We start from the raw sequence: 57,671 nt of genomic DNA on the forward strand, positions 1-57,671 counted from the left end.
ACTTATAGGATAGTCCTAAAGAAAGGTAGTGTTCATCTTTATCAGAAAAGGTAAGATGATGTGCAAATGATGCCTGACCACCTCGTTGATTGGTGAATCCGTTTTTGTCATTAAACAAGATGGCACCCACTCCTGATCGATCAGAGATACGTCCATCGAAAGATAGGGATTGGGTATCGGGGGAGTTTTTTACCCCTACCCATTGGCTTACTCCATTAAGGCGTACCTGAAAACAATCACCAATACCAGCAAAGGCTGCTGAAATCAGATAGGGATTATCTGCCAAGTACTGATTGTTCAATGGTAAATTGAATTCTTGGGCAAGTAGCGGCTTTGTCGAAAAGCCGATTAGCATGAGGGTTAATACGTAGGTTAATTTCTTCATCATCTGCTATCTATATAAAGTAAAATGGCCTTTTATATCGGGGCGTAGACCATCATTTAATGTTATGACATACCAATAATCACCTGAAGGCAATTCTGTATTTTCATACATACCGGTCCAACCGGGGTTAAAATCACCTCTAAATCGCTTCATTAATCTTCCGTATCGATCAAATACTTTGATCTGTGCATTCGGGAAAAACTCTAATCCAGTTGGCATCCAATAATCGTTACGTCCATCTCCATTGGGGGTGAAGAAGTTAGGAACGATCACACCAATATACTCAAATTCTATTGTTGTTTGTGCAACACAACCAATGGCATCTCTAACCGTAACTGTATACTCACCAGTAGCGGTTACGTTAAACACGTTGTTAGTATCAAAAGTTATGCCGTCTATACTGTATTCAAAAGGAGCGGTTCCGTCAATACCTTGCGCTACAAATTCGTCAATACCACTTTGCTCCACTCGAATACTAAGATCAGGGAATACTTCCAGCGTTACTTCAAAAGTTTCATCATCTCCATAAACACATCCTGATGCATGCATGACTTGTAGATCGTAGGTATTGCCAGAAGGTAAATTGGTAAACAAATTACTTAGCTGGAAATTCACACCACCATCTACAGAATACATTACGTCATTAGCATATTGAGAGTCAACATCGATCGTAAGATCGTAGGTCTGATCACAATTATAAGTAGTAATTACAGTACTCGTGGTTAGATCTACTGGAGCATCTAGAGTGACTGTATTACTTGCCCCTCGACACATATTGGCATCTTCGATATAAATTGTGAACGATTGCCCACCATCTTGCATATCGATTGTTGCTGTGTTTCCAGTAATTAGATTGTAGGTGCCATTTTCGTCATTAACACTAATGCTATATGGAGCAGTTCCACCAGATATGGTAACTGTCACCGAAGCGTTATCATCTTCAACACATATTTCTTGATTATCGATAACCAAATTAGCATCAATTGGTAGTGGCTCAGTAATGGTAAAAGGTCTTTCTACAAAACATCCTCTAGCATCTGTTGCAATAATAGTATATGGTCCGGGAGTAAGATCTTCAAATAACGGATTATTAACGGTACGTAAAGGGTCAGACGAAATGATATAAGTATATGGAGGAGTACCACCGCTTACGAATATCTCTGCAGAACCATCACCATCACCATTACATTCAATATCATTAACATCTAAATTATCAACAACAATTGGAGTAGCGGGTTCTGTAATTATAATTGGCCCAAGTACATCTTCACAATCTGAACTAGTCCCTCGAATATAATAGGTTGTACCAGCAGGTAAACCATTAAAAACACCTTGCGAGAATGGACCTTGAATTGCGGTTGCCCCAACGGATGTAGGATCAACATTAAACAATTCGAACATGTTATTTCCAAGACCGCCAGTTGCTTCTACGCTAATAACACCTGTTGATTCACCTACACAATTAATAAATAGCGTGCTTTCATCATTATTTAAGGTTACATCAAGAGGTGTAGGAGCTTGAATAGTAACTTCGGTCGATGCATTTGAAACACATCCGCTTGCATCTTCAATATAATATTGATAGGTTCCGGCTGCCACATTAATATCAACCTGATTTCCGGTCATTGCGGTAAAAGGACCTGTAGCACTAGTGCTATATCCATATGGCGCGGATCCACCAAAGGCTGAAAGTCGTATTTGCCCAGGAGCTAAACATGTAACCTGATCAAATGTTATCAACGTTGAAGTTACTTCAACCGGATTTACAACTGGAATTACAGCCGTGGTAATATCACAACCAAAACCATCGGTCACCGTAACGGTATAATTACCAGCGATCAAATCATCAAAAACTGGACTTACTTGTGCTGCCTGACTTATTCCTGTGTCAACATTATTTAAAATGTAGTTGAATGGCGTCCCAATTCCACCACTAGCGGTTGCAGTAATTTGAGCGTTTGTATCATTAAAGCATACAAGCGGGCTAGTTACAGTACCTGATGCTGTTATGATATTAGCCACAGGAATGTTCACGACATTACTGGGTGGTTCACTACAACCATTTGCATCACGAACTCGCACTACATAATCGCCCGCTGGTAAGTTTGAGAATATAAGGTTATTTCCATTTGAAGTAAAATCATATCCTAGCACCGCTACATTCGGAGTCGCAGGGTCTTCAAGTTGAAGCTCATACATTCCCCAACCACCTCTTGGTGTTGCTGTAATTTGTCCGTCATTTCCAGGAACACAGCTAGGGTCATTGGTTCTGCTAGCAGTTACTGATAATGGAGCAGGAGGCGGAGCAATACTTACTAAACCTGAGCTTACCGGATTACAATTTGGAAAGCCCGTTTGTGCTATTTCTACACGGTAAGAACCTGCTGGTAAATCTAAAATATCTAAAGTTCCTGGAGCAACTCCTGAACCAGTAGCGGAAGGACCTGTAATTGGAGTTCCAGAAATATTATCGACAACCGTATAATTATAATTACCGGTATATCCTTGTACGTCAATTTGAATATCACCATCTGTAAACCCATCACAACTTACATTGTTAAGATTAATTGCGGTAACAGTGCCCTCATCAAATGGGTTGACGGTGTATGAAACAGTATCATTACAACCAGTTGTATTATCTGTTATTAAATAGGTGTATAATCCTGGATTATTTAATTGAATATTTCCTGGTGTCCCTATTACACTTCCTGAAGGTTGCTCAGTAACAGTATAGTTTCCACTACCATCAGCAATGGTAATTACAATATCTTCCGTTGTCGTACAACTTAATTGACTTGCGGTTGGATTTGCAACTGTTGCACTTACTTTTTGAATTGGAGGTATTTCGACAGTACCATCAGCATCTCCATCATCTATAACCAATTCGCAACCATTTACATCCCTAACGAGAACAACAATTTCTTGAGCAGTAGCGATAAAAGGAATATCAAAAGTGTTAGAACTGCTAAAACTTCCACCATTGAAACTATATAAATAGGTGTTTCCGGGAGTGAATGGTGTACCACCGCCTGCACCTGTTACAGTAACAGTTGACAAATCTGGATCATTATTAGCTGTACAAGCAAAAGTAGAAACAGTAACACCAGCTGTAAGTGGGTTTGTTTCGGTAATTTGAACATTATCATATGCTTCACAACCTCGCCCTGAAATTATTCGAACACGGTAAAAACCAGCTGGCAATCCTGAAAAGTTAGGACTATTCTGAGGACCGGTTCTTAGGGTCTGTAGTGCTGGATTATAGGTGGCTTCTGAATCATATAATTCATATTGATACCCTGGGTTTAGTCTTGCAGGTGGAGAGAAATTAAGTCTTGCTGAAATACTTCCTGTAGATTGACCATTACACAATACGTTAGTAACATCAGATGGATTTAATACTGGAATTTCCGGAGATTCTAAAGTAATCGGAATAGGTTGTACACAAGCTGTTGGTGCAGCATCAATTACGCGAACCGTATAATTTCCTGGCGATACATTGGAAATAGTATTAGCAATATTATCGATGGTAATTCCCAGTGTGATTTGTGTTGTATTGGCAGCATCCCATAATTCATAGGTTTGAGTCCCAGATCCACCATTTGGTATCATAGTAATTATACCATCGGCAATAATTGGGGTATTACCTGGGTTTGTACATGAAGGTTGGTTTGTTACAGTAGCACTGTATGCTAAAGGACTTGTAATATTCACGGGAATATTTCCGGTTTCGCAACCATTGGCATCTCGAAGATTTACCGTATACGCTCCAGAAGTTAAATCAGTAATATTGAATGGGAATGTTGCTTGATTTTGAAAAGCACCACCATTTAAACTAACCTGATAGGGTGCTACTCCAGCAGTAGTTAATGCTACATTAATAGCGAAACTGCCTTCAACGGCACAAGCATTTACAATCGTTGGGTTAATTACTGGCGCAGGGTCTGTCGGTACATTTACTAATGCAGCTGCCTGTTGAATACAATTAGAAGCATCTTTTACCCAAACGACATAATTACCACCAACTAGATTGTTCCAAATAGTTTGATTATTCCATCTTACATCGCCTACGGTAGGAGGTGTTATTGGAGCTGGTGAAGGGTCTGCTTCAACAATATATTCATAAGGCCCTATTCCAAATTGGCCTCGTACTGTGATTTGGCCTTGTTCAGTAGCAGAACACGTATCGTCATTTGAAGTGACATTTCCGGAAACTTCCAAAAGTGCTGCTGGACCTGTTATTGTGAAATCATCGGAAGCTCTTAAACAACCAAGCCCACCGGTTTCAGTGAATAGAATATAGTATTCTCCTGGTGCTATACCATTTATGTTTAAACCATTTGAGGGAGCTGCTGTTGGTTCATTGATAACTGGGCCAACTGGGGTATTGTCAAATGAATTAAACAACTGATAGTCAATTTGACCTCCCGGATACCCAGTAACATTAAAAGTTACTGAACCGCTATTACTTCCTAAACAGGTTTCATTGGTTGTTCCAGAAATATTGGATGTAACTGTTGCACTTGTTGAAACAGGAACTGTCGCATCTTCAAAATATTCACATCCAGTTGAAGTATCATGAACCACAAAGGTGTATGTTACTCCAGGATTTAGGCCTGTAAATGTATGTTCATATGGAGGGTTAATAGGGTCTTGTAAAAACCAATTTGGATCGGTAGTAGCGAATGGGGGTGCTGGATAAATTGCAAAATAAAAGGGTCCCGTACTCAATATTGTGGATGCATCTGCTTCAACTGTCATCACTCCTGAACCAGGAGTACAGCCTGGTGCTCCCGCCGTAAAATTTAATATATCTGGACCTTGACCTACCGTAATAGTTTCATTAAGTTCACAGCCAAAGGCGTCAACAATTTGTATATTGAAATTTCCAAAACTAGGAGTAGCTACATACAAATTGCCACTTACATTCGTATCATGAGTGTCACTGAAACCATTGACAGGATTAGTAATGGTATATATGTATGGAGCAGTACCGCCTGAGGCTGCTATTCTTATTTCTCCATCAGGAAAACCACCGATACAATCTATATTTTGAAAAGAACTATTTGATACAATAGCAGGATTTGTTCCTACTGTTTGCGTTGCTGAGGTAACTATACATTGTTTTGCATCCCTAACTCTTATTACATAATTTATTGCTGCCGGTAGTCCGCTAAAGGTAGTACTTGTTTGAAAAGGTCTTATGACCGTTGGGGTTGGACTGGCATCATCTTCAAGCTGATACTCAAAAGGCCCGTTTCCAGTAATGGTATTAACTTCGATTATTCCGGTATTTTCTCCATTACATTCAACATTAGTAATCGTTGCGACTGTAGCGTTAAATACGGGTGCAGTATTTGGCGTTACTGTAATAGTGTTACTTTGAACAATGCAGCTTTCAGCATCCGTAACATCAATTCTATATTCTCCTGCAGCGGCAATACTAGCGATTATTGTTGTTCCTGCTGAGGTTGCATCGTTTGTTACAACTGTCGGGGTTCCTGAGGGATCTCTAATCACATCATATAGATAGTTACCGCCACCATCAGGATATCCTCCGGTTATAGTAACAGTTATTAGCGCATCAGGGCTGGCAGTACAATCCAGATCTTTAGTCAATACAGCTGTTGCTGTAAGTTGAGGTTCTATAGTAAATGAAACACTATTTTCACAGCCTAAATCGTCTTGTACGAAAAACGTATATGACCCAGGAGCAAGGTTACTAAATGTATTACTTGTTGCAGTGGTTCCGGTGGTAAACGGATCTGTACCTTCTCTAAATGTGAAGGTGGCGCCGATTCTGGTTGAAGCAGCATTTACAGTTATTGATGCCTGATTTGTTCCGTCATAACAAAGGTCAGAAACAGGATCGATTGTAATTGTTGGAATCACTGCAGGGTCTAAATCAAAAGTTCTTAGTATGACACAACTATTGGCATCTGTAACTGTTATACGATACGTACCATCCTGATCTAAGTCATTAAAAACATTACTTGATTGTGGCCCCACAACAGTGGTAAGGTCAGGATACTTTAAGGTGTATTGATATGCGCCCCAACCACCTTGTACATTAATCGTAGCGGTACCGCCATTATTAGGAGTAAAACAAGTGATGGGGGTTGTTACAACCGGATTGGTTGAATCAAATTCTAAAACTGCTGGAGGGCTATCAATTGTCACATTAGCAGAAACAGTACAACCGGTTGTATCATCACTAACATCAATTGTATAGGTTCCTGCTGCTAACGGTCCAATGTTAATTGCAGCGTTTGTTGTAATATCGTTTCCGGGAGTTACAGCGGTTGGACCTCCCGTTATAGTATAGTCGTATTGAGTTGAATTAGAAACAGTAAAGTTGAATGCACCATCCGTGCTTCCTAGACAAGTCACATCGTTTGTCTTTGTTGTTGTAAGACTTATTTGTGGTGTATTTGTAATAGTAACATTCTCATCGTAAAAACAACTGTTTGCATCCGTAGTTCGTATTGTATAGGTACCCGACGGCAAATCGATAAATACATTGTCTCCACCAGTTAAAGCAGTACCTACTCCAGCAGGTCCGGCGATAATTTCATAATTAAAATGATCAGGTATTGGCGGTGCTGTGGTTGTTGGCGTGTCAACGAAAGCAGAACCTCCTGTTACACTTGTTATAGTGATATCATAGGCGATGGTATTCACTGAATTACATTGAGCTGCTGAGATGGTATAGTCGATATCGGTGGGTTCCGTTTTTGGGTTAATGGTCACAGCATTCAATACAACACTACAGTTATTAGCATCTCGAATGGTAATATTGCTGTAAGTACTGGCGCCAAGATTTTCAAAAATTGGGTTACTACCGAAGGTAACACCATCAATGCTATACTGTAAGGGGGCGGTACCTCCCATGGCAGCTTGTATTTCAATAATAGCGTCATTAGTTCCAGTATCACAATCTAACTGCTGTGTGACCGAGGCCAAACCAGTAATAGCGCTTGTTGGCTGATTTATAGTTTGTGTAAATGTTTGAGGGCATTGGGCGGTACCATTTGATGCCCTTACAATTATAGTATATGTTCCTGAGGTTAATCCCGAAAAAACATTGCTAGCCTGGTAGGTCGCACCGTTATCTATACTATAGTCCAAAGAATAACCATTATTAGTAGTAATATCTACCTGTATTGCACCGGTATTTTGACCAAAACATTCTACATCAGTATTAGTGAAGCTTACTGTTGGTAGTGCAAGTTGTTGCACATTTACAACATTACTATCTACAGTACAACCGTTATCATCTTCTACTGTTATGGTATAGTTCCCCGCAGTGGTAATTGGAAATGTATTGCCAATTTGTTGGGTGGTTCCACCATCGATACTGTAGCTATATGGGGGGATCCCTCCGGTTGGAGTAACTGTTATTTCCCCGTCTTGGCACGTAATATTTTGAGTGACCGAGGCACTAGCCGAAAAATTAGGATAATCAGCTATTGTAATCGGGGTTGGGTTGGTATAACTACAACCATCATTATTTGTTATCTCAACATCGTAGTCACCTGGTGCAAGATTCGCAAAGGTATGATCATTGTCGGCAGTAGGACCAAAAGTGGCTACGGTGCTACCGCTTTGTGATAATGTATATATATAGGTAGGACTTACTCCATTTACTTGAAAACGAATATTGCCATTGATAGTGCATACCTCATCTGTTACAAAGGTATCGACAGCAATATCTTCTTCGGCAATGATAATATCTTCCAACAGAAATTCACAACCAAAAATGGGAGCAGTTATTTGACGAATCAAGACATCATAGGTTCCTGCAGTAGCTATTGAGAACGAATTGCCAGTTTGCCAGTTAGTTCCATTATCAATACTAAACTCGTAGTTGCTTCCAACACCGTTTACGGTAATACTCCCTGGATTTCCACAAATGATATTTTCTGCTACCGGGTTAGGATCTAGAGGATTCTTAAAAACATCAAAGTAGAAAAATCTAAAACATCCATTAGGATAGGTAACCAATATTCTATATTGACCTGCATCGCTAACAGTAAAGTTTGCTGATGATGCAAGGGTATTCCATGTACAAGCTGCATCTAGTGTGGCACAGCCTTGACTCGTATTTACAGTACAACTGGTTTCATCAAGCTGTTGCCATTGAATACTCTGAATATTCACAAAATTTGTTTCTAATAATCTGGTTGCTGAAGCACCGCATAGGTACACTTCATATTTTTGAGAACCATCATTAGCACATGTTTTTACATCAATATCAGTATCTCCGACAGAAGCTTGTAAAGGGTGCGGATCACTACCAAAGGGTATTACATTAATAACTTCCGTATTATTCGGACAGGTATTTGGGGGTGTATTTGTTTTGCTAACGGTGTAGGTTCCCGGGGAAGTTACTGTAACTGATTGTGAATTACCAATAACCGTATTTGAAGCATCCCTCCATTCGTAGTTGGTAAAACCATTTCCGGCAGAAATGGTCAAGCTATTATTACAAATAATTTCATCTCTTACAAATGTGCAGGATGTAAGATCAACATTCACAGTAACTGGACCAGGAGTATCTGCATTGTAATCGGCTAATGTTGGATAGCTATCAACGTTAAAATTAGCTCCGGTACTATTTACGCGATCATAACTAATGTTTGCTTGATTCTCTAAAATTCCCGCACAGGCATCTCTAAAATCATCACATTGGTTAGAAACTTCAACCAATAAATCAATGTTTAATAGTGGATCGCCCACTTCCATTGTATTATCATTTATAGGAATGGTAACAGTACGAGTACCTGAATCGTAGGTTGTACCTGCTAATGAAGAAGAAACAAAATCAAGTCCTACCGGAAGAACATCGGTTACTTCAATATTAGTGGCATCATCATTACCGATATTTTGTAATTGAATACGGTAGTTAAATTGGTCACCAAGATTTACTGTTCCATTAGCAATATTTGCTGAGCTAGCAGCATTTTGAGCTGTTTTTATAAAACGTATTTCCGGTTCAAAAGTATCAATCAAAAATACCGTTGGGTCATCAGGATCTCCGTCAGTATCAGGATCAACATCAGCATTATCATCCGGATCATCGGATGCATCGCTTAAAGCTTCACCAGCAGGTCCGGTTGCATTTACGATTGCTGTGTTGGTGACGTTGCCATTAGCTAAGTCGGTGGCGGTAATAGTATATGTCGCGGTAAAAGTCGCATTATCAACACTTCTTCCATTTAAAGAAGCTAAAGGCCCACCCATAATAGTCACTATAGGATCGGTAATTGATATTCCTGTAATTTCAATATCACCGGTATTATCTACGGTAAATAGATAAGTAATGGTTTCGCCAACTTGTACGCGGCCATCTCCATTTTCGTCATTAAATACATCGCGTTTTAATAATTCAAAATCGACAATGTATTCTCTCCAATCTCGATCACCTCCCGGTGTGTCAACATCTGGAAAATCAGTAGGGAGGGTACCATTGTTAGTAGCATTGTTGTTAGATACACCAGTACCAGGAGTTACCACAGCATTTAAATCTACAGTATCGAAAGCGTCATCAAGGCCGTCATTGTCACTATCATTTCCTGTTAAAACAGTATCTGATATGCCATCGTTGTTGGTATCATAGGCCTCAATATTATCACTTTCTATATCACCATCGCTGTTAATATCTCTATAATCTGGTACTATTGCACCTCCCGAATTTACAGGGGTGATTACCGTTCCTCCTTGTGTAGCGTCGTAAGCATCATCAATACCATCTCCATCTGCATCATTACCTGAAGGTGGAATATAACCGGTAGTAGATTGTGCCTCTACGTTATCTACAATTCCGTCATTATCAGCATCGATATCATATAAATCTGCTCTTCCATCTAGATCGGTATCAAGAGTTGGGAGCGGAGTTCCACTAGTAACTTCACCAGCACCTGAGCCACTGTCAACATTATCAAAAGCATCTGCTAATCCATCACCATCGGCATCAACCATGCTTGTCGGGTCACCGGGAATAGGATAATCTACACGTCCATCGCCATCTGCATCGACCCCTCCGGCCTCAATAATATCCATAATACCATCATTATCGGCATCAAGATCTAAGCTGTTTGGAATTCCGTCTTGATCATCGTCATTACATTCAGGGGTACTGGTTACTGAAATCTGTACATTATCAATTAAGTTTCCAACAGAAAGAGAACCAGTGGCGGTACTTACAGCTTCAAACATGAAAAAAGTAGAAGTTTGACCAGCAGGAACTGTGTATGTTCCGCTATATGAAGACCAACTGCCTCGAGGACTCGTCATTACAATCTGCGTCGTAGCCGTTGCAAGGGAAGCACCAATACGTACTCGAGCAACATCAGTTCCGGCACGGCCTCTATGGTCAACTGACCAATTTAATACCGTACCAGGAGTTAAGCATAATTCTTGATATAGTGCTCCTGGGCGATTGGCATTTAATTCTGCCAGATGAGTCCCATCAGATGCAGGAACTCCTAAGAACCCATTGACCCATATTTCAATACGCCCATCGGATGCAGTGGTTAACCAACCGGGAATTTGAGACTCTTGATAGGGTCTCCATCGCGTTGCGAGAGGTGGGTTTTGAATATCAAAACTTTCATTGATAATTGGTTGAGAACAAAGAAAGGTTCCGCACTCTTCTGTATCAGGAATACCATCATTGTCATCGTCAATGTCGACACCATCGTCTATTCCATCACCATCAGAATCCATAAACAGTGCAAAAACAGCTATTTCGTCTTCATCCAGATTAGAAGAACTACTGATTTTTTTGTAAGAAAAACCTTGGGAAATAAAAATAATGCATACCAAAGCGGACGCATTCCTAATTAATTTTGATGGTAATATAGCAAGCCCAGATCGCCATAAAACACCAAAAAATGATAAGGGGCTAATTTTCATTTATTCGGGGACTTTTATAAGCACGTTAAAGTTAAGTTAACAACGCCAATACCACAATTTTCGTTTCTCGGTTTCGGTTAACGTTAATAAAAACGGATTAACTGCACAAAAACCGCATAAACACTAGGTTTTCTATTAATAGAACAACTGAAAAGAGTAAATCCCTAATGACTGCTCAAAATTTTAACATTCAAGAGATGTAGGATTTTAATCATTTAAAAATGAAATAATTCGATGGATTACAAAGTCTGTTCTCAGCATTCTAAAATGCCCGGTGCCCTCAATAATTTCTAAAGTAGATTTATTCCAAATATTATTGACGTTTTCCGGATCACGAATAGGTTGAATTTTGTCGTTTTTATCGTGTATGATGAGTGCCTTCTCTACTGATATCTTTTGAACAAAATCACTAACACTCAAACGTTCTATATCCTGACTTGTTTCTTGGGTAATTTTTTTAAGGAGTCTTTTTTTTACCTTTTCAGTTATCCCTACTTGCTCTGCTATAAAATCTACACGATCTACAAAGCGATCAGGATTGCTTAATAATGCATATTTTTTAATATGCAGCGTTGGATTATTGTATAAAGCGTATGTTGTTGCGACTGCACCAAACGAATGACTAATAATATGGTCCGGCTGCTCTTTTTGAATTAAAAATTGAACCGCTTCTGGGAAATCGAATAGGGAATTTGTTGAACGATCACTTGATCCATGAGAAGGGGCATCAAACGTAAAAACGTGATAGTTTTTATCTAACAACGCTTCAATAATATCGGCGAAATTACCACCATGGCCCTCCCAACCGTGTACTAAAAAAATCTTAGGCCCAGAGTTAAGGTAGCGATACGTTTTTAGATTTATATTATTGAAAATAACAGTTTCAGAAGTAGCTTTTTCTAAAACTCTTATTTCATGCGGACGTAATTTTTTTATTTGAGGAAAGGCCAATTTTTCATAGGCCTTTTTCACCATAAATGAAGGTGAAAAAAAACAGATTAAGCGTATAATTAATTTGGTCAAAACAAGTTTTTTGGTTGCTATTAGAAATATACTGAAATAAGTACTGGTCTTTGTACATTTACGATTTAAATTTTGAAAATGGGAGTTATTGAGGTTACCAATATTAAAGTCTATGCCTACCATGGTTGTCTTGTAGAAGAAGGTAAAATAGGATCAGACTATAGGGTTGATCTTAAGGTAGAAGCTGATTTAAGCAAATCTGCCCAAACAGATAGTTTAAAAGATACAGTAGATTATGTACTTCTTAATCAAATTGTGAAAGAAGAAATGGCCATTAGATCTAAACTATTAGAAGAAGTTGCGGATAGAATTCTGAATAGAATATTGAAAGAAAGTAGTTTAGTACAGGAAGCTTCCGTTTGGGTTTCTAAAATCAATCCACCTATAGGAGGCAATGTAGAAAAGGTAACAATTAAGATGTCCAAAAAACGTGAACTTTAACGGAATTTTTTAGGGGATCGATACATTATAATTTATTTTCACCTTATAAATCACAATTCACCCCAATTACCAATTAACTTGCCTAATGTAGAAAACTCATATTTAATGAGTTTTGGGCGTATTGTGCATTTTAGGATTTTATATTACATTTGCAGCCCTTGAAAGGGCGTCATGGCCGAGTGGCTAGGCGGAGCTCTGCAAAAGCTTTTACAGCGGTTCGAATCCGCTTGACGCCTCTGATAAAAACCTTTAATGCTATAGTAGCCTTAAAGGTTTTTTTATGCCTTTTTAAATTGGTGTTTACATGGCGTTGTGGCTGAATTGGTTAGGCTTAGTTCCGCAAGAACTTATATAGTGGTTCGAATCCACTCGGCGCCTCGATATTTTTAAAAAAAGGGTAGGGTTTTTACCCTGTTATTTGTTTTATACTTAAAGCAGAAAAAACCCCTTTTAAAATGGGTGTTTTAAATGCAGCTAAATATCCTAAAACTTAGGATATTTGTAAAAAATAAGGCGTTGTGGCTGAAATAGGATAGGCTAAGCTCCGCAAGAGTTTACACAGTGGTTCGAATCCACTCGGCGCCTCTACAATTATAAAAACCACCGAGACTAGCACAACATTCAGTGTCTCGGTGGTTTCTTTTTTTCAAAAACTGAAGTTGGTTCGTTAGAATTAGATTTTTTCAATATGGAGTATTAAGTAAATGATATGTTTACTTGTTCTTTATAGGATCGATAATTTTTTCTTCAATAAGATGCTGCATTTGTTCTTTTTTCCCTGGGAACAAGCCTTGACTAATTAATACAACGCCAAAAACAGCCAGGATAATACTGATAACTTTTTTTACTTTATAAATACGATAGCTCGTAAGTTTACTCTTAAGTTGTTTGGCTAGTAGTATTTTAAGAACATCAATCGCCAGATAGGATGCTAGAATGGTGCTAAAAAAAGTAATGATCCGGTTAGCATCCATATTAAGTTTAGGTCCAAATACGATAATTACCCCTAGCCAAAATCCTAACACTCCTATATTGATAAAGTTGAGCAAAAAGCCTTTAAAAAACAGACTGAAATAATTATTCTTATCAATTTTTATAGCAGTTTCATCTTCTGATTTTTTGTAATCTTTTTTGAGTTTAATAAAAGAGATTATTCCATAGGCCAATAATAAAATCCCACCAAAAATAAATAGAGCAGGATCGTCTTTTAATTTTTCGAGAATTTGATTGGTACTTAAATAAGCTACTAGAATAAAAACAATGTCTGCGAAAATCACCCCAATATCGAACACGAGTGCCGCTCTAAATCCCCTAATAGCACTTGTTTCTAACAGCACAAAAAATACTGGTCCTATAGTAAAGGCTAATAAAATTCCCCACGGAATTGCTGTGACAATATCATCAAACATTAAAAAAGGCGAAGTTTTAAACGAAAATAAGTCATTTGTCTAAAACTTCACCTTAGTACCAGTAAATTCGGTAAAGAAATTAAGAATTGCGTCACCTCTGCTTTTGGTCAAGATAGGACTTGATACTTAGCTTCTTACGCGTACTCGGCCTCCTAAAAAGGTGCTTTTGTTCACCGTACGTGGATTGCCATATATATCAACGTCGCCTCCGGCTCTAACTTTTACATCAACAGTTTCTGTAGCATTTACCTCGGCTTCGCCAGCGGCTCTAACTGTTATTTTTGTTTTTTCAGTTTGCAATTGGCGACCTTCATATATCCCTCCTGTATTTAATGTCACTTCTTGCGTTTTTGAAGTACCTGAAGCTTGTACAATACCTCCAGTTACAGATCGCACTTCAACGCGATCAACATCAAGACCAACTTTAATTCTTCCGCCTTCTTGACTTCGTAAATGAACATATGACTGTTCAATTAACTCGTTTGAGGTAATCACCGCACCCTCATTAGCATCTATAATTTCCAAATCTTTATAATGTACCTCTACGAAAGTGTTAGCGCCATCAAATATTTTATCAAATTGCATTCTAATCTTTAACTTTCCATTTTTATTAATGACTTCTACGTCATCAGCATCTCGTCCACTAATGATTACCTTTTCTTCATCAGACTTTACCAAATTCACCTCAATACGATCAAATACTTTTACATCATAGAAATCCCCCACATTTTTTTCTTTTGGGTTTTGAGCAAATAGCCCTAAAGTGATTAAGCTTAAAGCGATAGTTGTTATTTTTTTCATGGTTTCTGTTCGTTTTTTGTTTGCTATAAAGATGAGGTAAATAATAAACTGTTACACCTTTTTTCAAAAATAGTGGCATTTAACAATAAGTGATTTTAAAATATACTTAAAAAAGACGATTTTAGCCTTTACGTGCGTTAGTAAAAGCACAAACACATGATGACGATTAAAAAAGAAGCGAGTTGATGAAGTATTTATTTTGTGTATTGGCCTTATTAAGTTTTTCTATAAGCCTAGGTCAACAAGATTCTATTCCTAAAAAAAATGAAATTAAGATTGAAGCGGTTGTTGATTCTTTAGAAAAACCAATTCAAAAAATTGAAGGACTAAGTGATGCTAGTCAAATTATTAATGAAAAGAGCATTGCAGGTTTCAGAGATTATCAAAAGGCATACGCTTATGACAGTATTTGGTTAAAACTTCAACGCGAATCGGATTATCACGACCTAACCAAACAAATTTCTGAAGATGAAACCAGTGTGGTGAATGCTGTTTTGCCGACTGATACTTTAAAACATCGACTCGCACTGCTCAATGAACGAACCCCATTTAATGTGGAATACAATCCTGGATTAGAGCGTGTTATTAATACATTTTTGAGCAAAAAATCCGATTTTTTACAACGAATGTTGACCGCCAGTCAATTTTACTTTCCTATGTTCGAGCAGCAACTAGATAATTATGATATTCCGTTAGAAATGAAATATCTGGCAATTGTCGAGTCGGCTTTAAACCCAAGAGCACGTTCGAGAGTTGGTGCAACAGGACTTTGGCAGTTTATGTATCCTACGGGAAGACAGTTTGGACTTGATGTAAACAGCTATGTTGATGAGCGTCGTGACCCTATCATGGCGACCGAAGCAGCTTGTAAATATTTGAAAGCACTTCATAAAACTTTTGACGATTGGGATCTTGCCTTAGCAGCGTATAATTCAGGACCCGGAAACGTATCTCGTGCTATCAGACGATCAGGAGGTAGAACTAATTATTGGAATTTAAGAGGATTTCTACCTAGAGAAACGGCTGGCTATGTACCCGCTTTTCTGGCAATGATGTATATTTTTGAGTATGCCGATGCACATGGTCTACAACCTCAAAAACTGGCAACCCCTTATTTTGAAACTGATACGTTGCATATAAAACAACTAATTACATTTGATCAAATTGAAGCGGTAACCGATATTTCACAAAAAGAGCTCCAGTTTTTTAATCCGTCTTATAAGCTAGATATTATTCCAGTTGTAAAAGGTAAAAACTATTATTTGCGATTACCAAAAGAAGCATCAGGTCGTTTTGTTTCGAATGAAGATTCTATTTATTCGTATGCTAAAGCGGAGATAGCAAAGCGTGAAAAACCGTTGCCTAAGTTACAAGAGCTCAACAATCGTATTCGATATAGGGTTCGAAGTGGAGATTACTTAGGAAAGATTGCCAATTTATACGGTGTTCGTATTCGAGACATTAAGCGATGGAACGGGATGCGAAGTAATAATCTAAAAGTTGGTCAGCGGTTGACTATTTTCCCTAGAAAACCTGGCTTTGCTGTTGTAAAATCTAAAAAGTCCAAACCGATAAATCTTGCTAATGCAACCACATATATTGTTGAAGAAGGAGACTCGCTTTGGACTATTTCGCAAAAATTTCCTGGAGTTTCTATTCAAAATATTAAAGATTGGAACGATATTAGTAGTAGTAAATTGCAACCCGGTATGAAACTTAAAATATCCGGGGGTAACCCTTAAACCGAATATTATGCGAAAAATAGCAATTGCATTACTATCCTTATTACTACTTTTAGGTTGTTTTAGTAAAACGGATAAAAAAGACTTATTGCCAAAATCCTATGGTAGGATGGGCTCTTTAGCTGTTGTAATAGAAAATGACCTGTGGAAAGGGGAGGTAGGAGAAGCAGTTCGTGATATTTTTGCGGCAGAGGCAATTGGTTTACCTCAAATTGAGCCTGTGTTTTCACTTCTTCAAATGCCTAATAGTGCTTTTAGCGGTTACACTAAAAATTACCGTAATGCGCTGATCATAAAAAAGGGGGACAATGTCACTTTCGGAATTAGTGAAGATAAAAATGCATCGCCGCAAAAATTAGTATATGTTATTGACACAACAGATGAGAAGATTATTGAGAATTTAAAATCTCAAAAAGATAAGATCATACAAACGTTTCGTGAAAATGATATACAGGAAAGCTGGGGTAGATTTAGAGGTACACCCTATGAGAAGAACGATGTAAGTGAAACCTTTAATATTGATATGCTATTAACTTCCTTATATAAAACTAAAAGAAAGGAAGATGCTTTTATGTGGTTACAAAAAGAAATTAAAGAAGGGAGTCAGAATATTTTAATTTACGAATTGCCCAAAGGAGTCATTCAATATAAAGATTCTGCTGCGGTTTCAGGGATTATAAAAATGAGAGATTCTATTGGTAAAACGTTTATTCCTGGCCGCCTTGATAACACTCATATGATTACTGAAGAAGCCTATGCGCCTTATGTTTTTGATGCAATTTTAGATAATAAACCTGCAATAGAAACAAGAGGGACATGGGAAGTAAAAGGAGATTTTATGGCTGGGCCTTTTTTAAACTATATCATCAACGACGACATTAATAATCGTCAATTGGTGATTGAAGGTTTTACATTTGCACCTTCTGTAGAAAAGCGAAATTTTATGCTTGAGCTTGAGGCCATTCTTCGGTCAGTCAAGATTAGAAAATAAAAGATATTCCTTAGATGTTAGTGCCAACCTTCATTCGTTAGAGGTTTTCACTTGAAAAATTTGTTCAATAAAAAAAGGTGAAACCTCAAGAGTGCACCTTCATATTTTTATTGGTAAAAGAATAATCCTATTCCTCTACTTTTTTAGTGTCTTCCTCTTCCTTAGTGGCATCTTTAAATTCTTTAATACCGCTACCAAGACCCCTCATTAATTCAGGGATTTTTTTGCCTCCAAATAATAGTAATACAACTCCGACAATTATAGCAATTTGCCAAGGTCCCATTACAAGTGGTATATTTAAAAAAGTCATTGTCTTATTTTTTTAGATAAACAAAGGTAGTAAAAAACAATATAATCTAACTCAAACAAGTTATCAATTAACAGCATAGCAATCTGCTAAAATTGCCTAAAATCTAAAGGGATAATAGGCGAATATTTATATTTGCTTTGAATTATGGCAAAAAAGAAGGAAAAAAGAAAACAATTTAAACGCAAACTACTACATCAATATCGTATGGTTGTGTTGAATGAAGAAACTTTTGAGGAGCGTTTTTCATTCAAACTAACCCGATTGAATGTTTTTGTTGTAGGGACGCTATGTTCTCTTGTGCTTATCGCTTTAACCGTTATTTTTATTGCCTTTACGCCTATTCGTGAATATATTCCTGGCTATTCTTCAACCGCTTTAAAGGAAAAAGCGACTTTACTAACCTATAAGACAGATTCCCTTGAACATATTATCTCACGAAATAATATGTATTTGAATTCGGTTAGAAAAGTATTGACTGGCGATATTTCTGGTGATGAAGTGAATAAGGATTCGTTATTTGAGGAGTTTAATGTTGATAAAATGGAAATTGACTTAGATCCTATAAAAGAAGATTCTATATTAAGGGAAGAAGTTTCAAGAGAGGATAAATTTAATTTGTTCGATTCTGCCACTTCGAAAGTAGGCTTTGTACCATTTACTCCTGTTTCGGGTACCATTTCACAAGGGTATAATCCTAAAGAAAAACATTATGCTGTTGATGTTGTTGTAAAAGAGGGGACTCCTATAAAATCGGTTGCAGACGGAACTGTTATATTCGCAGGTTGGACAACCGATACTGGCTATGTTATGATCATTGAGCACGCTAATAGCTTATTGTCTGTTTATAAACACAACGAATCATTAACTAAAGAACAAGGTGAATTGGTAAAGGCAGGCGAAGTAATTGCTACATCAGGCTCGACCGGAGAACTTACTACTGGGCCTCATCTTCATTTCGAATTATGGAGTGATGGCTATCCCATGAATCCAACAAATTTTATAGATTTTGAGTAGTCTAAAAATTAATTTTGATAAAGCTTAATGTCTTTAAAATCATTTGCAGCCAAAATTTTCGCTAAGCGAATTCGTAAGAAAACTAATAAATGGGCCTACAATCCAATTGAAACGCAACAAGAAGTTTTTCACGATTTAATATCGAGTGCTACTAGTACCACATTTGGAAAAGATCATGATTTTATTAGTATTAATAATCATGACGATTTTGTTAAACGGGTTCCAATTAGAGACTACGAAGCCTTAAGGCCCTATGCCGATCGTGTGGTCGAAGGAGAAACGAACATACTTTGGCCGGGCAAACCACTTTACTTTGCAAAAACCTCAGGAACGACATCTGGGGCAAAGTATATTCCTATTACCAAAGAATCGATGCCTAGTCATATAGAGGCAGCCAGAAATGCTATTTTGCTATATATCGCAGAAACAGGAAATGCCGATTTTGTAGATGGTAAAATGATATTTCTTCAAGGAAGCCCTGAACTGTCAGACAAAAATGGCGTAAAACTGGGGCGACTTTCCGGCATTGTAGCACATTATGTACCGCGATATCTGCAAACCAATAGACTGCCAAGTTGGAAGACCAATTGTATTGACGATTGGGAAACGAAGGTAGAGGCTGTTGTTGATGAGACCATTTATGAAGATATGGCGATTATCAGTGGAATCCCATCTTGGGTGCAAATGTATTTTGAGCGTTTGATTGAGCGTTCTGAGAAAAAGGTAGGAGATCTATTTAAAAATTTCAATCTCTTCATCTATGGAGGGGTGAATTTTGAACCTTATCGGGCCAAGTTTGAAAATATGATTGGCCGAAAAGTTGATAGTATCGAGTTATACCCGGCATCAGAAGGGTTTTTTGCTTTCCAAGATTCGCAAAAAGAGAAGGGAATGCTCTTACAACTCAACTCAGGTATTTTTTATGAGTTTGTCAAAGCAGATGAATTTTTTGATGAAAACCCTAAGCGTATTACTTTAAAAGAGGTGCAGATAGGGGTAAATTATGTGATGATTATATCCACCAATGCCGGTTTATGGGCCTATAACATTGGAGATACTGTTCAGTTTACATCAATAAAACCTTATCGTGTTATCGTCTCTGGCAGAATTAAGCATTTTATTTCAGCCTTTGGTGAACATGTTATTGGTAAAGAGGTAGAACAAGCTATAAAAGAAGCTGTTGAAGGAACTGATATACGAATCAACGAATTTACCGTAGCACCTCAAATTAACCCAGCCGAAGGGTTACCCTATCATGAATGGTTTATTGAGTTTGAAAATGACCCTGGAGATCTGTCTTCATTTGCTCAAAAAATTGATAAAGCGCTACAAGATCAAAACAGCTATTATTTTGATTTGATAGATGGGAAAATTCTAAAAACACTCGAAATAAGCAAAGTGCCTAATGGCGGTTTCAATAAGTACATGAAATCAGTTGGAAAATTAGGAGGGCAGAATAAAATTCCAAGGCTGTCAAACGATCGTAAGATTGCTGATAAGCTTAATGATCTTTAATTTCGATACAGTTAAAGTGCTGAATCTATTTCACCTTTTTCCGCAGTATAGCAGTTTTTTTCGTTAAAAATTTTCGAAGCCTTGGAGAAAATTTAGAGAAAACACTGCGGTTTTTTGCTTTTAGCAAAAAAATACCTTGGAAAAAGAGTCTTTTCTTTTGATTCGTTTTCTTAGGACGAGCAAAGAAAATGAATGAATGCTTAAATTCATGTTGACTATTTCAAATATTAGTAATAGTATCTTCTTTACCAATTCAGTTCGGTTTTCAAATCCAACGAGTATAAGCGTATTTAATGTCATTGTTAATTATAGCATTACTAATAGTAATAAGTCAACACTAAAAATGTTATCTTTGAGCGCCAAAAACAGTAAATGAACAACGCCAAATTAAAAGGAAGAACTAGAGCGCAGGAATCTTCAAGCGCGATAGAGCGGTTGTATATTACCATGCGTCATTTATTTAATCGTGGATTTTACAAACCCATGGGTATTTCGGGCGAAACGCTGCGTGAAGCATTATTGCTTTTAAGACCTGAAATTTATGGCGCAATCGCTGAAGAAAAGGCTGAAATCAATGGCTTGCAATATGTGATCGATCGTTTGCCGATAGGTATTGAAGAATGCCGATTTATTAACTTAACATCGGATGAAGGATATGCAAAATCTCATTTTAAGGCGATTGTACCTCCAAAAAGGCGACGTAATTGCTATAGGATAGATGCTGAGCAAATGAATATTGAGATTACCAGAGGGCGGTCTGATATTTATGATATTCTAACGCATCTTACTTTTCTATTTATTGAATCGCACAAAATATGCAAGCGCGTATTGGTAAATGAAAATGGTGAGACTATTCGTGATTGGGAAAAATTGGAAGTAGCGGTAACAAAAGGGAAAAAGTTAAACCAAAATGAGTGCGAAATTGCTATTACCCATGCGGCCAATATTTTAGGGAGAACTTTTGAAGAAGTGCTCGCGGTTTATAAGCTATTTAAAACGAAAGAGAATCCTAATCGTTTTTTAGAAATTATTTACAACCTAGGAAGTTTAGCAATTAACGAAGTAGTTAAAGGTGAAAAACGCACTGTTACGTTCTCTCCTGTTTTAAGAGAGCGTCTAGGGCATCATATACATGGTGAAATTTGGGCTAATAATATTAAAAGGGTTTTAAAAGAGAAAAACCTTTTGCACAGACCCATTCATATAATAAGTGCAAATATGCATAGCGTTATGAATTCCATTTTTCATTATGCAACGGGTTCCAAGGAAAATGACAGAATGCAGGTTTTTGAGACCTTAAGTCAGCCTGAAAATAAGGCGATTAGAAGTAAAGTTGAGAAAGAAGCACTAAAAAACGGACTTATTTATATCGAAGATGAGTCAGGAACGAATATTGATGTTCAGATCGTAGATACCGCTAAGATTGATTTTGCAAAAACTGATTTTACTTATCTTAATAAGAAAGATGATGAATTTCCTGTTTTGTTTGTGATGGACTATGCCTTTGGAGAACAAGCGTATGAGACGATTGATGAGTTTTTAAAACCATATAGTCCGAATGGAGACAAACATTTTTTAGATGTGCGATCAGTTTCGATAATGGGAAAAGCTGGTATATTAGAAGGAGGAAAAGGTGATATTATGATTCCATCTGCTCATGTATTTGAAGGAACTGCTGATAATTATCCTTTTAAAAACGAGTTAACAAAAAACGATCTTGATGGAAATGGTTTACAAGTTTTCGAAGGGTCTATGGTGACGGTTTTAGGAACATCACTTCAAAATAAAGACATACTAAAGTTTTTCCATGATTCTACTTGGAATGTTATCGGACTTGAAATGGAGGGTGCACATTATCAAAAGGCAATTCAATCAGCGAGCAGAATACGGGGCAGTATTTCGGAAGATGTGAAAGTTCGATATGCATATTATGCTTCTGATAATCCACTAGAAACAGGAAGTACATTGGCTTCGGGAGGTTTGGGGACAACAGGTGTTCGTCCGACTTACTTGATAACACAAAAAATCTTAGAACAAATATTTAATTCATAGTACTATTATGAGTGAGCAAAGTAATAATAGCGCTCCCCAAAGTGAGGAAATTGATTTGGGTCAATTATTCAAGTTAATAGGTGATGCTTTTAATCGCTTTTTCAATTTTATCGGGAACATTTTTAAAGGGCTGTTTGACCTATTAATCATGTTTTTGTTATTTATTCAAAAGCATTTTATCAAGTTTGCGATAGCCGGCATTATTGGAATTGCTGGAGGTTTTTATTGGGATTATGTTTCAGACAAAGTGTATCGATCTTCAATGGTTGTTGAACCTAATTTTAATAGTGCGCAACAGTTATACAATAATATTGAATTTTATAATGAATTAGCAGATCAGGAAGAATATGAAGCGTTAAAAGAAACTTTTCCAGCTTTAACATCTGAAGAGGCAGCGTCTATTAAAAGTTTTGAGATAGAATCATTTTCGGACCAAGCACAGAAAATAAAGCAATTCAGTGAATTCATAGAGAGTTTAGATACTATTTCTCAGAAAAAGGTTGATTTTGATGATTATTTAGAGAATTTCAACAATATTAACGCTCAATTTCACAGAATTACCGTGGAAACGGAAAATTCTCGGGTCGCAAAAAAATTACAGAGCCCTATTGTAGAAGCAATTCAAGCAAATAGTTATTTCGAATTACAAAAAAAGATCAATGATGAAAACATTGGATTAAGTGATTCCTTGTACCAAGCCCAACTCACGGAAATAGATACATTACAGAAATTTTATCGTGAGATTAAACTTAGAGAAGCTTTGAAAGAACAGGCATCGACTAGCATCAGTATGGGCGATGCAAAGCAAAAGGACTCAGAAGAGCTTGAACTTATTAAACAAGAAGAGCAGATTAAGAATAGTTTAATCAAGTTGAACGAAGAAAAAGCGAATACGAGAAGTACGATTAACGTAATTTCTGATTTTCCTAATAAGGGAGTTGAAGTAGATGACTTTTGGAATAAGAAATTGGTGTTACTTCCTATTTTATTAGTTGGTTTAGTGTTGATGGTATTGATGATTTTAGAGTTGAATAAGTATTTGAATAAAGTTAGAACGATTGAATGATGCTTGACTACCCCATAAAATTTGAGCCCATATTACAAGACAAGATATGGGGAGGTAAAAAGCTGCAAAACTTGTTAAACAAAGAAACAGATCTTGATAACATTGGTGAATCCTGGGAGATATCAGGTGTAAATAGTAATATATCTATTGTCAGTAATGGTTATTTAAAGGGGAAATCCCTTATTGATCTCATAGCAAATTATAAAGGTCAGTTTGTTGGAGAAAAGGTTTATCGGCGATTTGGAAATAACTTCCCTCTATTAATTAAGTTTATTGATGCCAAAGAGGATCTTTCGGTACAACTGCATCCCAATGATGAACTAGCAAAAGAAAGACATGATTCTTTTGGAAAAACAGAAATGTGGGTAGTGATGCAAGCAGATGAAGAGGCTAATTTAATAGTAGATTTCAACCGCAAGGTAAGCAAGGAAGAGTACTCAAACTACCTCAGTCAGGGTAAGATTACCGAAATTCTAAATTTTGAAAATGTTAATGCTGGAGATAGTTTCTTTATTTCTGAGGGCATAATTCACGCAATAGGTGCGGGAGTCTTATTAGCTGAAATTCAGCAGACATCTGATATTACGTATCGTGTTTATGATTGGGATCGTGTGGACAAAGAAGGTAATTCTAGAGAATTACATACAGAATTAGCTTTGGACGCCCTTAATTTTGAAAGAAAAGATGATTTCAGAAAAGACTATAATAGAAATAGGGAATCAAATATTGCTAAATGTCAATACTTTACGACGAATTTTCTTCCCGTTTCTGGAAGGGCAATTAGAGTTTTAAAAGAAATCGATTCTTTTAAAATATTCATTTGTCTTAAAGGAGCAGGAACAGTTGCTGTAAGGGATAAGATAGAATCATTTGAAATGGGGGAGACATTTTTAATCCCGGCTTGTACTGAACAAATTGTTCTAGATGGGAATACTGAACTTTTGGAAGTTTATGTTTAAAAATAAACTAATGTCATATCGAGCTCAGACGAGATACTTTTTAAATGCAACAAACTAAAATATTAGTAACAGGCGGTGCCGGATTTATAGGTTCTAATTTCACCCAATTCTTACTTGAATCAGATCGGCATGTTCAAGTTGTTAACTTGGATGCATTAACCTACGCAGGATCTTTAGATAATTGTAAAGTATATGAAAACAATGCCAGATATTCATTCATAAGAGCTGACATCAGAGATAAGGCTTTTATAGAGAATTTATTTAAGGAGCAGGAGTTTACTGGTGTTATCCATTTTGCAGCAGAATCCCACGTAGATAACTCTATAGATGCTCCCGGAATTTTTATAGAGACTAACGTATTAGGAACTTTTAATCTGCTGGAGGCAGCCAGAAAATACCAGCCTACTATTAGATTTCATCATATATCAACTGACGAGGTATATGGTAGTTTAGATAAAGAAGGTTTTTTTACTGAAAAAACCTCCTATGCACCTAATAGTCCATATAGCGCATCGAAGGCAAGCTCCGATTTTCTAGTGCGCAGTTATTTCCATACTTATAAAATGGATGTTGTTACTTCAAACTGTTCAAACAACTACGGGCCTAAACAACATGATGAAAAACTAATACCTGTAATAATAAGAAAAGCTTTATCCGGAGAACAAATTCCTATTTATGGAGATGGTACTAATATAAGGGATTGGCTATATGTAATTGACCATTGTAAAGGAATATTGGAGGTTTTTAAAAAAGGTAAATCTGGAGAAACTTACAATATTGGTGGAGGGAATGAATATACTAATTTGCAAATTGCAAACATGATTTGTGAATTATTAGACGAACGAAGATCAAAACACAATAGTTACAAGAGCCAAATCACCTTTGTCAAAGATAGACAAGGTCATGATTTCCGATATGCTATTGATGCGTCAAAGATAGAAAATGAACTTAACTGGAAAGCTGATGAAAAGTTTGAAACTGGAATTAGAAAAACCGTAAATTGGTATCTAAATAAGTATAATTAAATGTCACCTCGAGTGCAGTCGAGAGGTTTCGCAATATATATGAAAGGAATTGTATTAGCAGGAGGGACAGGAAGTCGTTTATATCCACTTACATTAACTGTGAGTAAGCAGCTTATGCCTATTTATGATAAGCCGATGATTTATTATCCGATTTCTACTTTAATGTTGGCTGGAATTCGGGAAATACTTATTATCACCACTCCTGAAGATCTTCCATTATTTAAAAAATTGTTAGAAGATGGGAGTCAACTAGGTTGTCGTTTTGAATATGCTATTCAGGAAAAGCCTAACGGGTTAGCTGAAGCTTTTATTATAGGAGAAGAGTTTATACAAAACGAAAAGGTTGCTTTAATATTAGGAGATAATATCTTTTATGGTTCAGGCTTGGCTAATTTATTAGAATCAAATAGGGAAATTGATGGTGCTGTTGTTTTTGCATATCATGTGAAGAATCCTAGCAGATATGGAGTCGTTGAATTTAACGACCAAGAAAAGGTAATTTCTTTAGAAGAAAAACCGGAGCGACCTAGATCTAATTATGTTGTGCCTGGAATTTACTTCTATGATAATGATGTAGTTAAAATAGCTCAAAATTTAAGTCCAAGCAAACGAGGAGAGTTAGAAATTACAGATGTAAATAGCGTATATTTGAATTTAGGAAAGTTGCATGTACAAGTTTTAGATAAAGGGACCGCTTGGTTAGATACAGGTACTTTCGAATCGTTGATGCAAGCTTCCCAATTTGTACAGGTTATAGAAAATCGTCAAGGGCTGAAAATTGGGGCGATTGAAGAGGTTGCATTTAAAAAAGAGTATATTGATAAGGAACAACTCAAACAATTAGCCAAACCATTGTTGAAAAGTGGCTATGGTGAATATTTAATGCGATTAATTAGCTAAAAAGGTATGTCTCCTCAAATACAGTCGAGAGGTCTAAATGAAAATAGAAGAAACCCCATTAAAAGGATGTTATTTAATTACTCCTGATATTTATCAGGACGAGCGAGGACTTTTTTTTGAACATTATCATCAAAAAAAGTTGAATACTATATTACCAAAAGATCAATTTGTTCAAGATAATGTTTCAGTTTCAAAAAAAGGAGTGTTAAGAGGGATTCATTTCCAAAAAGGAGATTTTGCGCAGACAAAACTAGTTTCTGTTTTAAAGGGCATGGTTCAGGATGTGGTAGTTGATTTAAGAATAGATTCTAATACATTTGGACAATACCATTCTGTTTTTTTAGACGATGTAAAAAGGCATTTGCTTTTTATTCCAAGAGGCTTCGCACATGGTTTTTTAGCTTTGAGCAATGAGGTTATTTTTAGTTATAAATGTGATAATTTTTACAATAAAGAATCTGAAATAGGAATAGTATACAATGATGCCGATCTTAATATAAAATGGCAGCTCCCAAATGATAACCTTATTGTATCCCGAAAAGATCTGGGTCTGCCTTGTTTAAAAGAATTAAAAATATGAAGGTTCTAGTCACAGGTGCTAATGGACAGTTAGGTCAATGCCTTCAAAAAATTGAAAAAGAATACTCCCAAATAGACTTTTTTTTTAGGACATCGGAGGAGCTGAATATTACGAGTTTAGATAGTATAAAATCAAATTTTGAGTTGTTTAAACCTGATTTTTGTATTAATTGTGCAGCGTATACTAATGTAGATCAAGCCGAAAAAGAATCTAAAAAAGCATTTGCTGTGAATGCTGAAGGAGTGAAAAATCTTTCAAAGGTTTGTAAAAATTATGGGACTGTTCTAATTCATATTTCGACTGATTATGTGTTTGATGGGGAGAAGACAGGCCCGTATACAGTTGATGATATTCCAAACCCGATTAATCAATACGGAAAATCAAAATTAAAAGGAGAGGAATATATTCAAGAAATTCTTGAGAAGTATTTTATTGTTAGAACTTCTTGGTTGTATTCAGAATTTGGAAAGAATTTTTATAAAACCATATTGGAAAAGGCCAAAACTGAAAAGATAATTTATGTCACTAATGAACAGACAGGTTGTCCGACCAATGCGAATAATTTAGCTAAGTTTTTGGTTGAATTAGTTATAAGTAATGAAGAACGATACCGTATTATTCATTTTGCTGATTTTGAGCAGATGACGTGGTTTGAATTTGTAAAAAAAATCGCAAAAGAAAATAAGCTAAAAGCTAAGGTAATCGCGAGAGAATATAGTAGTTTTGCGGCTAGGCCTGAAAATAGTACTTTACAAAATAATTGAATAATATAAAATGTTAGATTTTAAAGGGAAATCAATTCTTATTACAGGAGGAACAGGTTCTTTAGGTAAGGCACTTACCAGTCATATTTTGAGTAAACATCCTGAAGTTAGAAGATTAATCATATTTTCAAGAGATGAACAAAAGCAATTTCAGATGGCTCAGGAATATCCTGTTGGCAAATACCCTCAAATAAGATTTTTCGTTGGGGATGTAAGAGATAAAGATCGGCTTATAAGAGCATTTAAAGACGTAAATTATGTTATTCATGCAGCTGCTATGAAGCATGTTCATATCGCTGAGTATAATCCTGAAGAATGCATTAAAACTAATATTGGAGGAGCTCAGAATGTTGTTGACGCCTGTTTCGAAACTGAAGTAGAGAGGGTTGTGGCACTTTCAACAGATAAGGCTTGTGCACCTATTAATTTATATGGAGCGACAAAATTGACATCCGATAAGTTATTTGTAGCTGCAAATAATATTAAGGGAAATAATCCGATACGTTTTTCTGTAGTTCGCTATGGTAATGTAATGGGTTCAAACGGATCAGTAATTCCATTTTTTATTGAAAAAAAACGCAAAGAAGGGATTTTGCCAATTACGGATCCAAGCATGACTAGATTTAATATTTCTCTTCAAGGCGGTGTGGATATGGTAATGCATGCTTTAAATTCTGCATGGGGAGGAGAGCTTTTCGTACCGAAGATACCATCATATAAAATTATGGATGTTGCAGAGGCAATAGGCCCTAAATGTGAAAAACCTATAGTAGGAATACGACCCGGAGAGAAAATTCATGAGGAAATGATAACGCCTTCTGATTCGTATTACACCTATGATCTTGGAAAGTATTATGTGATTTTGCCCGCTACTCATAAATGGAGTCTACAGAATTTCATCGAAACATTTGATGCTAAAAAAGTGGAGGAAGGGTTTAGCTACAATTCTGGAAATAATCACGATTGGGAGACAATTGATAGTATGAGAGAACTGATTAAGGAACATGTAGACCCAACTTTTCAAGAATAATGGAAAATAAGCCAATACCTTATGGACGACAAAGTATATCCCAAGATGATATAGACGCTGTAATTTCCACATTAAAAGCAGATTTTTTAACTCAAGGCCCTAAAGTGCTTGAATTTGAGGAAAGATTTGCTGAATATGTGGGTTCTAAATATGCGGTTGCGGTTAGTAATGCAACAGCAGGACTTCATTTAGCGATTCTCTCTCTTGAGTTGCGAAAAGGAGAACGTGTAATAACCACTCCAATAACTTTTGCGGCATCAGCAAATTGTGTGCGATACTGTGGCGGAGAAGTTTGGTTTGCAGATATTGATCCAGAGACTTATTTACTTTCTTTGGATAAAACTAGAAAGTTAATAGAAAGTAAACCGAAGGGTTTTTTTAAAGGCATAATTCCAGTCGATTTTGCTGGCTTACCCGTTAATACTGAAGAATTCAGAAAGCTAGCTGATGAGCATCATTTATGGATTATAGAAGATGCCTGTCACGCTCCAGGAGGATATTTTGTCGATTCTAAGAGGCAAAAACAGATGTGCGGAAATGGGTTGTATTCAGACATTGGTGTTTTTTCTTTTCACCCTGTAAAGCATATAGCATGCGGAGAAGGTGGAATGGTGACAACAAATTCTAAAAAAATATATGATAGGTTATCATCTTTAAGAACACACGGAATCACTAAACAGAACATGTCTGAAAATCATGGAGGTTGGTTTTATGAAATGAAGGAGTTAGGGTATAATTATAGATTGACGGATATACAATCGGCTTTGGGAATAACACAGTTGAAAAAGAATAATGAAGGAGTTAAAAAGAGGAATGAAATTGCTCAACGATACAAAGAAGCTTTTCAAGGAAAAACTAAATTTCAGTCATTACCCGAAAATATGTATAACGCTCATCACTTGTTTATTATTGAAGTTGAGAAGAGATTAGAATTGTATGACTATTTAAGGGAAAATAGAATTTTTGCACAAATACATTATATACCCGTTCACACATTACCATACTACAAGAAAATAGGATATGATGATGCAGATCTCAGTATGTCAGAAAACTACTATTCTAAATGTATAAGCTTGCCAATGTATCCTACCTTAACAAATAAAGAACAAGATTTTGTTATTAGAACTGTTTTAAATTTTATTTAATGTCCAATTTAGCGATTATACCTGCTAGAGGAGGAAGTAAAAGAATTCCTAGAAAAAACATCAAGCTATTTTTAGGAAAACCTATTATTGCCTACTCTATTCAAGCGGCTTTAAAAAGTAACCTTTTTGATGAGGTAATGGTTTCAACAGATGATGAAGAAATTGCCGCAATCTCTACTAAATATGGTGCTAAAATACCCTTTTACAGAAGTGCAAATAATTCTGATGATTTCGCAACAACAGCTGATGTAATTCACGAAGTGCTAGACAACTATGAAGGCAGTAATAATTTATTTAAATATTGTTGCTGTATCTATCCTACGGCGCCTTTGATTACTGTCGAAAAGCTTAAAGAAGCTTATGATAAATTAGTCAATAATGGTTTTAACTCTGTTTTTCCTGTGACCTCATTTTCTTACCCCATTCAACGTTCATTAGAATTTCAGAATGAAAAGATAATGATGGTTTGGGATAAACACTTACACTCTAGATCTCAGGATTTAAAGCCCCGTTTTCATGACGCAGGTCAATATTATTGGTTAGATATTGATGCTTTTAGGAGTGAACGAAAGTTATTTTCAAATAACTCTGGGGCTATTATAATGTCAGAACTTGAGGTCCAAGATATCGATAGAGAAATAGACTGGAAGTTAGCTGAATTAAAATATGAGCTAATGAATAGAAATGAAAAAAAAGATTCTTTTTAGAGCTGACGGCAACTCTTCTATTGGCCTTGGACATTTGTATCGTCTTTTTGCCATAGTTGAAATGGTAAAAGAAACATATGAATTCGCATATGTGATTCGCTCTTCTTCCACTTCTAATATAGTACCCGATGAGTATACAACAACTATAATACCCGATGAGATTGATAATGAAGAAGAACCCGAATGGTTGGCAAAAAAGTATACTCCTGAAGAACATATTATCATAGCCGATGGGTATCAGTTTGTTTCCAATTATCAAAAGAAAATAAAAGCGCTGGGCTTCTCTCTAATTTATATTGACGATTTGGCAAAGGAGCATATGTATGCTGATATTGTTATTAATCATTCGCCGGCATTAAAATCTTTAGATTTCACTTCTGAATCGTATACTAAATTTGCTTTGGGGACAGAACATTCTATTTTGAGACCTCTATTTATTGAAAAAGCAAAAGAGCAGAAGGAAAAAACAAGTATCAATACTATTTTTATTTGTTTTGGTGGATCCGATTTTTTCAATTTAACGTATAAAAGTGTTGAAGGAATTACCAAGATATCTGATGTAAAAGAAATTCATGTTGTTTTAGGAGGAGCTTATAACTATAACGACATCCATGATTTAATCAAAGATCAAAAAGACAGAGTTTTCCTATATAGAAATCTAGATGAAAAAGAAATGCTTAATGTCATGGATAAGTGTGATTTAGCTATAGTTCCTACAAGCACAATTTGTTACGAGGTTTGTTGTGTGAAAATGTTGATTTTAGGAGGTTATTATGTTGATAACCAGGTGAATATATATAATGGCTTTCTAAAAAGCGATATTATTTATCCCGGAGGTGATTTTAAAAAATATTCTTCTGTTGATTTTAAAGTAAAAGTAGAAGATACAATGAAAAAACTTCCTACAGATTTCGAAAAAAAACTTACACATCAACATCAGTTGTTTGATGGAAATCAGAAAAAGCGTTTTTTAAAACTATTAAATGAATTAGAAGTATGTTAATTCAAATACTTGTTGACAATCCTAACTCGTGGATTATTCCATATATCAAAGAATTAATTAATACCATTAAATCGAAGTTTGGTTATTCGGCAGTTCTCTTACACGATCATGACCAAGTTATAACCGGCGAGATATTATGCTTGTTGTCTTGTGAAAAAATTTTTAAAGCACTTCATTTAAACAAACATAATCTGGTAGTTCATGAAAGTGATCTTCCAAAAGGTAAGGGTTGGTCTCCGGTTACTTGGCAGGTATTAGAGGGCAAAAAAGAAATTCCTGTTACATTATTTGAGGCTAGTAAAAAAGTTGATGCTGGAGAAATATATTTTCAGAAAAACATTAAATTAATTGGCCATGAGCTTATCGATGAAATAAAGGATATACAAGGCGCTATTACCAATGAATTAATCATTAAATTCTTAGAGAATTATCCAGGAATTAAAGGAACTCCTCAAATTGGAGAAGAAACATTTTACAAAAAAAGAACACCTAGTGATAGCGAATTGGATATTGAAAAATCAATTAAGGAACAATTCGATTTATTAAGAGTTTGTGATAACGAAAGATACCCAGCTTTTTTTGTGCACAACACAAGAAAATATATAATAAAGATTTATAACGACCATGAATAATTTTGTTGTATTATCAGAAAAGAGATGGAATGTTGAACTCATAGAGAATTTAAAAAAAAATATTCCAGATGCTAAATGGCTATTGATAAATAATAAGAATGATTTTTTATTAAAAAATCTAAAAAAAATTAACCCTAATAAAATCTTTATTCCACATTGGTCATATATTATTCCTGAGGAAATTTTTTTGTCTTTTGAATGCATTGTTTTTCATATGACGGATTTGCCCTATGGAAGAGGTGGTAGTCCTCTACAAAATTTAATTGTTAGAGGGTATAAAAAAACTAAGATTTCGGCATTAAAAGTGGTGAAAGAATTGGATGCAGGTCCAATTTATCTGAAAAAAGAATTAGATCTTTATGGAACGGCCGAAGAAATTTTTATTCGAACCAATGAGACTATTCAAGAAATGATTATCGAAATCATTTCAGATAATTTACGACACGTAGGGCAAGAAGGAGAACCGGTTTTCTTTAAAAGAAGAAAACCAGCAATGAGTGAAATAGAACAAATATCTGAGATAAACACACTCTATGATCACATCAGAATGTTAGATGCCGAAGGTTATCCCAAAGCCTATTTTGAAAACGATCATTTTAAATTTGAATTTACAAGAGCAAGTCTAAAATCCGATAACACAATATTAGCAGATGTTAGAATCATTAAAAAATAAAAGAATACTAGTAGTAGTTGCACATCCAGATGATGAATTATTAGGTTTGGGAGCAACTATGCATAAGCTTATTTCGGAATGTAATTGTGTGGTAAGAACAATAATTCTAGGAGAAGGAATTACCTCAAGATCGGATAAACGAGATCCGAAGCTATGGGGGGATGAGCTAAAAAAACATAGACAAAATATCGAAGATGCAAGGGCTGCAATAGGGTATGAGTCTGTGGGAGTTTATGATTTTCCAGATAACAGGTTCGATTCAGTTGATCTATTGGATGTCGTTAAAATAATTGAGGCTGAAAAACAAAAATTTCAACCAGAAGTCATTTTTACACATCACGGGGGAGATGTAAATATAGATCATCAGCGTACTTTTGAAGCTGTAATTACCGCCACAAGACCCATGGAGCATGAAAAAGCACATACAATAATTACCTTTGAAACTCCTTCAGGAACAGAATGGAGGGCATCATCAGATCCTAAACACTTCATCCCCAATTTTTTTATAGAGGTTTCCGAAGAAAATGTTGAAGCCAAAATAAAAGGTATGGAGAGCTATGAATTCGAAAAAAGAACCTTTCCTCATCCAAGATCACCTAAAGCCCTTAAAATTTTAGCACAACAAAGAGGAATAATCGTAGGTAAAAAATTTGCTGAAGCATTTGTCATAATAAGAACAATAAGTTAAAAAATGAAAATAGGAAATAGAAATATAGGAGATAATCATCCATGTTTTATAATTGCTGAACTCTCCGCTAATCATAATGGAAGTTTAGAAGTTGCAATAGAAACAATTAGAGCTGCTAAAAGAACAGGAGCAGATGCCATAAAATTACAAACATATACTCCTGACACAATGACCATTGATGCAAATAATGAGCACTTTCAAATTAATGAAGGTACTTTGTGGGATGGAAAAACTCTTTATGAACTGTATCAAGAAGCCTATACACCATGGGAATGGCATGAAGAACTATTTAAGGTGGCCAAGGAAGAAGGATTAATCTGTTTTTCTTCCCCGTTTGATATAACTGCAGTAGACTTTTTGAAGAAATTAGATGTTCCGGTATATAAAATTGCATCTTTTGAGATTCAGGATATACCTCTTATAGAGCATACTGCTTCTCAGGGAAAACCTATTATTATTTCTACTGGAATTGCAATAGAAGAAGACATTCAATTAGCAGTAGATACATGCAGAAATGCTGGAAACGAAGATATCATTTTGTTGAAGTGTACATCATCATATCCAGCACCATTAGATCTGGCAAATTTAAACACTATCCCAGATATCAAGAGTCGATTTAATGTTGAGGTAGGATTTAGTGATCATACTTATGGATCTTTAGCACCTGCAATTGCAACGACACTTGGCGCCAATGTAATTGAGAAACACTTTATTCTTGACAAATCAATCGGGGGGCCTGATGCCGATTTTTCTTTAGACGAAGAAGAATTTAAAGAAATGGTAAAGGCTGTAAGAGATACTGAAAAGATGCTGGGGACGGCAAGTTATAATGTATCTGAAAAAGTAAAGAAAAATAGAAAGTTTGCTCGTTCTTTGTTTATAGTTGAAGATGTAAAGAAAGGCGATATAGTAACGAAATATAATCTAAGATCAATTAGGCCAGGAAATGGACTCCACCCAAAGTTTTTAAATAATGTTCTTGGTAAAGAGTTCAAGATTGATATCAAGCGAGGAACTCCCCTCTCATTAGATGATATTATGTAGTGATCATAGTTACCAAGTTAATTATACTCTTGGAAGCATACATAAGCTAACAAGTATCAATATATTAATGTGAAAAAAGGGTTTTATAACATATTCTTCAGAGGAATTACTTTACTTTCAAAATTCGTTTTTATTGTTTTTTTAGGTAAGTATTCTATTGATGAGGTTAACCTTGGAGTTTTTGGAATAATTTCAACATCTTTAGCACTTTTAATATACCTTTTGGGTTTTGACTTTTATGTATTCAATACCCGGGAGATAATAGTTGCGAAAAAAGATTATTTCAGTAAAATAAGAGATCAGTTATTTTTTCACGTTTTTGCCTATATTCTAATAATACCTGTCGCATTATTCTTTATTTTTAAAATGAATTTTGTGCCTATTGAATTTTTAATAGTATTCTCATTACTGATTTTTTCAGAACATATAGGGCAAGAACTTTATAGACTTTTTACGACCTTTGAAAGATCTGTAGTTGCTAATATCATGCTGCTTATTAGGTCAGGTATTTGGGTGTGGTATGTATTGATTGATTTCTTCTTATTTAAGAATGAAGTTGATTTACAAAAATATATTTTGATATGGGCGTTGTTTTCATGGGGATCCCTAATTCTATTTATTTTTTTATTAATAAATCATATTGGGACAGAAAATATTAAGTTACGTAAACCTGATTTTGAATGGATAACAAAGGGAGCCAAAGCAGCTAGTGTTTTTTTTATTGGATCAGTTTCTTTTCAAATTATTCAATTTTCTGATCGCTATATGATTGATTATTTTTTTGGAAAAAAACTTGTAGGTGTTTATACAGCTTATGCACAGTTTACAAATGCAATTGAGGTGTTTACTTTTAGCGCAATTACCATGGTCATGTATCCTAAATTAATAAGTAAGTTTTCTAATCGTTATGAATACAAAAGGCTTAAATCATTGTTTTCTAAACAGCTTGTTGGCGCTTCTTTGATTCTTATTCTAATTGTTTTGATAGTAGCTCCCATAGTTTTTCAATTCTTGGGTAAAGACTCTATAATTTCAGAGCTTCATACATTCTATATTTTATTGATTGGCATTTTTTTCCTTATTATTTCAAATGTTTTCCATTATGATTTATATGTTAAGAGAAAGGATTTTCAAATCTTAAAAGTTGCGGTTATAGCAATGTTGGTTAATGTATCTCTAAATCTAATTTTAATACCTCGACTCAATATCTTTGGAGCGGCATTAGCGACTTTAGCTTCGTTTCTAATAATATTCATACTTAAATTTTATTATAGTAAAAAACTGATAAAAATAAATGATAATAGTTGATTTGATTAATGACGAGGCTCCTTTGTTTATCCGTAGTTTTGATAAACTAATTTCAGATGAAATTGTAAGCAAGTCTGAAACATTGGGAGTAACAGAAGGAAATAGATGGTCTAAAGAATCCCAAATTCTTAATACAGTAAATAGACTGCTTTTTTTTGATGAATTAGACACCAAGGAAATCAGTATAAATGATGAAATAGAAAGGATTTCTAGATCTTATGAAAATTTTAATATATATGCATGTGACAGACACTTATTGAAAAAAGATACCGGGTATCAAAAAAAAATGCTAGTGTATACATATTTATTTTATGAAAATCTTTTTGAGAAAAATGTCACACATTATTTTACAACAGGAATAGCATTTACATACAATTTAGTTTCATTCGAAGTTGCTAAAAAACATGGGGTTAAGCATATTTCTTTCTATGGTACGCGTATAGGAAATAGAACGGCTGTTTCATATGACATAAAAAATAGCTTTAATGAGGTAAACGAGATGTTTCTTAAATTCTCCCAAGAAAAGGTAACTTCCGAGATGTATATGCCAATTAATGATTTTGCAAATAAACCAGTGCAGCCAGCTTACATGAAAAATGCTATAAATGCATCATCAATAAAGGGAGTTTTCATTAAAGAATTTTTTATACGATTTAGAAAGTACTATTTATCAAAAAGGCATAAGTATGATTTGTTTACTGGTAACCCCTTTGTATTAAGTAATTTTAAACTTAAGAAAATCTTTAATGCGCGGAAGATAGATCTTTTTCATAATCGTATTTTCGATGAAGTTGATTATTCTGAAAAGTATTTTATCTTTCCCTTACATATGCAACCAGAAGCAAGTACTTTAATACTAGCTCCTCATCACGTAGATCAAAAAAACACAGTAATAAATATTAGTAAGTTACTACCACCCAATATCTATTTGTATGTTAAGGAGCATAAAAGTGCATTAGGACAACACAAAAAATCTTTTTATAAGGAGTTGAAAAAATACCCTAATATTAAATTAATATCGCACAGGCAAAATATGTTTGAGTTGATCAAACATTCATTAGGATCTATAAATTTATCAAGTACAGTTGGATTAGAATCATTATTGTTAAAAAAACCAGCTATTGTGTTAGGTTCCGTTTTCTATGAAGCTACTCAGTTAATTTTTAAGGCGAATTCATTTGAAGACCTTGGAAAAATTATTAGTAAAATAAATAAAGACTTTTTTAAGGTTGATGATTATTTTTCAAACTATGATGCAAAACTTGCATTTTTTTTATTTTGCTTAGATTCTGAGTCTTATCCATTTGAATTTAATGTTGCAAAACTTGATACTAAAACAAGAGTCCTGACAGATAAAAATATTAAAGAAATGTCGAATTGTATCAAGAAACAGATAATGAAATGATCTTCTTATTTATAATTTATCTATTTGTAAATTATTTTTTTATTTCCAAAAAGATATTAAATGTTTGCACAGTAGGTTTATTATATATCTTATTATCAATTTTATTTGGAAAATATACAATAGAATACAGTGCCCAATGGGTTTCTCAGTTTGATTTAAGCTATGCAAGATTAAGTGTGAAATATTTAGAATATGCTTATTACACAATCTTATTAACGATCTTTTTTTTACAACTCTTTTTTCCAGAAAAGAGACTGAGAAATTCAACTAGAATTAATCTTAAAGGATTGATTTCGGCCAATTCATCGTGGATATTGATTCTAATTCTTTCAATTCCACTTTATTTGGTTTTTATTAGTATTTACTTTCCAGTTTTTCAAGACAAGACGTTTGTTTCAAAATATTTTCAAGATAGATTGGCCGAATTTATACCATATAGGCCTTTTTATACATTGTCAATAAATTCAATGTCTACTTTGCTATTTCTCCAACTTAACTATTTTTTATTAAAAAACAGAAATTTTAATATTTACAGAGTATTAGTAAATAAAAAATTCGCTAAGATTTTGTTCATGTCTATTTCATTGTTCTTTACTGCAAAACGAGGACAGTTATTTTTTCCGTTTTTTATTTCTTTAGTTTCATATTTAATATATAGAAGAAAAGTTTTAGGGTTAACGATTTTTAGTTCTTTGGCATTAATTTTAATCTCAATATCAAGAAATATTAATCAATTATTAACGGGTACTTTTAAATTTGAAGATGCATTAATGTCCTTTTCGACATCTTTTTTCGTTTCAGTTAGAGAATTAGCAAGGGTTCTTTACAGCTTTGAAATAGGGGGATATAATTATTTATATGGTAAAACATATATCGCTGGATTTTTTAGTTTCATACCAACTTCAATAAACACACTTAAGGCTAATTATAATTACATGCGTTATACATCCGTAATATCAGGACAGAATCCAGATGATTTTGGAGGAATGCGGTCGACTTTTGTCGGAGAAGCGTATATTAATTTTGGAGTTTTTGGAATAATTTCTTGCAGTGTTTTTTTTGCCTTGTTAATGTATTTTGTTTATTTATGGATCAAAAAGTATTCTACAGACTCATTTGTTTATTTTTTATTCACTCTTTGGTGCCTCAAACTAATTATTTTTCCATTTTATGAGAATGGAAGTGCAATGTTATTGTTTTTTCTTATCACCATTTTATTTATGATAATCCCGTCCATCAAGTTATCTATATCAAGAGGTAGGCTGGCATTGAAACTTAAATTCCTAAACAAAAATGCTTAAAGATTATAATGTTAATGAAATTTTGCTTGGGTTAACTTTATTTAGCTTGCCAATTTCTACAGCTTTAAATTCAGTTTTTCTGGTGCTTTTCTTTTTATATAATCTTTTTTATAGGATAAAACATAGATCATTTAAAGACATGATTTATTATAGCCCAGCATATATAATCTTTTTTATTCACCTTATTGGATATTTTGTAAGCGAATACAGGGAAGATGCTGCTAAAAAAGCTGTTCTGTTTCTATCATTTTTCTTTTTACCATTTCTTTTTCAACCCATTGGTAAAATTATAAAGATTGAAAAAATGATCCTGTATTTGTTTTACGGAATCCTATTGATAACGATATATGCTTTTGGAAGATCTGTTTATGATATATTGATTTTGGACGTTCGGTACGACTATGGAAGAGGGGTTGATTTACTCTTAAATTATACCCCTCACCATACATATCTTTCAATGTATATTTTGAGCGTAATACTAGGCATTAGCTATTTGATTGGAGAAAAAAAGGTAACATATCACCTCAGTATTTCTTTACCATTTCTCTATCTAATGATTTTCTTATTACCGTCTAGAACTGCAATCATATTAGCCTTAACTATAGTGCCATTTTTTATCTTTAATTTTTTGAAAAATCGGTTTGATAAAACAAAGATGGTAACTGTATTGCTACTATCTTTTGCTTTATTGGTTATTTTAGGATTTTCTATAGATTATACTAGGGACAAAATGGTATACGCGTTTTATGAAGTTTTTAATATATCAACAAAAGAAAAACCTTTTTACGGTATTTCCAGAAGGAGAATTGTATGGAACACTTGTTTAAATCTTATCGAAAAAGCTCCTTTTTTAGGATATGGAATTGGAGACGTACAACATATACTTGATACGACCTATATTGCTAATGAGCATTTTGAGCTAAAAAAAATTAATGCTCATAATCAATATTTACAGAATATTCTTAATTATGGAGTTTTCTTCTCGACTATTTTTGCTGGTATCATTATTTGGGTTCTTGCAAAATTAGTTAAGAGGAAGGAATCATTATTGATTTCAATTTGGATAGTAATAATTACGATTTCATTTACTGAAAGTATTTTACAAAGACAATGGGGAGTGGTATTTTTTTCAATCATACTTATTATGTCTTTATATAGAATAAATTTGAATAAAATTCATTATTGAAGCACAAATTAGTTGTTGTTTTTTGAAGTTATATACTGTTATCTTTGCAGAAACCAAGTTGATATATTTGTGATTAAAACAGCTGTTATTTTTGGAGGTTCTGGATATATTGGAATTAACCTTCTTTCTTTTTTAATTAAGAAAAATACATTTGATAAAATTTATGTTTGTGATATTAATCCTCTTAAAGGATTTAATGCATTAATTCTTGAAGAGAAGGTTATCTATAGGAAAATTGATGTAAGAGAACCAATAGGATTAACAATAGAAGGTTTTGACTCAAAGACTAGTTGGATATTCAATTTTGCAGCAATCCATCGAGAACCCGGTCATAAGTATGAAGAATATTTTGACACAAATGTTCCAGGAGCTGAGCATATTAATGACTTTGCGAGAAGAATTGGGATTAAAAACATCTTTTTCACCAGTAGCATTGCTCCTTATGGTAAGTCAATAAATCGGCGAACAGAGAAATCACCACTTTATCCTGAAACTGCTTATGGTATTTCTAAAGCCTTAGCAGAAAAGATTCATCAAAACTGGTTAATGGAAGATAAGGAAAGAAAACTAGTAATTGTTAGACCAAGTGTTATTTTTGGGCCGTATGATCCAGGAAATGTCTATAGAATGATTAAGGCATTGAAAAAAGGAACTTTTGTTTTACCCAATGGGGGTAAAGTAATAAAGGGTTATGGTTATGTATATGGACTTGTTGAGAGCATGCTTTTTACCATGAAAAAAGGTGAAAGGCAAATAATATATAATTATGCAGAAAATCCCGTTGTCCCCTTAAATGAAATGGTTAATATTGCAAAAAAAGAACTAGGATATAAGAGACCTACTATTAAACTTTCGACAACTATACTAAGTATTTTAGCATTTTTTATACAAATGGCCTTCAAAATGATAGGTAAAAAATCAGACGTTCATCCAGTTCGTGTAAAGAAAGCAGGCTTTCCTACTAACATTGGACCACAATATTTAATTGATAATGGATTTGAATTTAAATATAGTTTTGAAAATGCTCTTAATCATTGGAAATCTGTTTCACCAGAAGATTTTGAATAAATGAAAGTAGCAATAGTACATGAGTGGCTTACCGTTATTGCTGGCTCAGAAAGTTGTTTTAAAGAATTTGCAAAAATCTATCCAGAAGCTGACATTTTTGTTTTGGTTTCAGATGAAAAAAGCTTGGTAAAACTTGAGATAGACCCCAAAAGAGTTACTAATTCTTTTGTTCAGAAATTACCTAAAGCCAGAACTAAATGGAAAAATTATTTGCCTTTTTTTCCTTATGCTGTGGAGCAGTTTGATTTATCTGGGTATGATTTAATTATATCTTCATCACATGCTGTAGCTAAAGGAGTGATAACAAATGCTAATCAAACTCATATTTGTTATATCTATTCTCCTATAAGATACGCTTGGGATCTATATCATCAGTATTTAGATGAATCAAATTTAAAGAAAGGGATTAAAGGATTATTTGCTAAAACCGTGTTACATTATATAAGAAAATGGGATAGGACAACAGCTAACAACGTTGACGAGTTTATCCCAATCTCTAAATATATTGAAAAACGTGTTTGGAGGACGTATCGCAGAAAATCATATAAAGTCATATACCCGCCAGTAGCTGTAAAGGACTTTACGTTGAAAGAAGAGAAAGATGATTTTTATTTGGCTGCTTCTAGATTAGTGCCTTATAAAAAAATAGATCTCATTGTGGATGCTTTTGCCAGTATGCCTAACAAAAAATTGATTGTAATAGGAGATGGTCCTGAGTTTGACAAGATAAATAGTAAGGCAAAAGAAAATGTGATTATTATGGGATATCAAAATTTTGAAGTCCTTAAAGATCATATGCAAAGAGCTAAGGCTTTCATTTTTGCAGCTGAGGAAGATTTTGGAATAATACCTATTGAAGCACAAGCATGTGGAACTCCTGTTATTGCATTTGGAAAAGGAGGATCCCTAGAAACCGTAAATGGTGCTTTTTTCAATGACACATTGAACGAATATTCAACAGGAGTATATTTTAAAAAACAGGATGTAAAATCATTGAAAAAAGCGGTGGATTATTTTGAAGAAAACGAAAATGTATTCTCTGCAATTAAGATAAGGGAGTTTGCGTTAAATTTTGACCGAGATCTTTTCGTAGAAAATATTAAAAATACATTTAACGAAATTATTGAAAAACATAATAAATGAAAAAAGCCATAATAACAGGCATAACAGGTCAAGATGCGGCATACTTGGCAGAACTTTTGCTTGGTAAGGGATATAGAGTATTTGGGACATATAGAAGGACAAGTTCTACCAATTTTTGGAGGATAGAAGAACTTGGGATTCAAGATAATTCAAACCTAGTATTACTTGAATATGATTTAATCGATTTGTCGAGTGCATATCGAATTATATCTGAAGTTGAACCAGATGAAATATATAATCTTGCGGCTCAGAGTTTTGTTGGAGTATCCTTTTCTCAACCAATTGCAACCGCAAATATTACTGGAATAGGAGCAATGAATCTTCTTGAGGCCATAAGAACAATTAACCCTAAAATTAGATTTTATCAAGCTTCAACATCGGAAATGTTCGGAAAAGTACATGAAATTCCGCAAAGTGAGGATACTCCTTTCCATCCAAGAAGTCCATATGGAGTAGCTAAGGTATTTGCTCACTGGGCGACGTTAAACTATCAAGAGTCTTATGATATGTTTGCGACTAGTGGTATATTATTTAATCATGAATCTCCATTAAGAGGAAAGGAATTTGTTACCCGGAAAATAACGGACGCTGTTGCAAAAATACATTTAGGAAAACAAGATTCTCTGGAATTAGGAAATATAGATGCTAAAAGAGATTGGGGGTATGCAAAGGAGTATGTTGACGGAATGTATAGGATGTTACAAATAGACGAACCGGGAGTTTTCGTTTTAGCTACAAATAAAACACAGACAGTAAGAGATTTTGTTTCATTGGCATTTAATGCAATTGATATTGATATATATTGGAAAGGAAAGGAAGAAAAAGAGGTTGGATTTGATAGTAAATCTGGCAAGATACTAATTAAAGTGAACCCAAAATTCTATCGCCCTGCGGAGGTAGATTTGTTAATTGGTGATGCTGGTAAAGCAGAAGAAAGGTTGAATTGGAAGCCTAAAACCTCTCTAAAAGAGCTATGTGATATGATGGTTAAAAAAGACATTGAAAGAAATCAAAATGGCAGCACCTTCTAATAAAAAAGTTTTTATAACTGGTATAGGAGGATTTACAGGGTTTCATCTTGAAAAAGAAATGACTTCCCTGGGATATGAGGTTTATGGCTCAACTTTCACTAAACCTAATAAAAAAAACCATTTTAGGTGTGATATTCTTAAAAAGAAAGAGTTTGCAACTATTATTGGAGAGATGAAACCAGATTTTTTGATTCATTTGGCTGCAATTTCATTTGTTGCCTCAGAGGACATATCACAAATTTACAATACGAATGTTATTGGAACCCTTTCAATATTCGAGGTGCTTGAAGAGCTGAATATTGCTCCGAAAAAAATAATTATTGTAAGCAGCGCAGCTGTATACGGTAATATTGGAACCATCTTATCTGAGGATATGTGCCCAAAACCAGTTAACCATTATGGGAATAGTAAGCTAGTTATGGAAAATATGGTTGCAAATTATTTTAAAAAGTTTAATGTTATAATTACGAGACCATTTAATTATACTGGTGAAAGGCAAGAGTCAAATTTTTTGGTCCCAAAAATTGTGAAACATTTTATTGAAAAAAAGCCTTTTATTGAACTTGGGAATCTGGATACTTTTAGGGAATATAATAACGTGAAGTTTCTAACTAAGACTTATATTAAACTATTAAATTCTGAATTTAAATCGGGAGTAGTTAATATTGCAACAGGAAGTACGTATGCGATACAGAATATTCTTGATAATTTAGAAAAAATATCTGGTCATAAAATAGAAGTTAGAGTAAATAAAAAATTTGTTAGAAAAAACGAAATTAAGGAACTGAAAGGCTCAACAGATAAATTGGTTAAATTAGTTGGTTTTGATAAGCAAAATTTAACTCTTGAAAGTACTCTTAAAGAAATGTATTATTCTAAATAGTTTCAATTTTTAATTTTTGGCAAACTTTTTCATCTCTTTTCGTAAAAGTAAATAGAAAGTATATTGATATTTAAACAAGGAAGATATTCAGGTTTTATCAACCCAATTTCTATGTTAGTAGATTTGTTGGTTATCAACCTTCTTACCTATTTAATACCTATTCAAGTTGAATCGCCTTTATTGTTTCATATTTATATATCAGTAATCTGGGTGATTATTTCTTTTAAGACCGAATTTTATAAGGTTTTTAGATATACAAAAGTTACATATGTTTTAAAATTGCTTTTCAGGCAATTTGTTTTTTTATTCCTAACACTATACGCATTTATTGGTTTTTTCAAACAACCAATTATTAGTAGATGGATGCTAGCAGTTTTTTTCATTTCTGTTTTCATTTCAATATTTGTTTTAAAATTTATAAACTACGTTCTTCTAATGAATTATCGAAAGAAGGTTAAGGGCAATCTTAGACAAGTTGTGGTAATTGGAAAGAACAAAAAAACAGATCAATTAATAGACGTCTTCAATGATATTCCTGAATATGGTTATCACTTCGTAAAACAATTTTGTCCAAAAGAAGATTCTTTCAATATTGAAGATTGTTTTGGTTTTATATCTGAGAGCGGTATAGATGAAATTTATTGTTCTGTTGATGAGTTAACTAATAAAGAAATATCAGAGTTCATAAATTATGTAGATAATAACTTAAAGACATTAAAATTTATTCCAGATAATAAAAACATTTATACTAAAAAGTTAAAATTTGAGTATTATGACTACATCCCCATATTATCTTTAAGAGACATACCATTAGATGGACAGGTTAATTCTTTATTAAAAAGAGGATTTGATATTGTATTTTCATTGATTGTTATACTTGGAATTATGTCTTGGCTTACACCTTTAATGGCCTTATTAATTCGATTAGAATCTAAAGGACCAATATTTTTCAAACAGATGAGAAATGGAGTAGATAATAAAGAATTTGCTTGCTATAAGTTCAGATCAATGACACCAAATAAAAATGCTGATGCAATCCAAGCAACCAAAAATGATATGAGGGTAACTAAAATTGGTAAATTCATTCGTAAAACAAGTATTGACGAATTACCTCAATTTTATAACGTGTTATTTGGGAATATGTCTGTGGTGGGGCCTAGACCACACATGGTTAAACATACTGACCTTTATGCGAGTAAGGTTAATAAATATATGGTTAGACACTTAGTTAAACCTGGCATCACAGGTTTAGCGCAGGTGAAGGGATATAGAGGAGAAATAGAGAAAGACCATGACATACAAAACCGAATTAAATTTGATGTATTTTATATAGAGAATTGGTCGTTGTTTTTGGATATTAAGATTATTATACAAACTGTTCTTAATGCTTTGAAGGGTGAAGCTAAAGCATATTAATTATAATTTACCAATCTCAAAAGAATTCAAATTCCTTTGAACTCATTTAATAGCAGCTTCACGTAAGAAGTAATGTGTATGAAAATATTGTCATTAGTTTAGATTTTTTAACTATAATGATAAACGACTATTAACATTAAGTAATGAAAATAGCAGTAATAGGAACAGGGTATGTAGGTTTAGTGACAGGAACATGTCTTGCTGAAACAGGTAATGAGGTCATTTGTGTTGACATCGATGAAAATAAAGTAAAAAAAATGCAAAAAGGGGAGGTTCCAATATATGAACCCCATTTAGATGTACTTTTTGAACGAAATATTAAAGCGGGAAGATTAAAGTTCACTACTTCTTTAAAGGAAGGACTTGATCATGGAGAGATTGTGTTTTTGGCCCTTCCAACTCCAGAAGGTGAAGACGGCTCAGCTGACCTAAAATATGTGCTAGGGGTAGCGGATGATATAGGGAAAATGATTACCGATTATAAGGTTGTTGTTGATAAAAGTACTGTTCCAGTAGGTACTGCCGAAAAGGTTGAAGCTGCCATAACAAAAAATACAAATGTTGAATTTGATGTGGTCTCAAATCCAGAGTTTCTAAGAGAGGGGTTTGCCGTAGATGACTTCCTGAAGCCAGAACGTATCGTCGTTGGATCAAGCTCGGAAAGGGCAATTGGACTTATGAAAAAGCTATATAAGCCATATGTTCGTTCAGGGAATCCAATAATTATTATGGATGAGAAGTCAGCTGAGTTGACCAAGTATGCAGCAAATTCTTTCTTAGCGACTAAGATTACTTTTATGAATGAAATTGCCAACTTCTGTGAAAAAGTTGGTGCAGATGTAGATATGGTCCGAAGGGGTATGGGAACGGATTCTCGAATTGGGAAGCGGTTCTTATTTCCAGGTATCGGTTATGGAGGTTCCTGTTTTCCAAAAGATGTAAAAGCATTGCATAAATCCGCTAAAGACAATGATTATGATTTTAAGATTCTCGATGCAGTTGTAAACGTAAATCAGACTCAGAAAACAGCATTATTTCCTAAAATGCTAGAACATTTTGACGGAGACTTAAAAGATAAAAATATAGCAATATGGGGATTGGCGTTTAAACCGGAAACAGATGATATTCGTGAGGCTCCTTCTTTATATATGATTGAAGAGTTGGTGAATGCTGGGGCTAAAGTTACTGCTTTTGATCCCGAAGCTATGGATAATGTTGAGCGCCTTTTGGGAGATAAAATAGCATTTGCCAAAAGTATGTATGAAGCCACGGAAGGAGCAGATGCACTATTAATTTGTACCGAATGGAGTATTTTTAGAACGCCTAGCTTTAAAAAGCTAAAAGAAAATTTAAATGATCCATTAATTTTTGACGGTAGAAACCTATATGACCTAGAAGATATATCAAAAGAAGATTTCACCTACTATTCGATAGGAAGAAAGGATATAATAACATGAAGAAAGTACTAATTACAGGAGCAGCAGGCTTCTTAGGCTCGCACTTATGTGATCGCTTCATAAAAGAAGGCCATCAGGTAATAGGGATGGATAACTTAATTACTGGAGACCTTAAAAACCTAGAACATCTATTCAAGAATGAACATTTTGAGTTCTATCATCATGATGTATCTACTTTTGTACATGTCCCGGGAAGATTGGATTATATTTTACATTTTGCATCACCTGCAAGTCCGATAGATTATTTAAAAATACCTATTCAAACATTAAAAGTTGGATCCTTAGGGACTCATAACTTACTAGGGTTGGCAAGAGCGAAGGGAGCACGGATATTAATTGCTTCTACTTCTGAAGTGTATGGTGATCCGTTGGTCCATCCACAGACAGAAGAATATTATGGAAATGTAAATACTATTGGCCCACGTGGGGTATATGACGAGGCTAAGCGGTTTCAAGAATCTATTACCATGGCTTATCATCGTTATCATGGATTAGAAACTCGTATTGTTCGTATTTTTAATACCTATGGACCAAGAATGAGACTGAATGATGGTCGAGTAATTCCTGCTTTTATGGGGCAGGCTTTACGTGGAGAAGATTTGACTATTTTTGGCGACGGATCTCAAACCAGATCCTTCTGTTATGTTGATGATCAGGTTGAAGGGATTTACCGATTACTGCTAAGTGATTATGCGCTTCCTGTGAATATTGGAAATCCGCATGAAATTACAATTAAAGATTTTGCTCAGGAGATCATAAAACTTACAGGTACTGATCAAAAACTTACGTATAAGGCGCTACCTCAAAATGACCCATTACAAAGGCAGCCAGATATTTCTAAAGCAAAGGAAATTCTTGGTTGGGAACCTAAGGTAGATCGCACAGAAGGGATGAAAAAAACCTTTGAGTATTTTAAAACGCTTACAGAGGAAGAACTTAATAAAAAGGAACATAAAGATTTCGAAAAATACAGCCGATAATTGCTTTTTGATTAAAGAAATAGAAGTGTTATCAACCTCAATATGCCAGATTTAACCGACATATTCTATTTTGAAAAAAGTAATTGGATTCGTACCATTTTTTGGAATAGTTTGTATGTTGCGTTTTTGTTGCTTCCGCTCGGAATAAATTTACCCACACCATTTTTTGTGGGTGCAATTGCTCTTGGTGTGGTTAATATTTTTCAATCGAAAACTGATTTCGTTTCCGATAATAAGGCACTTTTACTGCTGCCGTTATATTTTGTGCTTGGCGCCTTAAGTTTATTTTATACTCATGATCTTTCTGCAGGCATAGAGTTATTAATTCGTTCGTTGTCACTGCTCTTTTTCCCGATAATTTTTCTTTTTGTGAAAGAAGATGCTTCTACTGTAAAAAAACTGTTTGATTTTTTATTGGTAGGCCTCATACTCTCATTTTTTGTAAATGTTGGAATTGCGCTACAAGACTCATTGGCAGATATTGACAAGGTAGACTATAATAGTGTTTACGGGTTTTTCGATAGCATAGCGTATGGATTTGATAACTTCATAGGAGGTCAGTTTTCTAGTTTGGTCAATCCCAGCTATTTATCACTCTATATATTGCTGGTACTAAGTTATTATCTGAAAAAGAAGATGAAATCGGTATTGCAATTGGTTGTACTCTTAATTCTCTTTCTTTACATATTTCTGTTGGCGTCAAAGGCAGCATATTTAGTATTATTTATTATGACGCTGTTGTTTGTCATCAAAATCCGAGACAAGAACCAACAATATATGGCATTGGTCATTTTACTATTAGGCTTAATTGTTTTTCTAAATAACCCAAGAATATTTGACTTTTATCAACGGATAAAGGATTATGATCGCACAGAACAATACAATGAACTAGCATCAGAAAAGTCTCGGCTTCAATCTTGGGATGCCAGTGTACAACTAATCAAAGAACAACCTATTTTCGGTTATGGTTTAGGGGATGCAAATCAGGTTTTAATCGATAAATATGAGGAGTTGGAATATAATAGAAATAAGGAAGAGAAATACAATGCGCATAACCAATTTTTGCAAACGATGCTTCAAACTGGAATACTAGGATTGGGAGTATTAATTACAATTTTTATTGTCCTAGGAAAGCGTTTAAGACGAAGTAAAAATGAGTTTGCAGTATTTCTTATTCTATTCGTATCCTTATTCTTTGAGTCAATGTTGGTGCGTTTTAACGGTATTGTGTTCTTATCTATTATCATTCCCTTACTACTAAAAAAGCGCAGTATTTTAAGTAGTAGAATCATCAGAAACTAGTATTGGTATGGTTGTTCTTTTTGTGAGAAATAAAGCTTTCTTATCAATAGGAGCGACTAGGCGATAAACGGTCTTACATAAAATACCATGCGGTTATTTTTAATTTGAACATCGCTATAACAAAGCTTATTTTTGCCACTCAAATTCAATAAAATGAATATTCTTATTTTAGGCTCTGGTGGCAGAGAGCATACCTTCGCTTATAAAATTGCGCAAAGCGCAAAATGTAATCACCTTTATGTAGCTCCAGGTAATGCTGGTACCAGAGATATTGCTACAAACGTTGCAATTTCACCAACTGATTTTGATGCCGTAAAAAAATTGGTACTTAGCCAAGATATTTCAATGGTTGTAGTCGGACCTGAAGATCCATTAGTACAGGGTATTCATGACTTTTTTCGTACAGATGTTGAGCTAAAAGATGTCTCTGTAATAGGACCTGAAAAACTGGGAGCAACTTTAGAAGGTAGTAAAGAGTTTGCCAAGGAATTTATGGTAAAACATGGTATTCCCACTGCAGGGTACCAAAGTTTCACCTTAGAAACAGTTGATAAAGGCTGCCAATTTCTGGAAACTTTAAAAGCGCCCTATGTATTAAAAGCAGATGGACTAGCTGCTGGAAAAGGGGTTTTAATTATTAGCGATTTAGAAGAAGCTAAAAAAGAATTTAGATCAATGTTAATTGATCAAAAATTTGGTATTGCAAGCACTACTGTAGTCGTAGAAGAATTTTTAGCAGGAATAGAACTATCAGTTTTCGTATTAACTGATGGAAAGAGCTATTTAACATTACCTACTGCTAAAGATTATAAACGTATTGGTGAAGGAGACATAGGTTTGAATACCGGAGGTATGGGGGCGATCTCTCCAGTACCTTTTGCGGATGCTTCTTTTATGGAGAAAATAGAAGAACAGGTTATTAAACCAACTGTAAACGGACTTCAAAAAGATCATATTCCTTATAAAGGGTTCATCTTTATTGGTTTAATAAAGGTGGGGAATGATCCTTTTGTCATTGAATACAATGTGCGTATGGGTGATCCTGAAACCGAGGTAGTTTTACCCCGAGTAAAGAATGATCTTGTATCACTTTTTGAAGCGGTATCTCAAGAGAGATTGAATGAGGTGACTCTTGATATCGATGACCGATCAGCTGCTACGATTATGGCAGTTTCAGGTGGTTATCCTGAAGCATATGAAAAAGGAAAGGAAATAGTAGGAATTGATACTATTGAAGACTCATTAGTATTTCAAGCTGGTACTGCACTTAGAGATGGTAAAGTTGTTACCAATGGTGGGCGTGTTATTGCGGTAACATCATTCGGAGATGATTTTAAACAAGCTATAAAAAAATCTTATCAAAATCTAGAAAAACTATCATTTGATAAGATGTATTATCGTAAAGATATTGGCTTCGATCTATAAGAAAGAATGCGCTGAAATTGACTTGTCTTCTTCGTTATTGTCGTTGAATATTTGCAACTGCTTCATCCAGTAACCAAAGGCAACAAAGCCGATGATAATAAACAACCAGCTAAATACATTAGCAGTCCACCAATTTTCTAACTCCATCGCTCTTAGCGCATCATATGGTGCGAAGCCATAATTCACAAAAAAGTCTGCTATTCCGTAAAAAAAATCTTTCATCTTTTTAAAATTAGGGTTTTACCTATTTTTACAGGGCAAAAGTACAAAAACCCATGTTGATATCAAGCATTTTTAGCAAATCGAAACCCATTAATTTTGTATTGGTTTTGGTGATTATCGGGCTAAGTTACCTTTCATATAATATATTCTCCTTGAATGCCTTGATTACCGCTCCCGTTATTATTCAATGGGGAGTGGGACTTTTCGCCCTCTTATTTGCTGTTTTTTTAATTGATTTTATCTCGAAGCGCAATTCGCTAACACAACAAAATTCATATGTAATTCTGTTGTTTTTACTTTTTATGGTGCTGTTTCCTTCCATCTTTTTAGACTGGCGAGTAATTGTGTCAAATATGCTGATCATTTTGGCAATACGCCGCACCATTAGTATTCGATCATTGATTGATGTAAAACGAAAACTGTTTGATGCAACGTTCTGGATCGTGTTGGCAACCATAATTTACTTTTGGAGTATCTTATTTTTATTACTCATTTTCATTACCATTTTGCTATATGTTTCTGAAGATTATAAAAACTGGCTGGTACCACCGATAACGATATTGCTTACCGCCTTTTTCATTTTTGCAATATTATTTTTAACTGATAATCTAGAAATGATGAATAGCCTTTTTGGGAATCGAAAGAATTTCGATTTCTCACCTTATTTATCCCAAAAAAGTATAACGATTGGCCTCGGATTTTTAGTATTGCTTTTTGCAGCCTCATTATTGGTTTATTTGAAAGAGCAACGAAAAAAAACATACCAAATACAAAACTCTATTTTCTTGATTCTGGTATCATTAACCATTGCGATCATGATCGCATTGGTCGCCCCTGATAAAAATGGGTCAGAGCTTATTTTTATCATATTTCCGCTTGCTGTTTTTGTAACGAACTACCTAGAAAATCTAAAACGTGTTTGGCTTCAAGAAGGAATATTGTGGATAACACTTTTACTCCCAATTATACTATTAGTGCTGTAATTTTGTACCAAAAGAAAGATCGCCAGCATCTCCTAATCCGGGGATAATGTAGCCGTAATCATTGAGCTTTTCGTCAATAGCACCAACCCACAAATGTGTATTATCATCAAAATGATTGCTAATATATTCAATACCTTCAGGGGCAGCGACAACAGCCGCTAAGTGCATAGCGTCAGGCTTCCCCATCTTAAATAAAGCTTTATAAACATTGACCATCGACTTGCCACTCGCCAGCATCGGGTCTGCCAGAATAAGAACTTTGTTTTTTAAAGATGGTGAAGCTAAGTACTCTACAATAATTTCAAATTTTGAAGGGTCTTTCCCATGATGTCGGTATGCCGAAATAAATGCATTTTCAGCTTTATCAAAGTAGTTTAATATGCCTTGATGCATTGGTAAGCCCGCCCGTAACACATTAGCAATTACAATATTGTCATTGGGCAACATACTGTTAGATATGCCAAGTGGAGTGGTTGTTGGTTTGTTTGAATATGAAATAGTCTTACTTATTTCGTAAGCTATGATTTCACCCATGCGTTCAATATTTCTTCTAAAACGCATTCTATCTTTTTGAATAGATATGTCTCTCAATTCTGATAAAAAGGTATTTAGTACAGATGGTGTTTCTGATAAATTATGAACGATCATAGTGGTTGTTTAAGTTGGTACAAGACCCGCTTAAAATTACAGAATTAAAAGTATCTTTGACGCAAGAAAAGACCATATTATGTTTACTGAACTTGCTAATAATACCTTTGTACAAGTAATTGATAAATACCATGAAATTGATTCGGTTGATCAGCCGTTTGAAAACCCATTTTCTGCGGATACTATAGAACATCTGTTATACAGAAAATGTTGGATCGATACCGTACAATGGCACTATGAAGATATTATTCGGGATCCTGATATCGACCCGGTCGGAGCTTTGAAATTAAAACGTCAAATCGATGCTTCTAACCAAGATCGTACCGATATGGTTGAATATATTGATAGCTACTTTTTAGAGAAGTATAAAAATGTGACTGCTAAAAGCAATGCAACGATCAATTCTGAAAGTCCGGCATGGGCAATAGACCGTTTATCAATTTTAGCATTAAAGATTTATCATATGCAAGAAGAGGTAAACAGAACTGATGCTACACCAGAACATAAGGCAGCATGTAAGAATAAATTAGATGTGTTGTTAGAGCAACGAGTTGACCTTTCAACTGCCATCGATCAATTATTAGCAGATATTGAAGTAGGAAATAAATACATGAAAGTCTACAAACAGATGAAAATGTATAATGACGATGAGCTGAATCCGGTGCTTAGAGGGCAAAAATAATTTTTAACTCTTTTTCTGTGGTCATAGAATTTGTTTTCCGTTAAAAAATCTTGAAACCTTGGAAAGATTTTAGGAAAATCAATTCGGTTTTCAGCATTGCTGAAAAATGCCTAGGAAAAAGCGCCTTTTCTTTTGGTTCGTTTTCTTTGGGCGAGCAAAGAAAATGAATAAAGTTATCAATTATTAAAGTGACTTTCCAGTCAGCAAACTTAAGTAATCAAGAACTACAAGAAAAGGTTGATAAATGAAACTATCAGTTGTAAAACCACCCAAAAACATCCTTGTTATTCGCCTGTCAGCTATGGGCGATGTCGCGATGACTGTTCCTGTTATTCGATCTGTTGTTCAGCAAAATCCGGAGGTACACATTACGGTATTGTCAAGAGCTTTTTTTAAACCTTTTTTTAATGATATTCCTAATGTTTTATTTGTTGAAGCTGATGTAAAAGGAAGGCATAAAGGTTTTCTTGGCTTATTCAAACTGTCAAAGGAGTTACGACTACTTCGTTTTGATGCTGTGGCTGACCTTCACAATGTGTTACGGTCTAATATTTTAAAATTCTTCTTTAAAATATACCTTACCAAGGTAATTCAAATAGATAAAGGTAGAGCAGCAAAAAAAGCACTAACTAGCGGTAATATATCATCATTTAAACAACTAAAAACGACTCATGAGCGTTATGCGGATGTGTTTAGGAAACTTGGTCTTCAAGTAGATCTTTCAAAGCATAAGTTTCCAGTTAAAATGGAATTGAACCCGACTATTCAAAATTTGGTTGGTCATGATGGTAAGCAATGGATCGGGATTGCACCTTTTGCACAATACCAATCGAAATCATATCCGTTAGCACAACTGATGAAAGTAATTGAATCACTTTCTGAAACCAGTAAGTACAAGTTGTTGTTATTTGGTGGAGGAAAAAAAGAAGGAGACTTGCTAAATAATATGGCCAGTAAATATGAACACACAATTAACATAGTTGGCAAACTAAGTTTTCAAGAAGAACTACGGCTTATTTCAAATCTTGATTTAATGCTTTCTATGGACTCCGGTAACGGACACTTAGCAGCCATGTATGGAGTCCCCACAGTTACACTTTGGGGTGTTACGCATCCGTTTGCGGGTTTTGCTCCTTTTGGACAAGCTGATAATTGCATATTGGCTGATAGAACAAAATATCCGCTAATCCCGACCTCTGTTTACGGCAATAAATTTCCTGCTGAGTATAAAAACACAATTGCTAGTATTGAACCTTCAGAAGTGGTTAAGAAGATTGTAAGCTTATTAGCTTAAAAAGCTAATTTTCAAACCTCAAATTCCAAAATTGCTTCGGTGCTTATTTTTGCAGTTTGTGGTTAAGTATTGATCTTTTTCGTCTGAGTACTCAAATCTCATATCTAAAAGCGAAGCGATCTAATATCTAAGAGCGAAGCGGTCTACATTAAACATCATCGTAATCAACCTTTACCACGGCCGTAGTTGGCTGCGCCTGGCAGGTTAAAATCAATCCTTCAGCAACTTCACTATCCGTCAAAATATTATTCTGGCGCATTTCCGCTTTACCTTCCGTAATTCTACCAATGCAACTACTGCAAACGCCACCTTGGCAAGAGTATGGTGCATCAACATCATGGTCAAGAGCAACTTCTAAAATGGTTTTGGTTTGTTCCATAGTAAAACTCGTCTCTTCATCATCAACCAAAACGGTAACATGTGCCATGCCATCTTCTGCGACTTCAATAGTTTCGATGTCGGTAGATTCCGTAAACAATTCAAAAAATATCTTTTCTTCAGCGATATTATTTTCTTTCAATTTGTCAGAAACGGTATTAATCATCGGTTCAGGTCCGCACAGATAAAATGCATCAAAAGCAAAGGCTACATGCTTGTTTTTAAGTACGTAATTAACAGTAGAGCCTTCTATACGGCCTTTAAGCGCATTTTCCTCATTTGCTTTACTATAGATAAGGTGAAGAAAAAACCTGTCTGAGAATTGTTCTTGCAATCGCTGCAATTCGTGAAGAAATATGGTCTCCTCAGGACTTTTATTCCCGTAAACCAGAACGAAGTTGCTTTCAGCTTCTTTTTCTAAAACTGATTTTACAATGCTTAAAATAGGCGTGATTCCGCTACCAGCTGCAAAGGCAGCGATGTTTTTGCTGGCGGTTGATGGCTCAAAAATAAATCGACCATCGGGCAACATGACATCTAAAAAGTCACCAGCTTTCAACTCGTTATTAGCGTATTTAGAGAATGTACCATCGGCTACTTCTTTTACCGCTACTCGTAAATTTCCACTATGTGGAGTACTACAAATAGAGTATGCACGGCGTACTTCTTCGCCCTGAATAGTGTGTCTTATGGTGATATATTGGCCTGCTTTAAAGTTAAAATCGGACTTCACATTGGCAGGTACTTCAAATAAAATTGAAACTGAACTAGGCGTTTCGCGACGCACTTCTTGAACTCTTAACGAGTGGAACTGACTCATAAATTGCAATTTTGTGCAAAAATAGGAAACAAGTTCGCAATAGTTTCTACATAGCTGTAAATTTGAATCCCTTAAAGTTTGTAACAAAACCAACAACTTTACTACCTATACATCAAACTAACTATATATGTTCAAGCATTTTCTGTCGCTAGAATGGAAATCGTTTTTTAGATCGGCCAGTTTTGGTAAAAATGTCGCCATGAAAATTTTTATGGTGTTTATGGCATTTTATATGGCTGTATCATTTATCTCTTTAGGGGTAGCTTTGTTCTTTCTTTTAAAAGATCAATTCCCAGATGTTGATCCTATTTTAAAACTTTCAGAATTCATGATCTATTGGGTTTTGTATGAAATGCTATTGCGATATTTTATGCAAAAACTACCCGTTTTGAACATTAAACCTTTTTTAGTATTACCAATTTCTGATAAAAAGATCACTAATTATATTCTTGGTAAATCGGCATTTTCATTTTTTAATTTTTTACCACTTTTTGCTTTTGTGCCGTTTACGGTGATATTGCTTTTTAATGGATATCCCGCAGTAAATGTGCTATTGTGGTTTGTGGCAATTGTATTGATCATCTTAACACTCAACTTTATCAACTTCATCATTAATAAAAACGACAAAGCTTTTATTATTGTTTTGGTTGTTGTTGCGTCTATTATTGGACTGCAATATTTTGAGGTTGTCGATATCCCGCAATTGACCGCTCCTTATTTCCATGCCTTGTATGAAAATCCGCTTTTAGTATTGATTCCGTTGGCTTTGGCTTTTATAACATATCAAATCAACTTTAAATACCTAATTAATAGGCTATACTTAGATCAATCTCTTAAAAAGAAAACTAAAGAGGCAAAAACTGTCGATTTAAGTTGGACCAAGCGTTTCGGGAGTATTGCACCTTTCCTTCAAATGGACCTTAGGCTTATTTGGCGAAATAAGCGACCAAGAACGCAGGCGATAATATGTTTTGCATTTGCCTTGTACGGACTTTTGGCATATACCACAGGTATGAATAGAGAGCTGCCTGTTATGCTTGTACTAATCGGTATTTTAATGACGGGAATTTTTATGATCAACTTTGGTCAGTTTATCCCAGCTTGGGATAGTGCCTATTATAATATGATCATGGCACAGAATATTCCGTTGCGAAGATATTTAGACTCAAAGGCCGGACTTATGATGGCCAGTGTGGTTTTTATGGCCGTAGTTACGACACCTTATGTTTATTTTGGATGGGATGTACTAATGGTAAATTTGTCTTGTGCCGTGTATAATGCAGGGGTCAATATTCCGATAGTATTGTTCTTCGGTTCTATGAACAAAAAGCGCATTGATCTTGTAAAAAGTTCGATTGGTAATATGCAAGGCATGGGCGCTGCACAGTGGTTAGTCGGTATTCCATTAATGTTATTGCCAATGGCTTTATATGCGATTTTATACTACGTTTTTTCAATGACCGTTGCCAATACTGCATTCGTGGTGCTTGGTGTAACCGGTCTGTTGCTTAGAGAAAAGTTAATGGCATCGATTACTGAGTTATATCGAAAGAAAAAATATGCTATGGTGCACGGATTTCAACAAAAAGATTAAAAACTAGCAATAAAAATAGTATCACAATCAAAGAGATTGGTACTCAAGATAAATACATACCATGATACAAGTAAACAACATAAAAAAAGCATACGGTAGTAAGACTGTTTTAGATATTGATTCACTTACCATTAATAAAGGCGAAAGTTTTGGTTTGGTAGGAAATAACGGAGCTGGGAAAACTACATTATTCAGTCTGCTTTTAGACTTAATAAAACCAACTGCGGGGCATATTACTAGCAATGATATTAGAGTTGATGAAAGTGAAGATTGGAAACCATTCACTTCGTCGTTTATTGATGAGAGTTTTTTGGTGGGCTATTTAACACCCG

The 57,671-nt window shown here is 34.8% G+C and carries 47 protein-coding genes and 3 tRNA genes (1 of these 50 running past the window's edge); 41 read left to right on the top strand and 9 right to left on the bottom strand.

Annotated features, from left to right (window positions below; translation table 11 throughout):
* The 3 genes from ABN763_RS18440 to ABN763_RS18450 all read right to left on the bottom strand — a co-directional run.
* A partial coding sequence (locus ABN763_RS18440) for a type IX secretion system membrane protein PorP/SprF (protein ID WP_410486981.1) occupies positions 1-388 on the bottom strand: 388 nt, incomplete at its 3' end.
* Positions 389-391: 3 nt separating this feature from the next.
* Complete coding sequence (locus ABN763_RS18445; protein ID WP_410486982.1) at positions 392-11,299, bottom strand: T9SS type B sorting domain-containing protein; 10,908 nt, start codon at positions 11,297-11,299, stop codon at positions 392-394.
* A gap of 207 nt (positions 11,300-11,506) precedes the next feature.
* The gene (locus ABN763_RS18450; protein ID WP_410486983.1) at positions 11,507-12,322 is read right to left on the bottom strand and encodes an alpha/beta fold hydrolase; all 816 of its coding nucleotides are present in this window, start codon (positions 12,320-12,322) and stop codon (positions 11,507-11,509) included.
* A 78-nt stretch (positions 12,323-12,400) separates the two neighbouring features.
* On the opposite strand from ABN763_RS18450, the gene folB reads away from it, so the two are divergent.
* The 4 genes from folB to ABN763_RS18470 all read left to right on the top strand — a co-directional run bounded on the left by folB (position 12,401) and on the right by ABN763_RS18470 (position 13,348).
* Complete coding sequence (gene folB, locus ABN763_RS18455; RefSeq protein ID WP_410486984.1) at positions 12,401-12,763, top strand: dihydroneopterin aldolase; 363 nt, start codon at positions 12,401-12,403, stop codon at positions 12,761-12,763.
* 165 nt (positions 12,764-12,928) lie between these two features.
* A tRNA-Cys gene (locus ABN763_RS18460) sits at positions 12,929-12,999 on the top strand.
* Between the two features lie 70 nt (positions 13,000-13,069).
* Positions 13,070-13,141, top strand: a tRNA-Cys gene (locus ABN763_RS18465).
* 134 nt (positions 13,142-13,275) lie between these two features.
* Positions 13,276-13,348: transfer RNA gene (locus ABN763_RS18470), tRNA-Cys, on the top strand.
* Positions 13,349-13,476: 128 nt separating this feature from the next.
* On the opposite strand, the gene ABN763_RS18475 is transcribed toward ABN763_RS18470, so the two are convergent.
* Both ABN763_RS18475 and ABN763_RS18480 read right to left on the bottom strand, forming a co-directional pair.
* Complete coding sequence (locus ABN763_RS18475; RefSeq protein ID WP_410486985.1) at positions 13,477-14,172, bottom strand: LysE family translocator; 696 nt, start codon at positions 14,170-14,172, stop codon at positions 13,477-13,479.
* 126 nt (positions 14,173-14,298) lie between these two features.
* Positions 14,299-14,973, bottom strand: coding sequence for a head GIN domain-containing protein (locus ABN763_RS18480; protein WP_410486986.1), 675 nt, complete (start codon positions 14,971-14,973; stop codon positions 14,299-14,301).
* 185 nt (positions 14,974-15,158) lie between these two features.
* On the opposite strand from ABN763_RS18480, the gene ABN763_RS18485 reads away from it, so the two are divergent.
* A complete protein-coding gene (locus tag ABN763_RS18485) occupies positions 15,159-16,715 on the top strand; it encodes a LysM peptidoglycan-binding domain-containing protein (RefSeq protein WP_410486987.1) in 1,557 nt (518 codons plus the stop codon).
* Positions 16,716-16,725: 10 nt separating this feature from the next.
* Positions 16,726-17,706, top strand: coding sequence for a DUF4837 family protein (locus ABN763_RS18490; protein ID WP_410486988.1), 981 nt, complete (start codon positions 16,726-16,728; stop codon positions 17,704-17,706).
* Positions 17,707-17,833: 127 nt separating this feature from the next.
* Here the strand turns inward: ABN763_RS18490 and ABN763_RS18495 are convergent, their stop codons facing one another.
* Entirely contained in the window at positions 17,834-18,016 is a 183-nt protein-coding gene (locus ABN763_RS18495; RefSeq protein ID WP_410486989.1) for a twin-arginine translocase TatA/TatE family subunit, read from the bottom strand.
* A 144-nt stretch (positions 18,017-18,160) separates the two neighbouring features.
* Here ABN763_RS18495 and ABN763_RS18500 point away from each other — a divergent pair, with 144 nt between their 5' ends.
* The 30 genes from ABN763_RS18500 (at position 18,161) to purD (ending at position 50,718) form a co-directional block, all read left to right on the top strand.
* Positions 18,161-19,030, top strand: coding sequence for a M23 family metallopeptidase (locus tag ABN763_RS18500; RefSeq protein ID WP_410486990.1), 870 nt, complete (start codon positions 18,161-18,163; stop codon positions 19,028-19,030).
* Between the two features lie 27 nt (positions 19,031-19,057).
* Entirely contained in the window at positions 19,058-20,545 is a 1,488-nt protein-coding gene (locus ABN763_RS18505) for a GH3 auxin-responsive promoter family protein (RefSeq protein ID WP_410486991.1), read from the top strand.
* 372 nt (positions 20,546-20,917) lie between these two features.
* The gene (locus ABN763_RS18510) at positions 20,918-22,597 is read left to right on the top strand and encodes a DUF6909 family protein (protein ID WP_410486992.1); all 1,680 of its coding nucleotides are present in this window, start codon (positions 20,918-20,920) and stop codon (positions 22,595-22,597) included.
* 7 nt (positions 22,598-22,604) lie between these two features.
* Complete coding sequence (locus ABN763_RS18515; protein ID WP_410486993.1) at positions 22,605-23,663, top strand: hypothetical protein; 1,059 nt, start codon at positions 22,605-22,607, stop codon at positions 23,661-23,663.
* The gene (locus tag ABN763_RS18520) at positions 23,663-24,622 is read left to right on the top strand and encodes a type I phosphomannose isomerase catalytic subunit (RefSeq protein ID WP_410487058.1); all 960 of its coding nucleotides are present in this window, start codon (positions 23,663-23,665) and stop codon (positions 24,620-24,622) included. Before ABN763_RS18515 ends, ABN763_RS18520 begins: the two co-directional genes overlap by 1 nt.
* Before the next feature lie 44 nt (positions 24,623-24,666).
* Positions 24,667-25,647 (top strand): dTDP-glucose 4,6-dehydratase, encoded by a 981-nt coding sequence (rfbB, locus tag ABN763_RS18525; RefSeq protein ID WP_410486994.1) that lies wholly within the window; start codon positions 24,667-24,669, stop codon positions 25,645-25,647.
* 39 nt (positions 25,648-25,686) lie between these two features.
* Positions 25,687-26,547, top strand: a complete 861-nt coding sequence (gene rfbA / locus ABN763_RS18530; RefSeq protein WP_410486995.1) for a glucose-1-phosphate thymidylyltransferase RfbA — start codon at positions 25,687-25,689, stop codon at positions 26,545-26,547.
* Between the two features lie 37 nt (positions 26,548-26,584).
* Positions 26,585-27,127 carry a dTDP-4-dehydrorhamnose 3,5-epimerase gene (gene rfbC / locus ABN763_RS18535; protein WP_410486996.1) on the top strand — a complete coding sequence of 181 codons (543 nt, stop codon included), beginning with the start codon at positions 26,585-26,587 and terminating at the stop codon, positions 27,125-27,127.
* Positions 27,124-27,891 carry a dTDP-4-dehydrorhamnose reductase gene (gene rfbD / locus ABN763_RS18540; protein WP_410486997.1) on the top strand — a complete coding sequence of 256 codons (768 nt, stop codon included), beginning with the start codon at positions 27,124-27,126 and terminating at the stop codon, positions 27,889-27,891. The genes rfbC and rfbD overlap by 4 nt, the downstream gene beginning before the upstream one ends.
* Positions 27,892-27,901: 10 nt before the next feature.
* On the top strand, positions 27,902-28,921 hold the full coding sequence (pseB, locus tag ABN763_RS18545) for a UDP-N-acetylglucosamine 4,6-dehydratase (inverting) (RefSeq protein ID WP_410486998.1): 1,020 nt from the start codon (positions 27,902-27,904) through the stop codon (positions 28,919-28,921).
* Complete coding sequence (pseC, locus tag ABN763_RS18550; protein WP_410486999.1) at positions 28,921-30,066, top strand: UDP-4-amino-4,6-dideoxy-N-acetyl-beta-L-altrosamine transaminase; 1,146 nt, start codon at positions 28,921-28,923, stop codon at positions 30,064-30,066. Before pseB ends, pseC begins: the two co-directional genes overlap by 1 nt.
* Positions 30,066-30,773 (top strand): pseudaminic acid cytidylyltransferase, encoded by a 708-nt coding sequence (gene pseF, locus ABN763_RS18555; RefSeq protein ID WP_410487000.1) that lies wholly within the window; start codon positions 30,066-30,068, stop codon positions 30,771-30,773. Before pseC ends, pseF begins: the two co-directional genes overlap by 1 nt.
* Positions 30,751-31,776: a UDP-2,4-diacetamido-2,4,6-trideoxy-beta-L-altropyranose hydrolase gene (gene pseG / locus ABN763_RS18560; protein ID WP_410487001.1), complete on the top strand. Its 1,026-nt coding sequence runs from the start codon at positions 30,751-30,753 to the stop codon at positions 31,774-31,776. The genes pseF and pseG overlap by 23 nt, the downstream gene beginning before the upstream one ends.
* Positions 31,770-32,408 (top strand): formyltransferase family protein, encoded by a 639-nt coding sequence (locus tag ABN763_RS18565; RefSeq protein WP_410487002.1) that lies wholly within the window; start codon positions 31,770-31,772, stop codon positions 32,406-32,408. The genes pseG and ABN763_RS18565 overlap by 7 nt, the downstream gene beginning before the upstream one ends.
* Complete coding sequence (locus ABN763_RS18570) at positions 32,401-33,081, top strand: formyltransferase family protein (RefSeq protein ID WP_410487003.1); 681 nt, start codon at positions 32,401-32,403, stop codon at positions 33,079-33,081. Before ABN763_RS18565 ends, ABN763_RS18570 begins: the two co-directional genes overlap by 8 nt.
* A complete protein-coding gene (locus tag ABN763_RS18575) occupies positions 33,059-33,769 on the top strand; it encodes a PIG-L deacetylase family protein (protein WP_410487004.1) in 711 nt (236 codons plus the stop codon). The genes ABN763_RS18570 and ABN763_RS18575 overlap by 23 nt, the downstream gene beginning before the upstream one ends.
* A 3-nt stretch (positions 33,770-33,772) precedes the next feature.
* Entirely contained in the window at positions 33,773-34,813 is a 1,041-nt protein-coding gene (gene pseI, locus ABN763_RS18580) for a pseudaminic acid synthase (protein ID WP_410487005.1), read from the top strand.
* Between the two features lie 69 nt (positions 34,814-34,882).
* Complete coding sequence (locus ABN763_RS18585; protein WP_410487006.1) at positions 34,883-36,121, top strand: polysaccharide biosynthesis C-terminal domain-containing protein; 1,239 nt, start codon at positions 34,883-34,885, stop codon at positions 36,119-36,121.
* Positions 36,108-37,526: a hypothetical protein gene (locus tag ABN763_RS18590; protein ID WP_410487007.1), complete on the top strand. Its 1,419-nt coding sequence runs from the start codon at positions 36,108-36,110 to the stop codon at positions 37,524-37,526. Before ABN763_RS18585 ends, ABN763_RS18590 begins: the two co-directional genes overlap by 14 nt.
* Complete coding sequence (locus ABN763_RS18595; RefSeq protein ID WP_410487059.1) at positions 37,523-38,827, top strand: O-antigen polymerase; 1,305 nt, start codon at positions 37,523-37,525, stop codon at positions 38,825-38,827. Before ABN763_RS18590 ends, ABN763_RS18595 begins: the two co-directional genes overlap by 4 nt.
* Positions 38,820-40,013: an O-antigen ligase family protein gene (locus ABN763_RS18600; protein WP_410487008.1), complete on the top strand. Its 1,194-nt coding sequence runs from the start codon at positions 38,820-38,822 to the stop codon at positions 40,011-40,013. The genes ABN763_RS18595 and ABN763_RS18600 overlap by 8 nt, the downstream gene beginning before the upstream one ends.
* Positions 40,014-40,082: 69 nt before the next feature.
* Positions 40,083-41,081: an NAD-dependent epimerase/dehydratase family protein gene (locus ABN763_RS18605; RefSeq protein ID WP_410487009.1), complete on the top strand. Its 999-nt coding sequence runs from the start codon at positions 40,083-40,085 to the stop codon at positions 41,079-41,081.
* Positions 41,082-42,224, top strand: coding sequence for a glycosyltransferase (locus ABN763_RS18610; protein ID WP_410487010.1), 1,143 nt, complete (start codon positions 41,082-41,084; stop codon positions 42,222-42,224). It abuts the gene before it with no gap.
* Positions 42,221-43,255, top strand: a complete 1,035-nt coding sequence (gene gmd / locus ABN763_RS18615) for a GDP-mannose 4,6-dehydratase (RefSeq protein ID WP_410487011.1) — start codon at positions 42,221-42,223, stop codon at positions 43,253-43,255. The genes ABN763_RS18610 and gmd overlap by 4 nt, the downstream gene beginning before the upstream one ends.
* Positions 43,239-44,138 (top strand): GDP-mannose 4,6-dehydratase, encoded by a 900-nt coding sequence (locus ABN763_RS18620; RefSeq protein WP_410487012.1) that lies wholly within the window; start codon positions 43,239-43,241, stop codon positions 44,136-44,138. Before gmd ends, ABN763_RS18620 begins: the two co-directional genes overlap by 17 nt.
* 111 nt (positions 44,139-44,249) lie before the next feature.
* Entirely contained in the window at positions 44,250-45,554 is a 1,305-nt protein-coding gene (locus tag ABN763_RS18625) for an undecaprenyl-phosphate glucose phosphotransferase (RefSeq protein WP_410487013.1), read from the top strand.
* Between the two features lie 143 nt (positions 45,555-45,697).
* A complete protein-coding gene (locus tag ABN763_RS18630; protein WP_410487014.1) occupies positions 45,698-47,011 on the top strand; it encodes a UDP-glucose dehydrogenase family protein in 1,314 nt (437 codons plus the stop codon).
* Positions 47,008-47,991: a UDP-glucuronic acid decarboxylase family protein gene (locus tag ABN763_RS18635; RefSeq protein WP_410487015.1), complete on the top strand. Its 984-nt coding sequence runs from the start codon at positions 47,008-47,010 to the stop codon at positions 47,989-47,991. The genes ABN763_RS18630 and ABN763_RS18635 overlap by 4 nt, the downstream gene beginning before the upstream one ends.
* Before the next feature lie 42 nt (positions 47,992-48,033).
* Positions 48,034-49,293, top strand: a complete 1,260-nt coding sequence (locus tag ABN763_RS18640; protein ID WP_410487016.1) for an O-antigen ligase family protein — start codon at positions 48,034-48,036, stop codon at positions 49,291-49,293.
* 153 nt (positions 49,294-49,446) lie between these two features.
* Entirely contained in the window at positions 49,447-50,718 is a 1,272-nt protein-coding gene (purD, locus tag ABN763_RS18645) for a phosphoribosylamine--glycine ligase (protein WP_410487017.1), read from the top strand.
* Here purD and ABN763_RS18650 read toward each other — a convergent pair.
* Positions 50,713-50,940 (bottom strand): DUF6341 family protein, encoded by a 228-nt coding sequence (locus ABN763_RS18650; protein ID WP_410487018.1) that lies wholly within the window; start codon positions 50,938-50,940, stop codon positions 50,713-50,715. The genes purD and ABN763_RS18650 overlap by 6 nt on opposite strands.
* Before the next feature lie 53 nt (positions 50,941-50,993).
* On the opposite strand from ABN763_RS18650, the gene ABN763_RS18655 reads away from it, so the two are divergent.
* Positions 50,994-51,923 carry a DUF6427 family protein gene (locus ABN763_RS18655; RefSeq protein WP_410487019.1) on the top strand — a complete coding sequence of 310 codons (930 nt, stop codon included), beginning with the start codon at positions 50,994-50,996 and terminating at the stop codon, positions 51,921-51,923.
* Here ABN763_RS18655 and upp read toward each other — a convergent pair.
* Entirely contained in the window at positions 51,912-52,571 is a 660-nt protein-coding gene (upp, locus tag ABN763_RS18660; RefSeq protein ID WP_410487020.1) for a uracil phosphoribosyltransferase, read from the bottom strand. The genes ABN763_RS18655 and upp overlap by 12 nt on opposite strands.
* Before the next feature lie 79 nt (positions 52,572-52,650).
* Here upp and ABN763_RS18665 point away from each other — a divergent pair, with 79 nt between their 5' ends.
* Both ABN763_RS18665 and ABN763_RS18670 read left to right on the top strand, forming a co-directional pair.
* Complete coding sequence (locus ABN763_RS18665) at positions 52,651-53,253, top strand: DUF4254 domain-containing protein (RefSeq protein WP_410487021.1); 603 nt, start codon at positions 52,651-52,653, stop codon at positions 53,251-53,253.
* A gap of 244 nt (positions 53,254-53,497) precedes the next feature.
* The gene (locus ABN763_RS18670; RefSeq protein WP_410487022.1) at positions 53,498-54,547 is read left to right on the top strand and encodes a glycosyltransferase family 9 protein; all 1,050 of its coding nucleotides are present in this window, start codon (positions 53,498-53,500) and stop codon (positions 54,545-54,547) included.
* 148 nt (positions 54,548-54,695) lie between these two features.
* On the opposite strand, the gene ABN763_RS18675 is transcribed toward ABN763_RS18670, so the two are convergent.
* Positions 54,696-55,745 carry a 2Fe-2S iron-sulfur cluster-binding protein gene (locus ABN763_RS18675; RefSeq protein WP_410487023.1) on the bottom strand — a complete coding sequence of 350 codons (1,050 nt, stop codon included), beginning with the start codon at positions 55,743-55,745 and terminating at the stop codon, positions 54,696-54,698.
* Between the two features lie 127 nt (positions 55,746-55,872).
* Between ABN763_RS18675 and ABN763_RS18680 the strand changes: the two genes are divergently transcribed.
* Together ABN763_RS18680 and ABN763_RS18685 are read left to right on the top strand one after the other, a co-directional pair.
* A complete protein-coding gene (locus ABN763_RS18680; protein WP_410487024.1) occupies positions 55,873-57,339 on the top strand; it encodes a DUF5687 family protein in 1,467 nt (488 codons plus the stop codon).
* Positions 57,340-57,400: 61 nt separating this feature from the next.
* Positions 57,401-57,671, top strand: partial view of an ABC transporter ATP-binding protein gene (locus ABN763_RS18685; protein WP_410487025.1) — the 5' portion only. It continues 425 nt past the right edge of the window; 271 of the gene's 696 nt are visible here — the first part of the coding sequence; its start codon is at positions 57,401-57,403; the stop codon falls past the right edge of the window.

It is taken from the genome of Spongiivirga sp. MCCC 1A20706 (assembly GCF_046524175.1).
GTDB lineage: Bacteria > Bacteroidota > Bacteroidia > Flavobacteriales > Flavobacteriaceae > Spongiivirga.

What these genes read in the sequence shown, in the direction of transcription:
- ABN763_RS18565 (WP_410487002.1), top strand. Translation starts at nt 31,770, where the DNA reads ATGTTAATTCAAATACTTGTTGACAATCCTAACTCGTGGATTATTCCA.
- ABN763_RS18570 (WP_410487003.1), top strand. Translation starts at nt 32,401, where the DNA reads ATGAATAATTTTGTTGTATTATCAGAAAAGAGATGGAATGTTGAACTC.
- rfbA (WP_410486995.1), top strand. Translation starts at nt 25,687, where the DNA reads ATGAAAGGAATTGTATTAGCAGGAGGGACAGGAAGTCGTTTATATCCA.
- purD (WP_410487017.1), top strand. Translation starts at nt 49,447, where the DNA reads ATGAATATTCTTATTTTAGGCTCTGGTGGCAGAGAGCATACCTTCGCT.
- pseF (WP_410487000.1), top strand. Translation starts at nt 30,066, where the DNA reads ATGTCCAATTTAGCGATTATACCTGCTAGAGGAGGAAGTAAAAGAATT.
- ABN763_RS18595 (WP_410487059.1), top strand. Translation starts at nt 37,523, where the DNA reads ATGATCTTCTTATTTATAATTTATCTATTTGTAAATTATTTTTTTATT.
- ABN763_RS18655 (WP_410487019.1), top strand. Translation starts at nt 50,994, where the DNA reads ATGTTGATATCAAGCATTTTTAGCAAATCGAAACCCATTAATTTTGTA.
- ABN763_RS18575 (WP_410487004.1), top strand. Translation starts at nt 33,059, where the DNA reads ATGTTAGAATCATTAAAAAATAAAAGAATACTAGTAGTAGTTGCACAT.
- ABN763_RS18510 (WP_410486992.1), top strand. Translation starts at nt 20,918, where the DNA reads ATGAACAACGCCAAATTAAAAGGAAGAACTAGAGCGCAGGAATCTTCA.
- ABN763_RS18590 (WP_410487007.1), top strand. Translation starts at nt 36,108, where the DNA reads ATGATAATAGTTGATTTGATTAATGACGAGGCTCCTTTGTTTATCCGT.
- upp (WP_410487020.1), bottom strand. Translation starts at nt 52,571, where the DNA reads ATGATCGTTCATAATTTATCAGAAACACCATCTGTACTAAATACCTTT.
- ABN763_RS18635 (WP_410487015.1), top strand. Translation starts at nt 47,008, where the DNA reads ATGAAGAAAGTACTAATTACAGGAGCAGCAGGCTTCTTAGGCTCGCAC.
- ABN763_RS18445 (WP_410486982.1), bottom strand. Translation starts at nt 11,299, where the DNA reads ATGAAAATTAGCCCCTTATCATTTTTTGGTGTTTTATGGCGATCTGGG.
- ABN763_RS18620 (WP_410487012.1), top strand. Translation starts at nt 43,239, where the DNA reads ATGGCAGCACCTTCTAATAAAAAAGTTTTTATAACTGGTATAGGAGGA.
- rfbD (WP_410486997.1), top strand. Translation starts at nt 27,124, where the DNA reads ATGAAGGTTCTAGTCACAGGTGCTAATGGACAGTTAGGTCAATGCCTT.
- ABN763_RS18480 (WP_410486986.1), bottom strand. Translation starts at nt 14,973, where the DNA reads ATGAAAAAAATAACAACTATCGCTTTAAGCTTAATCACTTTAGGGCTA.
- ABN763_RS18475 (WP_410486985.1), bottom strand. Translation starts at nt 14,172, where the DNA reads ATGTTTGATGATATTGTCACAGCAATTCCGTGGGGAATTTTATTAGCC.
- ABN763_RS18650 (WP_410487018.1), bottom strand. Translation starts at nt 50,940, where the DNA reads ATGAAAGATTTTTTTTACGGAATAGCAGACTTTTTTGTGAATTATGGC.
- ABN763_RS18665 (WP_410487021.1), top strand. Translation starts at nt 52,651, where the DNA reads ATGTTTACTGAACTTGCTAATAATACCTTTGTACAAGTAATTGATAAA.
- ABN763_RS18495 (WP_410486989.1), bottom strand. Translation starts at nt 18,016, where the DNA reads ATGACTTTTTTAAATATACCACTTGTAATGGGACCTTGGCAAATTGCT.
- pseI (WP_410487005.1), top strand. Translation starts at nt 33,773, where the DNA reads ATGAAAATAGGAAATAGAAATATAGGAGATAATCATCCATGTTTTATA.
- ABN763_RS18625 (WP_410487013.1), top strand. Translation starts at nt 44,250, where the DNA reads ATGTTAGTAGATTTGTTGGTTATCAACCTTCTTACCTATTTAATACCT.
- ABN763_RS18505 (WP_410486991.1), top strand. Translation starts at nt 19,058, where the DNA reads ATGTCTTTAAAATCATTTGCAGCCAAAATTTTCGCTAAGCGAATTCGT.
- ABN763_RS18630 (WP_410487014.1), top strand. Translation starts at nt 45,698, where the DNA reads ATGAAAATAGCAGTAATAGGAACAGGGTATGTAGGTTTAGTGACAGGA.
- pseG (WP_410487001.1), top strand. Translation starts at nt 30,751, where the DNA reads ATGAAAAAAAAGATTCTTTTTAGAGCTGACGGCAACTCTTCTATTGGC.
- ABN763_RS18680 (WP_410487024.1), top strand. Translation starts at nt 55,873, where the DNA reads ATGTTCAAGCATTTTCTGTCGCTAGAATGGAAATCGTTTTTTAGATCG.
- rfbB (WP_410486994.1), top strand. Translation starts at nt 24,667, where the DNA reads ATGCAACAAACTAAAATATTAGTAACAGGCGGTGCCGGATTTATAGGT.
- ABN763_RS18500 (WP_410486990.1), top strand. Translation starts at nt 18,161, where the DNA reads ATGGCAAAAAAGAAGGAAAAAAGAAAACAATTTAAACGCAAACTACTA.
- pseC (WP_410486999.1), top strand. Translation starts at nt 28,921, where the DNA reads ATGGAAAATAAGCCAATACCTTATGGACGACAAAGTATATCCCAAGAT.
- ABN763_RS18670 (WP_410487022.1), top strand. Translation starts at nt 53,498, where the DNA reads ATGAAACTATCAGTTGTAAAACCACCCAAAAACATCCTTGTTATTCGC.
- ABN763_RS18610 (WP_410487010.1), top strand. Translation starts at nt 41,082, where the DNA reads ATGAAAGTAGCAATAGTACATGAGTGGCTTACCGTTATTGCTGGCTCA.
- ABN763_RS18600 (WP_410487008.1), top strand. Translation starts at nt 38,820, where the DNA reads ATGCTTAAAGATTATAATGTTAATGAAATTTTGCTTGGGTTAACTTTA.
- rfbC (WP_410486996.1), top strand. Translation starts at nt 26,585, where the DNA reads ATGAAAATAGAAGAAACCCCATTAAAAGGATGTTATTTAATTACTCCT.
- ABN763_RS18490 (WP_410486988.1), top strand. Translation starts at nt 16,726, where the DNA reads ATGCGAAAAATAGCAATTGCATTACTATCCTTATTACTACTTTTAGGT.
- gmd (WP_410487011.1), top strand. Translation starts at nt 42,221, where the DNA reads ATGAAAAAAGCCATAATAACAGGCATAACAGGTCAAGATGCGGCATAC.
- ABN763_RS18485 (WP_410486987.1), top strand. Translation starts at nt 15,159, where the DNA reads ATGAAGTATTTATTTTGTGTATTGGCCTTATTAAGTTTTTCTATAAGC.
- ABN763_RS18640 (WP_410487016.1), top strand. Translation starts at nt 48,034, where the DNA reads ATGCCAGATTTAACCGACATATTCTATTTTGAAAAAAGTAATTGGATT.
- ABN763_RS18520 (WP_410487058.1), top strand. Translation starts at nt 23,663, where the DNA reads ATGCTTGACTACCCCATAAAATTTGAGCCCATATTACAAGACAAGATA.
- ABN763_RS18675 (WP_410487023.1), bottom strand. Translation starts at nt 55,745, where the DNA reads ATGAGTCAGTTCCACTCGTTAAGAGTTCAAGAAGTGCGTCGCGAAACG.
- ABN763_RS18515 (WP_410486993.1), top strand. Translation starts at nt 22,605, where the DNA reads ATGAGTGAGCAAAGTAATAATAGCGCTCCCCAAAGTGAGGAAATTGAT.
- folB (WP_410486984.1), top strand. Translation starts at nt 12,401, where the DNA reads ATGGGAGTTATTGAGGTTACCAATATTAAAGTCTATGCCTACCATGGT.
- pseB (WP_410486998.1), top strand. Translation starts at nt 27,902, where the DNA reads ATGTTAGATTTTAAAGGGAAATCAATTCTTATTACAGGAGGAACAGGT.